Genomic DNA, 57,671 nt, shown 5'->3' on the forward strand with positions numbered 1-57,671 from the left:
ATGGCCGACGACGGCACACGCTTCGAAGCTCTGATTCCGACCTTCACGCTTTCCATTCCACGTACGCTGCATTGAGCGAGGGTCTGTCCATGACGTGCACCCGGCAGTTCCGAAAGGCAGCCCGCTAATGGCTACTTATGCAATCGGCGACGTCCAAGGTTGCTATCCGGAATTGCAGCGCCTGCTGGAAAAGCTTCGTTTTGATCCAGCCAGTGACCGATTGTGGTTCTGCGGTGACCTGGTCAATCGTGGCGGCCAATCGCTGGAAACACTGCGGCTGGTGTACTCGCTGCGCAGCAATATCGTGGTGACACTCGGCAACCACGATCTCAGCTTGCTGGCTATTGCGCAGCGTAAGCAGGATGCGCAGGCACGCGTCAATCCGGAGCTGCGAGAAGTGTTGTTTGCCGAGGACGCGCCAACGCTGCTGGAATGGCTGCGCCATCAAAAGCTGCTGCATCATGACGAAGGGCTGGGCTGGACCATGGTGCATGCCGGCATCGCACCAAGTTGGACGTTGAAACAGGCGCAGCGCAGCGCTACCGAGATCGAACGCGAGCTTGCCAGCCCGCGTCATCCCCGCTTGCTGAAGAACTTGTTCGGCAACCGCCCCGCTGCCTGGTCGAGCCGGCTACAGGGCATCGAGCGACTGCGCGCCTCGATCAATACCTTTACGCGGATGCGCTTTTGCGATGTCAACGGACGCATCGATTTCGAGAGCAAAGGTGCGCCAGGCACTCAGAAGCCCGGCATGTATCCCTGGTTTGAAGTACCTGGCGTGCGTCGACGCGAGACCCGCATCATATGCGGTCATTGGTCTGCACTAGACCGCTTTATGGGCATGGGCGTCTACGGTATTGACACTGGGTGCGTGTGGGGCGGCAAACTCACCGCGCTACAACTAGATGGCGACGAACCCCGGTACGTGACGGTAGATGCTGAGCCACACCGCAAGCGGATACCTGGCGAAGACTGATCACCTTCAAGGCAAAGGTTGCTCAAAAGAGCTTTCGGAAACGCTCGCTATCAAGCAAGCGTCGCCGTTCATGCCTGTGTGATCAGCTCAGCTGGCCGTGGCAATGCTTGTACTTTTTACCCGACCCGCACGGACAAGGATCGTTACGCCCCACCTTCGGTCCGGACACGACCGGCTCGGAGACAGCTGCCGGCTGCGAAGTCGGCGCATCCATACCCAGAGCCCCGCCCGCTGGCGCTCCGCCACCGCTGGCGAGCATCTGGCGTTGCATACGCTCCGCCAAGCGCTGCTGCTCGGCCTCCATCGCCGCGACCTCTTCCTCGCTGCGAATACGGATGCGCGCGAGCATCTGCGTAACTTCGGTCTTGATGCGCGCGAGCATCTGGGAGAACAACTCAAAGGATTCTTGCTTGAAAGCTTGCTTCGGGTCCTGCTGTGCATACCCGCGCAGATAGATGCCTTGGCGCATGTAGTCCATGCTGGAAAGATGCTCTTTCCAGGCGTTGTCCAATACGCTGAGCATGATGTGCTTCTCAAGCTGGCGCATGGTCTCCGTACCGATCTGCTTCTCCTTGGCCTGGAACATGTCCTCGATCAGCGTGCGCACATGTTCAAACACGGAGCCCGCATCAGCCTCCGATTGCTGTTCGAGCCAATGCTTGAGGTCGGCCGAAATGCCGAAGTCGCTTTCCAGTTCGCGCTCAAGCCCGGGAATGTCCCACTGCTCGTCGATGCTGTCGGCCGGCACATGCCGACGAACCAAATCGGTAATCACATCGTCGCGAATATCGGCGATGGTGGCGGAAACATCATCCTCTTCCAGCAGCTCATCGCGCTGGCGATAGATCACCTTGCGCTGGTCGTTGGCAACGTCGTCATACTCAAGCAGGTTTTTGCGGATGTCGAAATTGTGCTGCTCGACTTTGCGCTGCGCTTTCTCGATCTGGCGGCTGATCATGCGATCTTCCAGCGCCTCGTCCTCCTTCATGCCGAAGCGCTTCATCCAGCGAACCAGTCCTTCACCGCCGAAGATACGCAGAAGATTGTCCTGCAGCGACAGGTAGAACCGGGAAGAACCCGGGTCCCCCTGACGACCGGAACGACCACGCAACTGGTTGTCGATGCGACGCGATTCATGGCGTTCGGTACCCACGATATGGAGGCCACCGGCAGCCAGCACCTGTTCGTGACGCTTTTGCCACTCTTCCCTCACGCGTGTGCGATCGGCTGCGCTGGCATCTTGCGGCAACGCCGCCAGTGCGGCTTCCAGGCTGCCGCCCAGCACGATATCGGTACCGCGCCCTGCCATGTTGGTGGCGATGGTGACCGAACCAGGCATGCCAGCCTGCGCCACAATGTGCGCCTCACGCTCATGCTGCTTGGCGTTAAGGACCTCGTGCGGAATCTTCTCCTTACTCAGCAGGTTCGATAGCAGCTCGGAAACATCGATGGAGGCCGTGCCTACCAGAACCGGCTGACCCCGGCGATGGCAATCCCTGATGTCCTCGACAACGGCCTTGTATTTCACATCCTGGCTGAGGAACACCATATCGGGGTTATCCACGCGAATCATCGGCTTGTGCGTGGGAATCACCACCACTTCCAGGCCATAGATCTGCTGGAATTCATACGCTTCGGTATCGGCGGTACCGGTCATGCCGGCCAGCTTCTTGTACATGCGGAACAGATTCTGGAACGTAACCGTCGCCAGCGTTTGATTCTCGCGCTGAATCGGCACCCCTTCCTTGGCCTCGACCGCCTGATGCAAACCATCGGACCAGCGGCGCCCTGCCAGCGTGCGTCCCGTAAACTCATCGACGATGATGACCTCGCCATCGCGCACGATGTAATCGACATCACGCTGGTAAATGGCATTCGCGCGCAACGCTGCATTGAGATGGTGCACGATCGCGAGGTTGCGCGCGTCATAGAGACTGCTGTCCTCGTCGATCACTTTCGCCTGGCGCAGTAGCTCTTCCGCGTGTTGCATGCCCTCTTCGGAGAGATGCACCTGTTTCTGCTTTTCATCGACCCAATAATCGCCGGCACCATCCTCAACCTCCTGGCGTGTCATGCGCGGCACAATTTTGTTTACCGCGATGTACAGCTGAGGAGAATCCTCGGCAGGGCCAGAGATGATCAGTGGCGTGCGTGCCTCGTCGATCAGAATCGAGTCCACCTCATCGACAATGGCATAGTGCAAGCCGCGCTGTACACGCTGCTCCTTGGACAATGCCATGTTGTCACGCAAATAGTCGAAACCGAATTCGTTGTTGGTGCCATAAGTAATGTCAGCGGCGTACGCGGAAAATTTGTCCGCATGATCCATGCCGGGGTACACCACACCTACGCTCAGGCCCAGAAAGTTGTACAACTTGCCCATCTGCGCCGCGTCACGCTTGGCGAGGTAGTCATTGACCGTGACGACGTGCGTGCCCTTGCCTTCCAGAGCATTGAGATAGACCGACGCCGTGGCAACCAGGGTCTTACCCTCACCGGTGCGCATTTCTGCGATCTTGCCCATGTGCAGCACCATGCCTCCGATGAACTGCACGTCATAGTGGCGCATGCCGAGCACCCGCTTGGCGCCTTCGCGCACGACAGCAAACGCTTCAGGCAATAACCTGTCCAGCGCCTCGCCGGCAGCAAGGCGCTGCTTGAACTCATCGGTCTTCCCGCGCAATGCCTCATCGCTGAGCTTCTCGAATTCGGGCTCGAGCGCATTGATGCGCGAGACGGTTTTGGACAGCTGGCGCAGTACTCGATCGTTACGGCTGCCAAAGAGGCTCGTCAGGGCACGGTTAAGCATGATCTTCCGGATCTGGAAACAAGGGACGCCCACCGGGACAACCCGGGACGGACAAAGGTTTGATGATACTAGGGTCCGCCAGGTATCCCAAACGAGGACAGAAGGCTACCGATGGACCACGTCCAAGGGGTGGCGGTACCGCCCCACGCTTTCAAGGGCGCCGCGCAAGTCCCTTTGTTTCTTTGGACAGGCGAACCATTACGCGGCAACGCCATTTCAGCGTCGACGACATGAGACGTCAGCGGTGGCTCCTAACGTACGCCAGCGGATTGACGACGTGACCGTGATACCAGACTTCGAAATGGACGTGAGGCCCTGTGGACCGGCCGGAGGAACCCGCTTCCGCGATTTCTTCGCCGACATGCACATGCTCACCGGGATGCACCAGCAACTTGCTGTTGTGAGCGTAGCGCGTCATGTAGCCATTGCCGTGGTCGATCTCGACGACGTTGCCATAACCATTACGCACGCCAGCGTACGTCACCATGCCCTCGGCAACAGTGCGCACCGGACTGCCGTAAGGCACGGCGATGTCCAGACCCGTATGTCGTTCGGCAAGTCCATCAAAGGGATCGGCCCGGACCCCGAAATAGGATGAAATATAGCCATCGGCTGGCATGCCGGTCGGCTTCAGATCCGAGTCGATGCGTGCATTGAGCAATAAGCTTTGCATAGCGCTCAACTGGGTCTGCTGCGTTTCGAACTGATTGGCAAGCTGATTGATGCTGGCCTCCAGCGTTTGCGGCAGGGCGTAGGCGCTGTTGCCCGTAGTGACCTCCACACCGCCGACCGGTGGTGGCTGGTCAAAATTGAACTCCGCACTATCAAGTTTGCCCACCTGCACAAGACGTTCGCCCAGGGCGTTGAGTCGAGTGGCCTGCGCCTGAAGCTGTCCTAATTTGATCGCCAAGGCATCAAGTTGACGATGGGCATCGTCCTGCAATTCACCTAGCTGCTTTTCCTGCGTCTTCACCTGCCGGTGCAAAGCCGTGATTTCAGTGAGCGCCCGGTCTCGAGGACTTGCTATCGCAAGCGCCATGCCCGCGCCGAGGCTGCCCAGGGCCAACATGACGACCGCACCGATGGCCCACACGCGCCAGCGTAGCCGAGGATTGGCGAGGTCCAATGTCTTGGGCACCTTCCCTGCGCGTGAGACGAGTATGATTTGCATGACTTCTACCGGTTTGAATTTTTGCTGATGCAGCGCGACTCACCTGCCCCCCCTCGCTCCGGTCATGGACTACGGCCCATTACCGAGGTCGGTCCGGTCAACGCGCTAGCCGAGAAGGCTGGCAAGCTGGAGGCGCTTGATCGCGCACTTCGCCAGACATTGCCGCTACCTCTGCGTGACCAGGTCAGATTCGCCAATCTGCGCGACGATCGCCTTGTCTTTCTGGCTTCCTCCCCGGCCTGGGCATCGCGCTTGCGTCTTCAACAGACACAAATCCTCTCTGCCGCCCGTGCCATTGGCACGCATGCTGGTTCGGTTACCGTGAAAGTGGCCCCCCTTCCTCCGCCAGATCTCCCGCCGGAGCAATCAAAACCGCTTTCAGCTGCGGCGGCGCTTCATCTGAAAGCCGCCGCTCATTCAATTCAGGACCCCGAATTGCGGGCAATGTTCCTGGAACTGGCGTCCGTCGCCGAGACTGCGAATTCCACCCCCGAATAGGCACCTTCGAATAGTCCAGGCACCTCCGGAACGAAGGCGCAGGGCACCCCGTCCGACTCAGGAGCCGGATTTATACCACGCCTTAAGCCCCTCATGTCTTCAGGCCATGTCTCAGTAGCGTGAAAGCAGGGGCGACAAAATTGTGAAATGCATCACAAAAAGAAACAGACCGAGCCAAAGGCCCGGTCTGTTGGCAGAAAACGGTTGAATCAGATTGCTTGTGCGGGATGCGCGTAGGAAATCGGAGCAATAGCCGGATCGTCCGGATAGCTGACCTCTTCCCAAGCCGATGCATCGGCCATCAACGCACGCAGCAACTTGTTGTTCAACTCATGTCCGGACTTGTGCGCGTAGTAAGCGCCGATCAGGCTATGACCAAGCAGATAAAGGTCACCGATCGCATCGAGGATTTTGTGTTTGACGAATTCGTCTTCGTAGCGAAGGCCATCCTCGTTGAGCACACGATAGTCGTCCAGCACCACCGCGTTATCCATCGAGCCACCAAGTGCCAGGTTGTGCTCGCGTAGCATTTCAATGTCACGCATAAATCCGAATGTGCGCGCACGGCTTACTTCCTTCACGAAGGAGGTAGTCGAGAAATCGATCTCTGCACGCGACGTGCGCTTGGAGATGATGGGATGATTGAACTCGATCGAGAATCCAACCTTGAACCCTTCAAAGGGCTCAAAAGTGGCCCATTTGTCGCCTTCCTGCACTTTCACCGGCTTCTTGATGCGAATAAATCGCTTTGCCACCGGCTGTTCTTCGATACCTGCCGATTGCAACAAGAACACAAACGGACCCGCGCTGCCGTCCATGATCGGCACTTCGGGCGCCGACAGATCGACATAAGCATTGTCGATGCCCAAGCCCGCCATGGCAGACAATAAGTGTTCCACGGTTGAAACACGTACGTCGCCATTGACCAATGTCGTCGACAGACGCGTGTCACCAACGTGATCCGGTCGGGCGTGAATATCTACCGGAGGATTGAGATCAGTACGACGGAAAACGATGCCGGTATTCGGTGCCGCCGGTCGCAATGTCATGTAGACCTTGTCGCCGGTATGCAGTCCGACGCCGGTAGCACGAATGATGTTTTTAAGCGTACGCTGCTTGATCATTTATTGGGTACCTGTAGGGGCAGCAGCCAGTTCAAGCCAGGATGCTAACACAGTCTTAACCTGCGGAAAAACAAACCGTACCGTACAGTCCGGTCAATCCTTCATTTTCCTTTCATCAAATAATGCGAGTCATTCGCATTTTGACCTGGCAAGCACCACAGGTGAATCAAGCACTTGCGACTTGACACAAAACCCCGCGCCGGGGACGGGAAGTTCCGGCAACGGGATTCCGGATCAGCAGCGCGGAGCTCACTCCACACTTCCGATCATGCGCCATCCATGAATTGCACCGTCTATCGCATTCAACGCATGAACGCGACGCCCAGCCGACATCAGCTGTCCCCCCTTTTTCGCAGCCTGTACTCCAGCGACGATCAGGCAACGGACACGGAGAATACGCCTCCTAGCCCGGCTTAGGGAACACTGACAAGTTAATGCGTCGTTAGTTCATGCCGTTCACATTTCTTTACGTTTTAATCTGCCTGTCTCCGCAAGAACGCGGGGATATCCAAGTAATCGAAGCTCGGATCGGCGCTCTTGGCCTGCCCCTCCCCGCCCCGCGGGTTGCTGGCGACCACTTCCGGCTGGGCATAATCCACCACTTCGTTGCCGGTACCGGTGCGCAATACCATAGGGCGTGGGCGCTGGCGCATTTCCACCTGCTGGGTTACGACCGGACGCATCGGCTGACGGGCAGCAGCCCGATTCAGTCCCGTGGCGACCACCGTCACCCGTACGTCATCCTGCATTTCCGGATCCAGCGAGGTCCCAATCACCACCGTAGCGTCTTCGCTGGCGAAGTCGTGGATGATGCGGCCGATCTCGTCGAACTCGCGCATAGTAAGGTTCGGACCCGCCGTCACATTGACCAGGATGCCGCAGGCGCCATTGAGATTGACGTCTTCCAGCAGCGGATTGTTGATAGCCGCTTCCGCCGCCGCCTGTGCACGGTCGTCGCCGCGAGCCGTACCCGAACCCATCATCGACAAGCCCATTTCGCTCATAACCGTGCGCACGTCGGCGAAGTCGACGTTGATCAGGCCGGGGCTGGTGATCAGGTCGGCAATGCCCTGCACGGCTCCCAATAGCACGTCATTAGCCGCCTTGAACGCATTAAGCAGCGTGACTTCGCGGCCCAGTACCGAAAGCAACTTCTCGTTCGGTACCGTGATCAATGAATCAACATGCTGTGAGAGGTCTTCAATACCCTTCAAAGCCACCTGCATGCGACGACGGCCCTCGAATGGGAACGGCTTGGTGACCACGGCCACCGTGAGGATGCCTTTTTCCTTGGCCAGCTGGGCGACAACCGGAGCCGCTCCGGTGCCCGTTCCACCGCCCATACCTGCGGTGATGAACACCATATCCGCACCCTCAAGCATTTCCTCGATGCGTTCACGGTCTTCCAACGCGGCCTGACGCCCCACTTCTGGATTGGCCCCTGCACCCAGCCCCTTGGTGACATTGGCACCAAGTTGAAGATGCACCCGACTGCCGCATCCCTTCATAGCCTGTGAATCTGTATTGGCGACGACGAACTCGACGCCTTCGATGTTGGAGTTAAGCATGTGCGCTACGGCGTTACCGCCGCCACCGCCCACGCCGACGACTTTGATCACCGCATTGGGTGCCAGTTTTTCGACCAATTCAAACATTTCCCGTCCTCCGTAGAGCTTTCGTTGTCGTTGTAACCACGGTACGGCTCCTTGCCTCCCGCGGTGATGAGCGAACCTCCATTCGCCCTGGCTGCGCCTCCTGCGCCGCCTAAGTCACGTACCGCTTTAAAAATTCTTCGTAATCCAACTACGCAGCTTGTCGACCAAGCCACCAACACTGCCACCGCCCGATGGGTTGACCCGCATGCCGCCCGAGCGCGCGCCATGCAGCAGCAAGCCAACTCCGGTGGAATGCAGCGGATTGGCGATCACCTCGCCGAGCCCGTTGACGTGCTGCGGCACGCCGACACGAACCATCTTGTGAAAGATTTCTTCCGCTAGCTCCAGCGCACCTTCCATGCGCGAAGCGCCACCGGTAAGTACAACGCCTGCCGCCACCAGGCTGTCGTAACCGGAGCGGCGCAGTTCGTCCTGCACCATTTCGAAAATCTCCTCGTAACGCGCTTGCACACTCTGCGCGAGGGACTGGCGCGCCAGCCTGCGAGGAGGCCGATCACCCACACTCGGCACCTGGATCGTTTCCTCGGCGTGCGCCAACTGCGCCAAGGCACAGGCGTATTTGATCTTGATTTCTTCGGCATGCGCCGTTGGCGTGTGCACGCCGTAGGCGATGTCATTGGTCACCTGGTCACCGCCAACCGGGAGCGATTTGGTGTGGCGAATGGCGCCTTGTGTATAGATGGCAATGTCCGTGGTGCCTGCACCAATGTCGACCAGACACACACCCAGTTCACGCTCATCATCGGTCAACACCGCTTTCGCACTGGCCACCGCCGAAGGCACAAGCTCATCGACGGAAAGACCGCAACGCTGGATGCACTTGCTGATGTTTTGCACCGCTGCTGCCGCGCCGGTGACCAAATGCACTGACGCTTCCAGGCGCACGCCGCTCATTCCGACAGGCGAGCGAATGCCATCCTGACCATCAATGCGATATTCCTGCGATTCCTTGTAAAGGACTTTACGATCCGCTGGAATCGCTACCGCACTGGCCGCTTCCAGCACCTGCTCCAGATCGCCCGGCGCCACTTCACGATCGCGGATAGCCGCCGTTCCGTGCGAGTTGCGCGTTTCCAAATGACTGCCGGAGATCGAGGCATACACCGAGCGGATATCACAGCCAGCCATCAACTCGGCTTCCTCCACCGCTCGTTGAATCGAGTGCACCGTGGATTCGATGTCTACCACCGAGCCGCGCTTCATACCGCGTGACACATGGGAACCGATGCCGATAATTTCGATCGGCTCGCCCGGCTCATACTCGCCCACGATCGCCACGACTTTCGACGTGCCAATATCAAGACCAACGACCAATTGCTTTTCGTTTTTGCCTTTCATGTGCGGGGCGTGCCTCCGGCGATAGGAGCGGTCGGGGCGGCCGTCGCTTGCGGCCATTTCACGGCAAAGCCGTTGGTATAACGAAGATCGGCGTATTCGAAGATTTGATTGTGGCCGGCGATAACTTGTGGATATACGTCAAGGAAGCGCCGCAGGCGGCGACCCGCCTGATTACGGTCACCGATCACGATCTGCGCCCCCGTGTCAGTCGCTACGCTCCAGCTTCCACGCTCCGTCAACGTCACGCCGGCGATCTTCAAATGTGTTCCAGCGAAAGCCTTTTGCACATCGGCGTAGAAGCTCACGACCTCGGCAAGGTGATCATCGGGGCCACGCAGATCCGGCAATTGCTTGTAGCTAGCGGCATCCGGCACGCTGAAGACCTTGCCTTCACGGCTGATCAGCTGCTGCATGTTCCAACGCGCGAATGGCTGTCTTTCATAGACGCGCAACAACAACATGTCGGGCCAGCGCTTGCTGGCCTCAACCGATTCCACCCAAGGCAGTGCCGCAACCGCCTTTTGCACGGCGTCGAGGTTCAAGGCAAAAAAGCCCTTGCCCAAGTGAGGCAGCACGGCTGCGCGAATCTGCTCCGCGCTCACATGCTTGAACTCGGCTTGCACCGTCAACTGGGTAACCGGCCAACGGTTGGCGGCAAACCAGCCGCACAACACACCGACGATCGGCAAGACCACCAACGCGATGGCCAAGCACCAGGCGACGAGGCGGATGCTTCCCCTCATGCACCCTCCCTGAAACTGGTCTCAAGCACGCGCCAACACAACTCCTGATAATCAACACCGGCCACAGCGGCGGCTTTGGGCACCAGCGAATGCGAAGTCATGCCCGGCGCGGTATTGACTTCCAGCAGCCAATTGCGCCCTTGGCGATCACGCATGACGTCGACGCGCCCCCAGCCATAACAGCCCAGTGCGTCGAACGCCTCAAGTGCCAATGCTCGCAACGATGCTTCGGCTTCGCCTTCCAGCCCCGGGCAGATATAACGCGTGTCTTCCGCCACGTATTTGGCGTTGTAATCGTAGAACTCGCCCTTGGGCACGATATGGATGCTCGGCAATACCTGGCGACCGAGCAGACCGACCGTCAGCTCATCACCTTCGATCAACGTCTCCATCAGAAGATCACCCGGATACTTCTCCGCCAGCGCAACCGCCGAATCCAGATCTTTTTCTTCGAAAACGCGTGTCACACCGACGCTGGAACCTTCACAGGCGGGCTTCACGATCAAAGGAAAACCTATTTGCTGCGCGGCAGCGTGCACGTCAGCCCCGCGCGGCAACGCCACGAACTTCGGCGTCGGTAAACCCAGCGACTGCCACACACGCTTGGAACGTGTCTTATCCATCGACAGCGCGGAACCCAGCACACCTGAACCGGTGTAGGGCACATGCAGCGATTCCAACGCACCTTGCAATACGCCGTCTTCGCCACCGCCATGCTGACCATGCAGAATGTTGAACACCCGTGCGAAGTGCCCGGCGCGTAGCGCATCCAGCAAGGCAGGTATGCCATCGATCGCTTGCGCATCGACACCACCCGCCCTCAATGCGCCAAGCACGTTGCGACCAGAATCGAGCGACACCTCGCGCTCGGCCGAACTGCCGCCCATTACCACAGCGACACGGCCAAATTGTGCGGGGTCCGTAATCTTTCTCATGATTCGCTCGTCCTCAAATGGCCGATATGCGCCAGCTCCACGGCCGCGGCACCAATGTCGCCCGCGCCAAGCAACAGCAACAGATCGCCGTCCCGCAATAGCGCCGGCAAGGTATCTTTCAGTTCACGCGGATGGCTGATCAGCACCGGGTCGACCTTGCCACGCGCCCGTACTGCTCGCGCCAGTGCCCGACCATCCGCGCCCGCAATCGGCGCCTCACCCGCCGGATAAACGTCCGTCAGCACCAGCACGTCGGCTTCAGCCAGCACTTTTGCGAAATCATCGAGCAGATCACGCGTACGGCTATAGCGATGCGGCTGGAAACCCACCACCAGGCGACGTTCCGGCCAACCGCCGCGCGCAGCGGCGAATACGGCAGCGATTTCGCGTGGATGATGCCCATAGTCGTCAATCAACATGACCTTGCCCTGATCAAGAGCGATGTCGCCACGCCGATGAAAACGCCGACCGACCCCCTGGAAATTGGCCAATGCGTGCGCAATAGCCTGCGCCTGCACGCCAAGCTGCCAACCGATCGAAGCCGCCGCCAACGCGTTCAACACGTTGTGACGTCCGGGCAAATTGAGCGTGACTGCCATGGGTGCGTCAGCACCCGGCAGAAGCAGATCAAAATGCATCTCGAAGCCTTGCTGCCGTACGTGGATCGCACGTACATCGGCGTGTTCGGCATCGATGCCGTACGTCATCACACGACGCGTGGTGAGTTTGGCAAGCTCGGCTACTTCGGGATCGTCGATGCAAAGCACCGCCAGACCGTAGAACGGCAGGCGGTGAAGAAAATCCGAAAATGCTTTGCGGACGAGTGCAAAATCGCCCTGATAATTTTCCAGGTGATCAGCATCGATATTGGTAATCGCTGCAATCACCGGTGATAGAAGCAGGAATGAACCGTCCGATTCGTCCGCCTCGGCGACAATGTATTGCCCCGTACCCAACCGCGCATTCGCGCCCGCGGCATTGAGCTGACCGCCAATCACAAACGTCGGATCGTAATCGGCTTCGGCCAATACACTGGCAGCCAGACTTGTCGTTGTGGTTTTGCCGTGCGTGCCGGCGATGGCGATGCCTCGGCGGAAGCGCATCAGTTCTCCGAGCATTTCAGCGCGCGGAATCACTGGAACGCGCGCTTCGCGCGCGGCAACCAACTCAGGATTGTCGCTCTTGATGGCGCTCGACGTTACCACCACGTCCGCGTCGCCAATATGCGCCGCCGCGTGTCCAATCCGGACGTCGATACCAAGCTGACGCAAGCGTTGCGCCGTAGGCGATTCGCTGCGATCCGAACCGGATACCGCATAACCGAGGTTATGCAGCACTTCGGCAATCCCACTCATACCGACGCCGCCGATGCCAATGAAGTGCACCCGGCGGAAAATGCTCATCAAGTCCTCATGGGCCAGCAGACGACGCGGAGTCATGCAGCCACCTCCACGCAAGCGCGCGCGATATCTGCGGCGGCATTCGGCTTGGCCAATGTACGTGCCGCTTCTGCCATGACAAGCAACGTGGTGCGATCGCCCAGCAAGGTCATCAAGCGTTGCGCCAGCTGTTTCGTATCCAGATCACGCTCCTGTATCAATTCGGCGGCACCCGCAGCAACCAGCGCTTCGGCATTGCGTGTCTGGTGATCGTCCACGGCATAAGGAAAAGGCACTAGGATGGCACCCAGCCCACAGGCGGTGAGCTCGGCCAGCGTCAACGCACCTGCACGGCAAATCGCCAGATCAGCCCACGCATAGGTACCTGCCATATCCTCGATGAATGGGACGATGCGTGCCTCGACGCCCGCATCCGCATAGGCCTTGCGTGCCTCGTCAATGCCACGATTGCCGCATTGGTGCAGCACGTCCGGTCTCAGTTGATCGGGCATCAGGGCAAGTGCCTGGGGTATCGACGCGTTTAACGCACGTGCTCCCAAGCTGCCACCTAATACCAACAAGCGTGGCTTACCTGTACGCCCCGTCATGCGCTGCGCAGGCGGTGCAAGCGATGCAATCACGGCACGCACCGGATTGCCCACCCATTCGGCATTCGGAAGGCTGTCCGCGAAACCGGCCATTACACGACGCGCGTGCACTGCCAACTTCCGGTTAGTGAATCCAGCGACACGATTTTGTTCATGCACCAAGAGCGGCCGACGCAGCAGTCGCGCTGCGACCCCTCCGGGTCCCGCGACATACCCACCCATCGAAAGCACGCTACGCGGCTTCAGCCGATACAAAACGCTCAACGATGAGAGCAAAGCGCGCAGCAGCATCCATGGCGCCAGCAAGCGCGTCTTCCAGTTTTTGCCGCGCAAACCGCCCACGGCGACCGTGTGCAGCTCGATACCATGCGCGGGCACGACCTTGGTCTCCATGCCACCTTCCGCGCCCAGCCACACCACCGGCACGCCTTGCGCACGCAGCGTCTCCGCCACCGCAAGGCCCGGGAAAATATGGCCGCCAGTGCCACCAGCCATGATCAGCACGGGGGCTTGCGTGCTCATGCCGCCACCGCCTCGCGCTCACGCGCGGTTGCCGGGTTCGCATCAGGCACAGCCACCGCGGGTACTCGCGTCGCCATCTGTCGTGCATCAAGCGCGCGATAGATCTCGAACGTAGCGCGCAACAGCACACCGGCCATGGCACACGTGAGTACGATCGAAGAACCGCCATAACTGATCAGCGGCAATGTAAGCCCCTTGGTCGGCAGCGCACCAAGATTCACGCCGATTGAGACCATTGTCTGCAGGCCGATCATCAATGAGATGCCAAAGGCAATGTAGCCGGCAAAGCGCTGACCGACCTCGACACCTTTGAGCCCTATGTGCAGACCACGCCAGACCACCAGGGCGAACAGACACATCACCGATACGATGCCCACCAGCCCCAGCTCTTCCCCGATTACTGCAAAGATGAAATCGGTGTGTGCTTCCGGCAGGTAGGACAACTTCAATACGCTCGATCCCAAACCCACACCGGTCCATTCACCGCGGCCGACCGCCATCAGCGACTGGGTGAGCTGAAAACCATCATTGAAGGGATCTTTCCAGGGATCCATGAACGAAGTCAGGCGCTTCATGCGATAGCTTTCGCTCGTTGCTGCAATCGCAAGCAAAGGCATGAGCGGCAAGCCCATGATGAAGAGAAAAATGGGCCGCGCGCCGCCCAGCCATACCATTGCAATTGCGACCGCGATCACCAGCGTCGCTGAACCGAAGTCCGGTTGAGCCAGAAGCAACAGTACGATCACCCCCGATACGGCGATCGGTTTGATCAAACCCAGGAAGCGCGTCTCGACGCTTTCGCGGTGACGCACCAAGTAGCTCGCCAGATACACAACCAGAATTAACTTGACCGCTTCAACCGGCTGGAACGACGTCACTAACAGGTTGAGCCAGCGGCGAGCGCCGTTGATGCGCATACCCAGATGCGGCACAAATACGGCCAACAACGTGATGAAGGCCACGAGCATCAGCAAAAAGGCGTGTTTCTCCACCACCTTCAGCTCAGTACGCATGGCGACGCCGGCCGTGACAAGCCCGATCGAGAGATACATCAAATGGTGCTTGAGGTAGTAAAACTCCCCCATGTGCATGCTGTCGGCGACGGCGATCGAGCTCGACGTGACCATGACGACACCCACGCAAGCAAGAGCGATCAAGGCCACCAGCAATGGCAAGTCGAACTTGCCACGTGGGCCCTGTCGCCGTTTCGCTTGCGATGTGCCGAAATCGAACATCAACGCACCTTCAGCGTCGCCAGACCAATAAGCACCAGCACCACACTGATGACCCAAAACCGCACGATGACCCGAGGCTCGGGCCAGCCTTTCAATTCGAAGTGGTGATGAATCGGCGCCATGCGGAAGATGCGCTTGCCGGTCAGCTTGAAACTCGCGACCTGCATCATCACCGACACGGTTTCCATCACGAACACGCCGCCCATGATCAGCAGCACGATCTCCTGGCGCACGATCACCGCAATCGCCGCCAGCGCCGCACCGATGGCCAGCGCACCAACATCTCCCATGAAGACCTGTGCGGGATACGTGTTGAACCACAGAAACCCCAAGCCCGCTCCCGACAGCGCACCACAAAACACGGCGAGCTCACCCGCGCCCGGAATAGCGGGAATACCCAGGTATTCGGAAAACACACGGTTGCCGGCGAGATAGGCAAATACACCCAGAGCCCCCGACACCAATACCGTCGGCATGATCGCCAGACCGTCGAGGCCATCCGTGAGATTTACCGCATTGGAAAAGCCTACGATCATGAAATAGGCAATGACGATAAAAAACACCCCGAGCGGCACGGCTACATGCTTGAACACCGGCACATAAAGCGCCGTCTCGGCCGGAAGCAGCGCCGTGTGGTAGAGAAACCACGCCGCACTTATGCCGAATACCGATTGCCAGAAATACTTCCAGCGTGAGGCCAGTCCACGACTGTCTTTCAGCACCAATTTGCGATAGTCGTCGTAGAAGCCGATAGCGCCGTAGCAAATCAGTACCGCCAGAACCAACCATACATAGCGGTTGTCGAGATCTGCCCATATCAACGTGGCGATCACCACGGAAAGCAAAATCATCACGCCACCCATGGTGGGAGTGCCCGCTTTGGACAGATGGGTTTGCGGCCCATCCTTACGCACCACTTGCCCCGCCTTGAGCGCCGCCAGCTTGCGAATCACTGCTGGTCCGAACAACAGCGATAGAGCCATCGCCGTCAACGCGGCCATGATGGTGCGGAAGGTGATGTATTGGAAAAGACGTGGTGTCGCAAAATGTCTTGCCAACCAGTCGGCGAGCTCAAGCAGCATGGGGAGCGCCCTCCTTCGACCGATTGCTCTTGAGAGCGGCCACCACCTCTTCCATACCCGATGAGTGCGAACCCTTTACCAAACAAGTCACACCGGCATGCAACTGCGCGTGCAAGGCGTCGATCAGCGTCTTTTTGTCCACATAGTGAGTGCCGCCCGCGCCGAATGCTTCGATGGCGGCTGCGCTCAGAGGGCCTGTCGCGAACAGTTTCTGGATGCCTCGCTCATGTGCATGACGCCCCACGCCAGCATGCAGTGCACGCGCGTCAGGTCCGAGCTCGGCCATATCACCCACCACCAGCCAGCGCTCGCCTTCCGCCAGTGCAAGCGTATCGATGGCCGCATGCATGGAGCCGGGATTGGCGTTGTAGCTATCGTCAATCAACGTCCATCCATCCGGCATGGTGATGCGCCTGAGTCGTCCCTCGACTGCGGTCACTTGCTCCAGGCCATCGACGATGGTGTCGAGCGGCACATTCAATGCCAATGCGATGGCGCTCGCGGCAAGGGCGTTGGCAATGTTGTGACGACCCGGCAGGGGGAGGTGCACATCGGCGTCGCCGTGAGGTGTGCTGAGCACGAAATGAGAGCCATCAGCGCGTTGTTCCAGAATTTCCGCACCGACGTCAGCCTTGTGATCCAATCCGAACCGGAGCACCTGACGTCCTCCCGCGAGTCCGGTAAAGAAACTGGCGAAAGCGTCGTCCGCATTGATGACGGCCACACCATCGGCTGGCAGTGCGCGATAAACCGCTCCCTTGGTTTCCGCCACCACTTCAATCGTGCCCATGCGCTCAAGATGCGCGGGGGCGATAAGATTCACGAGACCGATATCGGGCCTTGCGATAGCAGCGAGATATTCGATATCACCAGGCTTTCCCGCTCCCATCTCCAGCACTGCGTATTCGGTATCCTCAGGCATCCACAATAAAGTGAGCGGCAGGCCGATCTCATTGTTGTAACTGCCGGTGTTGACATGCGTACGCCCGTGCCGCGAAAGAATCGATGCCGTTAGCATCTTCACGGTGGTTTTACCGTTGGAACCGGTGATCCCAATCACTCGTGCGTTGCGTTGGGCGCGTACCGCGCTGGCAAGGTCGCCCAGGGCCAGTTCGGCATTTTCCACCTGCACCTGCGGCAGGTCGCTTTCCACCACACGCTCCACCAAAGCAGCCGCGGCACCGCGAGCTTTTGCGTCACCGAGATAATCGTGGCCATCCACCCGTTCACCTTTGAACGCCACGAACAGATCGCCGGGCTTCACCTTGCGCGAATCAATCGCGACACCGGTAACACTGCTGTCCGAACCGATCAGCCGTCCGTGCGTCCACAAGGCAATGGTGCTCAACTGCATCATGCGTGCTTCCCCAATATAGCTCGCGCTATCGCCATATCATCAAACGCACGCTTGCCGCTCGCGCCCTCCTGATAGGTTTCGTGGCCCTTGCCGGCAATCAACACCACATCCCCGGCACGCGCGATATTCAACGCAGCACGGATCGCCGCTTCGCGGTCGCGCAGCACGGTGACACGTTGCGGTTGCGACATACCGGTGAGAATCTGCGACACGATGAGGTCACCGTTTTCTCCGCGCGGATTGTCGTCGGTCACGATCGGCATATCGGCCAAGCGCTCGGCGATGGCGCCCATTTGCGGACGTTTGCCCGCATCACGCTCTCCGCCGCATCCGAATACGCAAATCAATCTTGCTTGGCAATGCGCCCGCAATGCGTGCAGCGCTTGCTCCAAGGCATCCGGCGTATGCGCGTAATCGACGACAACCAGCGGCGAACCATCAAGACCGCCTATGCGGTTCATGCGGCCATTCACCGGTTCGAGCGCTTCGACCGCCTCGACGATACGATCGAATGATTCACCCAGGGCGCCCAAGCAACCCACGACGGTGAGAAGGTTTGCCACATTGAACCGGCCAAGCAGGCGACTACGAATCCGCCGCTCGCCCCACGGCGAACGAAGCTGAAATACGATGCCTTCCGCCGACGTGGCGACGGCATCGGCCACTATCTCTGCCTGTTTGTTGCCATGGCTGCTGAGGCGCCATGCGCTCACTGTGGGCGGCAATTGTTCGGCCAACGCATGACCAAATGCATCGTCGATATTGATCACCGCAGCGCTCAAGCCAGGCCATGCGAACAGCTTTGCTTTGGCAGCGCCGTAAGCCTCCATCGTGCCGTGATAGTCCAGGTGATCGCGGGTGAGATTCGTGAACGCCGCCACGTCGAACGAAGTAGCCGCCACACGCCCTTGCTCAAGTGCATGCGACGACACTTCCATAGCCACATGCGTAGCGCCGTCGCGACGGAATTCAGCGAGCAGGCGCTGCACAGCAATGGCATCCGGCGTGGTGCGCTCTCCCTCTTGCAACTGGCCGTGCAGACCCGCACCGAGTGTGCCGATCGTCGCCGTGCGATGGCCCAGCTTCTCCAGCGCCTGCGCCAACAATTGCACGGTGGATGTTTTGCCATTGGTGCCGGTAACGCCGATGACGGTCATCGAGTTGGACGGACGCCCGAAGAAACGCGCTGCGATCTCACCTACGAACGTATGCAGACCATCGATCCACAGCACGGGTACACCAGGATCTTCTGCCTCACGTGGCGGCGGCGCTTCAGCCAGCACCACGGAGGCACCGCGCTGCGCTGCGCTGGCTGCGAACGCAATGCCATGGCCGCGTGTGCCACGCAGCGCAAAAAAGGCGTCGCCGATGCGCACGCTGCGGGAATCGAGCGAGAGCCCGGACACTACGACGGGCCCTACGGCCTTGGTTTCCGCGATGCCTTGCAACAGATGATCAAGACGCTGGCCGCTCATGGTCCGGCCACCTCGGCAGCCGATGTATCGTCTTGAGTACCTTGCGGCGGCGCGTTACCCGCCAGGCCACCGCCGGCCTGAAGGGGACCGCCGGCGTACCAACGCCCGATGTTGTCGGGCGGCACGTCCAGCAAACGCAAAGCGCCATCCATCACGCGCTGAAACACCGGCGCGGAGACGGCACCACCGAAGTAGCCCTTCTTGGAATTGTTGATGATGACCACGCCGACCAACCGAGGGTCGGTCGCCGGAACGATCCCGGCGAACAACGAGTTATAGCTGTTCTTGGAGTAACCACCGGCAACGGCCAAATGGGCCGTGCCCGTCTTGCCCGCCACAATGTAATTGGCGATCTGCGCACGAGTTGCCGTACCACCTGGGGCCGTTACTGTTTCCAGCATCGCGACTAGCTCATGGGCAATCTGCGGCGAAATGATCTGCTTAGGTGGATTGTCATCACCCTTGATAAAGGTGGGCGGATGCATGACGCCGTCATCGGCCAACGTCGCATAGGCGGTCGCGAGTTGCAGGGGCGTGACGTTCAGGCCATAACCAAACGCCATCGTCGCCTTTTCCAGCGGACGCCACGTACGCCCCACCTTAAGGAAGCCGGAAGACTCACCGGGAAAACCACTGCCCGTGCTTTCTCCAAAACCGAACGCCCGATAGACGTCGTAGACAAACTGCGTGTCGAGAGAGAGCGAGATTTTCGCGGCGCCGATGTTGCTGGATTTGGTCAGCACGCCGGTTGGCGTCAACAAGCCGTTCGGATCGTCGTCACGGATGTCGTGGCCATAAAACATCCAATGTCCATTGCCAGTATCCACCAACGGTGTTGTCGGCGTGTACTTGCCGCTGGAAAGTCCAGCGGCAAGCGTGAACGGCTTCATGGTTGAGCCGGGCTCTACCACGTCGGTCACGGCACGATTGCGACGCTCGGCCGGCGTCGAGTCGGTCACCGCATTCGGGTTATAGGTGGGCAAGCTGACCATCGCCAGGATCTCGCCCGTGCGCACATCCAGCACCACCATTTCGCCGGAATCGGCGTCGACGTCCTGAATCTGCTTGTTCAATTCACTGTAGGCGAGAAACTGAATACGACGGTCGATACTCAGCGTGAGGTTTTGACCAGGCTGAGGAGCACGTACTTGCTCCACGTCCTCCACGATGCGACCCATGCGATCACGAATCACGCGCTTCGCACCGGGCTTGCCCGCCAACCAACTATCAAAGGCAAGCTCCAGACCTTCCTGGCCGTGATCGTCGATATTGGTGAAGCCGAGAACGTGCGCAGTCACTTCACCGGACGGGTAGTAACGCTTGTATTCACGCTGTCCGTCGACGCCAGGTACACCGAGGGCCAGCACGGCCTGCGCTGCATCTGGACTCATCTGCCGACGCAAATAGGTGAATTCGCGATCAGCGCGCCGCTCCAGGTAAGACTTCAATTCATCGGGAGTAGTGCCGAGCGCCTGTGCCAAAGCGGGGATGCGATCGGCATTATCCAGCACCTCCGAAGGTACCGCGGTGATGGAAACCATCGGCGTGGAGACAGCCAACGGCTCGCCGTTGCGATCGAAAATCGTGCCGCGCGACACCGGGATCGGCACGACGCGCAGAAAACGCGCATCGCCCTGATCCTGATAAAACTGTTTCTGCACGACCTGCAAATCAAATGCCCGTGCTACCAATCCCGCCATGGCGGTGGCAAGCACGGCGACTACCAATACCATGCGCCGGCGCGTGCTCGGACCCGTGCCCTTTCGGCGCCCGGTTGTATGAGCAGCAGGACGCGGGAGCCTATTCATTGCCGCACCAATTGGGTGTCTTGCGGACGCGGCATGAACATGCCGAGCTTGGTGCGGGCTTCGTCATCGATGCGGCGCGGCTCGGCCCAAGTGGCCTGCTCCAGCTCAAGCTGACCGTATTCGATATTCAATGCATCGCGCTGACTTTGCAGCTGAGTAAGCTGCACGAATAACGCGCGGCTCTGATGGCGCGTCCAGACGACAGCAATGGCACTCACCATCATCGCAGCGAGCAGGAGCAGCAAGCAGAAGATGCCAATGGTCTTCACGCTTGACTCCCCTCCCCCACTTTTTCGGCCACACGCAATACCGCCGAACGTGCGCGCGGATTGGCAGCCTGCTCAGCCTCGGAAGGAAATTGCGCCTTGCCTACGGACATCAGGCGTGCAGGCGTCGCCGCCACGGGTGGACCACGGCGGCTACCCTGTATCCGTCCGGAGTGATCGCGAATGAAGAGTTTCACCATGCGATCTTCCAGCGAATGGAAGCTGATCACCGCAAGGCGGCCGCCGACGTTGAGTCGATCCAGTGCCGCATCAAGTCCGCGCCGGAGGGCATCCAATTCGCCATTCACCTGGATACGCAGCGCCTGGAAACTACGCGTAGCCGGATGCTTGCCTGGCTCACGGCGGCCGATCACGCGCTCGATCAACGCGGCCAATTCGCCCGTGCGCGTGATCGGCGATTCAGCACGGCGCTCTACGATAGCGCGAGCAATCTTGCGGCTGAAACGCTCCTCGCCAAACGTCCAGAGCACGTCGGCGATCTCCCGCTCATCGGCCCGCGCAAGAAAATCGGCAGCGCTTTCGCCCTGAGTAGGATCCATGCGCATGTCCAGCGGGGCGTCCGCCATGAAGCTAAAGCCGCGATCTGCCTCGTCCAATTGCGGCGAAGACACACCCAGGTCGAGCAATACGCCATCCAGCCCCGGCATGGTTTCATCCCAATCGGCCAAGGTGGAGAAATTGGCGTGGCGGATAGATACACGCAGATCGCCGGCAAACTCTTTTTGTGCCGTGGCGATCGCTTGCGGGTCGCGATCCATCAGCAATAAGCATCCATCGTGGCCAAGGCGCGACAACACCGCGCGAGCGTGACCGCCGCGTCCAAAGGTGCCATCGAGATAACGCCCGCCTTCCCGCACGGCGAGACCCTCCACCGCTTCATTCAGCATCACCGGGATGTGCCGCAATACGTGCTCGGCCATGCCGCACTCCCGCTCTTGTTCGTCATCACCTGCTGCCAGTCAGAGGCGCAGGTCCGTCATGTCTTCGCTGATCTCGTCTTCGCCGATCGTCTGGCGAATCTTGGCCAGGTGGGCTTGTTCGCTCCAAAGCTCGAACTTATTGCCCATCCCCAGTAAAACCGCCTTCTTCTCGATACCGGCTGCCATGCGCTGGCTTGCCGGCAACAAGATGCGTGCCGCGCTGTCCGGCTCGACCATCGCTGCCGCGCCGACCAACTTCATCTGTAAGGCACGGTGCACCGCCTTGACGCTCGGCAATGCGTTCACCTGATCGCGCACCCGTTCCCATTCAGCGTGCGGGAACAGCCACAAGCAGCCCGACTCGAAGGGGTTGTAGGTCACCACCAACCGGTTCGCGCAAGGTCCCGCAACCAGCTCCCGATATGCGGTCGGGATAGCCAGACGGCCCTTGTCATCGACAGTAATGGCGGTTTCGCCCTGAAACACGATCCAGTGAACTCCACGAAATCCCACGATTTCACACTGGGACCCACGATAGTCTCGCCCTTTGAGACTGTCAAGGATTTTTTGCTTGTGAATCAAAGAGAAAGGCGAGGTTGTGGCGAATTTTCCAGTACTTTCTAGGAACCTTTTCGATGACATTGATCACTATGGGTTTTTTGCGATCAAACCCACTAGCAAAGAGGGGCGAGTGATGTGAAAAGCCGCCTTCGCGCCTCTTCCATCACTCGCCCCGCTTAACTCGATCCTGAGTGAAGGGTGGGAGTCGGCCTGTAAGCCGGGTTTTGTACGCCTTGCGGCGTGACAGTCATTCCTCTCGGCCAAGCGTCACCGCCTGGCTCTAGCAACCTACCCGGGAACAACGCGGGCCGCGTTATCGTTCCTCTATTCGGTCTTGCTCCGGATGGGGTTTACCGTGCCGTGCGACGTTGTCCCCGCACGCGGTGCGCTCTTACCGCACCGTTTCACCCTTACCTGTGCCCTTGCGGGCCATCGGCGGTTTGCTTTCTGTTGCACTGGCCGTCAGCTCACGCTGCCCAGGTGTTACCTGGCACCCTGCCCTATGGAGCCCGGACTTTCCTCGACGCACCAAGGTGCGACGCGACTGTCCGGCCGACTCCGCAAGACAGTATAGCCGCCACGCGCAACGACGTTGATAAAAAGCAGTTCTCTGCCGACGCGTCACGGCGACGGCTCACGCCCCGCCCTCATTGCCATAGAGCTTTTTACGAGGCGCACCCGTGATGGCCGCGGCCAATTTAGCGGCCTTTGCCGGTGGCAGCTCCTCCCGCAGGATCGCAAACAGGCGACGCCCTTCGATGAGTTTGCCGTCCACGTCATCGCCGCAACCTGCAACGAGAACCACGCATTCTCCACGTTGCTGATCGGGATCTTGCTCAACGCGTGCAGCGAGTTGCATCAACGGCTCACCGATAACGGTTTCGAACAGCTTAGTGAGTTCACGTGCCAACACCGCCTCTCGCTCGGCACCGAAGACATCGCGCATGTCGGCAAGGCTTTCCGCAATGCGATGTGATGATTCGTAAAAAATCAGCGTACGCGTTTCCGCCGACAGTTCTTCCAGACGGTGGCGACGCGCCGCCGACTTGGTTGGAAGAAAACCCTCGAAAACAAAACGATCGCTGGGCAATCCCGCCACGGAAAGCGCGGCAATCGCGGCACACGGCCCCGGTATGGGCGCACACCGGATACCAGCCTCACGCGCTGCCCTGATCAGACGAAACCCCGGATCACTGATCAGCGGCGTACCCGCATCGGAAATCAACGCCACGGATTCGCCCTGCTGCAAACGCCTTACGATCGCCGCGACCGCTTCACGCTCGTTGTGCTCATGCAAAGCAATCAAGGGTGTCGCGATGTTGTGCTGTAACAACAAAGGACGGCTATGCCGGGTATCTTCGGCAGCGATGACTGCAGCGCTGCGCAAGACCTCAATGGCACGCGCGGACATGTCGTCGCGATGGCCGATCGGCGTCGCCACTACCCAAAGGCAACCCGGTTGATTGGATGACATGCGTTGGATGACCTGCATTCGTTTTGTGGCGTAGACCGGCGACAGTGTGCTTGCCGCCAACATCATCACCGCTTGCGGCAAGGTTACATGGAGTGTTCGTTCTGAGGAACGAGCATGGCAATCAATGGGGGCGTCGAAACGATGAGTGCGCCTCATGCGGCTACTTCAAAGATGGCCGCTGGATATCACGCAAATCCAGAGCTTTCGCGGCGAGCAGAGCATGCATCGGCTATGATCGTAGAGATAAGCCCTAGGGACCGAGGAAACCCCATGCGTCTGTGTCGTCTTGCAGCGTCAGGATTGCTGATCTCGCTAGTATTAAGCGCCTGCGCGCCCTCCGTCGTGCCACGCTCACCTGCTGAGCTTGCTGCCGCGCAGAATGCCGCCGACCTGGCCAATCAAGGACAACTCGACCGTGCTGCGCAGCTTTATATGACGCTTGCCGGACAGACCCCCAGCCGGGCGGATCACTACAAACTTCTCGCTGCCGAGGCTTATCGCAAGGAAAACGCGCTGGATCGAGCCGCCCCCATCGTAGCGACCATCCAGGCTGACCAGCTTTCCGGTGACGAGCCCGTCCGCCTGGATCTGCTGCGCGCCGATGTCGCCCTGTACCAGCACAATCCGGCAACCGCCTTGCGCCTGACAACGCAGGCTGGCCTGAACGTTCCGGAAAACATGCGCACGCGATTGCTCAATCTGCGTGCAGAAGCCATGGCCGGTACAGGCGACCTGTGGGGTGCGGCGCGCACGCGCGTTGAAATGGATGCCATGCTGCAAGGCGCCGACCGCACGCACAATCGTGATCAAACCATCGCATTGCTCACCAAGCTGGGCGTCGATCCGCTTAAACATCGTGCCTCGGCCATGCAGCCCGGTGACACCATGTTGCCTTGGATCAATGAAGCCCTCGGCCGACTAGGTGTAACCGTCGCGCAGACGCAGCCGAACCTTGAACAAGCCGTCGGCACGCTGGTACCCGGAAGCGGCGCGAGCGTGCGCGAGGGATACAAGATGCCCGCGCATATTGCGCTACTGCTACCTAATAACGATGGACTGACGGCGGTGAGCGCGGCCGTGCGGCAAGGCTTCTTCGCCGCTTATTTCCAGGCAGCCGACACGCATGCCCCACGCGCTGCAGTGCGCGTCTACGACAGCGGCGGCAGCGCCGCCAGCGCCATCAAGGCATACAACCAAGCTGTTGCGGATGGCGCACAAATGGTCGTCGGGCCGCTGACGCACTCCGAGGTCATGGGCGTCCTCGGCCAGTCTTCATTGCCGGTTCCCGTGCTCGCCCTCAATCACTCGGAAAACAAAAGCCTGCCGGCCGGCACCGCCAGCGAATTTGCATTGATGCCGGAAGATGAAGGTGCACAGGTCGCCGACCACATGATCGAACGTGGCATCCACAATGCTTACGTAATCATTTCCGGAGACGATTTTGCCCAGCGCGCGGCCACCGCTTTCAGGGCGGAATGGCAAGCCAAGGGCGGTCAGATCGCCGGCAGCGCGCAACTTCCCTCCGGCAACGTCAACTACGGCGACGCTATCGCTGGATTGAATGCCGGTAGCGCAGGCACCGATGCCGGAATCTTCATCAGCATGCGCGTCGAGCAAGCGCGGCTGCTATTGCCGCAACTACGCGTTGCGCGGATCAGCCTGCCCGTGTTCGGAACCTCGCACATCTACGGAGGCAGCGACAATCCGACCGCAGATCGCGATCTGGAAGGTGTGGAATTCTGCGATGCACCGTGGCTCTTCGACGCTCAAACCGGGCTGCCCGACTACCAAAGCATTGCTTCGCAATTGCCGGTCGCACGTGGCGCCACCGCTCTCTTGTTCGCGTTCGGCATGGACGCGTGGAACCTGGTGCCTTACATCGATTGGCTACGCAACCATCCGGGCAGCTACCTGCCCGGTGCTACCGGCCAGCTTACCGCCGATACCTTCGGGCACGTCAAACGCGTGTTGAGCTGGTTAAAGTTCCAGGACGGCGTGGCACGTCCGATCACAGGCAGCCTGCAGATGGACAATGCGGCGGGGGCACCGGCCTCCGGAAGTAGCGCACCTGCGCCCGCCAGCAGCGCCGCCATTCCGCCCGTCCAGCCAGCCGGTCATTGATGCGCGCAAGCGGAGCGGCATTTGAACAGCGCGCATGCGAAGAACTCTTGCGCGCCGGATTGAAGCTGCTCGATCGCAACTACACCACGCGCTACGGTGAACTCGACCTTGTCATGCGTGACCGCGATACCGTGGTTTTCATCGAAGTGCGGCATCGGGGCCGCGCCGACTACGGAAACGCCGCCGCGTCGGTCACCGCGACAAAGCAGCAACGACTCGTGCACGCGGCGCAACTGTGGCTCGCCGCGCATCCTCATCATGCACAGCGAGCCTGCCGGTTCGACGTCGTCAGCTATGACGGCCCGGGCGACAAGGCGCAGATGGACTGGTTACGCAACGCTTTCGACGCGGGCTGACGCGACTCCGTCGCGGTGGGATACTGACGCGGATGACACTTCCCGCTCCCTTGCTCGACCACCTGCATGCACTGTTCGGCCCACGCGCATGCTCTACCCATGACGCCGAAAGACTCGCCTACGCGTACGACAATTCCCGCCGCCAGGCGCTACCCGATGCCGTCGTATTCGCGCAACTGCACGAGCAGTTGGAAGGCTTGGTGCGTGCCTGCCGCGAATACCGCGTCCCGGTCATTGCCCGCGGTCGCGGCACCAACACGACAGGCGCCACGGTACCGGTGGAAGGTGGTGTAGTGGTGAGCTTCGAGCGCATGAATCGCATCTTGCGCATCGATCCCGACAATCGCCTGGCGGTCGTCGAACCCGGCGTACTCAATGGGGATTTGCAGCGCGCGCTCGCGCCGCACGGTTTTTTCTGGCCGCCCGATCCCACTTCTTCGCCTTGGTGCAGCATTGGCGGCAACCTGGCTTGCAACTCGGCCGGTCCACGCACCGTCAAATACGGTAGCCCACGAGAAAATACGCTCGGTTTGCGCGCCGTGGCCGGTACGGGAGAAAGCTTTCGCTGCGGCACCTACACCAGCAAGGGCGCCACCGGCTACGACCTCACCCGCTTGCTGATCGGCTCGGAAGGCACACTCGCCCTGATCACCGAAGCCACGCTCAAGTTGACGCCGAAGCCTTCCGGGCTGCGCACCTTGCGCGCCACCTATCGCGACGTAGCGAGCGCCGCGCATGCGGTAGCGCGCATCATGGCGCAGCCCGTCACGCCTTGCGCCCTGGAATTCATCGACGACGTCGCGCTGAAACTTGCCCACGATCACGGCGGTGAAAACGTGCCTTTGGCTGGCGCCATGCTGATGATCGAGGTCGATGGCGAACAAGACACGCTTCCGTCATCCGTCGATGCGGTGTCACGTGCCGCGCGCGGCGAAGGCTTGCAGGATTTACACATTGCGCAAACCGCTGAAGAAACCCAGGCTCTCTGGTCGGCACGTAAGGCCTTGTCACCCGCCCAACGCACCATCTCCCCGAACAAGATCAATGAAGATGTCGTAGTGCCAGTCAGCCATCTACCCGCGCTGGTGGATGGGATCCGCGATCTCTCACGCAAGCATGATGTATTGATCGTAACCTTCGGTCATGCAGGAAATGGCAACCTGCACGTCAATCTGCTGCCTCGGAACGAGGCGGAACGGGAACGCGCACACGCCTGTCTCGCCGACGTGTTCGCATTGGTAATTTCCCTGCAAGGCACATTATCTGGCGAGCACGGCATCGGGCTGGTGAAGCGCGAATTCATGCCGCTTGCCCTGGAGCCGGGTACGCTCAGCCTGATGCGTCATGTAAAAGCCGCCTTCGACCCGGACGGCATTCTGAATCCCGGCAAGCTCCTGCCATGAAACGCCCCGATGCACTGGCTGCATTGCTTGCCGATATTCGTGCATGCCGCCTATGTGCCGCGCATCTGCGGGACGGACCGCGCCCGGTACTGCAGGCCGGCACATCCGCGCGGCTGCTGATTGTAAGCCAGGCACCGGGACGGAAAGTCCACACGACAGGCATCCCCTTCAACGATGTGAGCGGTGACCGCCTGCGCGCGTGGCTTGGTATCGATCGCGACACTTTTTACGACGCGCGACGCATTGCCATCGTGCCGATGGGCTTCTGCTTTCCAGGCAGCGGACGCAACGGCGATTTGCCGCCCCGCCCCGAGTGTGCGCCTGCCTGGCACCCGCGACTTCTTCCGCACCTGCGCGAAGTGCAACTGACCCTGGCGATCGGACAATACGCACAAGCGGGTGTACTAGGCGCGGAGCGAGGTCCCTCGCTCACCGACACCATGCAAAACTGGCGCACGCATTTGGCGCAGCGCGTGCTGCCGCTGCCTCACCCCAGTCCACGCAATCAGCTATGGCTTAAACGCAATGCATGGTTCGAAGCAGAACTGCTGCCCGTCTTGCGCCAGCAAGTGGCCAGCGTGCTGCAGGATTCAGACGACGCGGCGCGCGAAAATCAGATGTAACCCGAACAACATGAATACCGCGCCCGCGCAGCCATCGATCCAACGGCTGATGCGCAGATACCCGCGTCGCATGACAGGCAACGCAAAACATCCTGCCACGAACGAGAACCACAGAAACGTTTCGCCCACCACCATCGCCCATAGTCCCCAACGGGCCGAAGACGAAACACCCGCCCCGACGAACGCCGAAAAAATGCTGCCGAAATAAATCACCACTTTGGGGTTGGCAAGATTGGTGAACAAGCCGTTGCGCAAGGATCGCCAGGCACCAACAAAAACCTGCACCGGCTCCGTCGCCTGACTCTGAGAAGGCGCCGTCCACGCTGCGCGCAGCATCTTCAAGCCCATCCAGCACAGATACAGACCGCCCACGACAGCAATCAAATGCTCCAGCCATAACAGCTTATGCAACAGCAGCTGCAGGCCAAGCAGCGCCAGCGCCGCCCACATCGCCACACCCAGGGTAATGCCACCCACGCCCGCCATCGCTTCATGCCGCGAGCGGCTTACCGCTGTTTGCGAAACGAAAAAGAAGTCCGGACCGGGACTCATCAGGGCAATGATGTGAACCATCGCGATGGTAATGAACAGACTCATAAGGCGACTCCGCAAACCAACCTGCAGTGTAATGGTGCAGGAGCGCCCTAAACACCTCATGCGGCGACCTTGCCGCCCGGCCAGGGCTTCCTCTACGCTGCCACGGCATTGGCGCGGGCGCTCAACCCAGCCTTTACAAGGCAGGGCCGATCCAAAACCAGTTTGAATCACGCGCGCTTCGGCGAAGGGCGGGGTCCATTATCCATGCCGGGGCAAAGCTCTCGAGAAGGGCAGCCTTGGCTGTTTGGAAAACATGCGCATCGGTCCGGACTTTCACCGAGACGATCAAGCCCATGCGGACATCGTCGAAGACCCGATAGCTGCGCATTACCCAGGGGACAACCACATGCAGGAAACCAACCCATGAGCCTGAAGCTCCGACTCATTGCGATGAACTTCCTGCAGTACTTTGTCTGGGGCGCATGGTTGATCACGATCGGTGCCTACTGGTTCCAAAACCGGCATTGGTCCGGCGAGCAGTTCGGTGCGATCTTCTCGACCATGGGCCTGGCATCACTCTTCATGCCGTCCTTGCTTGGCGTCGTCGCGGACAAATGGATACGCGCCGAACGCCTGTACGGGTTGTTGCATATCAGCGGCGCCATCGTGCTGTGCATCGTGCCGGAGATCAATCAGCCTGACACGCTGTTCTGGGTGATGCTGGTGAACATGATGTGCTACATGCCCACCATCTCGCTCTCCATCACCGTGGCGTACAACGCTCTCAAGCGCGACGGCGTGGACGTAGTGCGCGTCTACCCGCCGATTCGCGTATGGGGCACGGTCGGTTTCATCGCGGCCATGTGGATGGTCAGCCTGCTGCATCTGGAAACCACTACTGGCCAGTTCTATGTTGCCGCGGGGGCAGCACTCGTGCTCGGTCTCTACGCATTCACCTTGCCGCCCTGCCCGCCGCGTTTGCGTGGCCAGAGCCACCGTTCGTGGCTGGATGCCTTGGGGCTCACGTCGTTTGCCTTGTTCAAGCAGGGCAAGATGGCGGTGTTCTTCATCTTTGCCATGCTGCTGGGTGCGGCACTGCAATTGACCAACGCCTATGGCGATACCTTTCTGCACGATTTCGCCCACGTGGATGCCTATAAGGATCTGATCGCGGTGCGCTATCCCGCCATCATCATGTCCATCTCGCAAGTGTCGGAAACGCTCTTCATCCTGGCGATACCTTTCTTTCTGAAACGCTTCGGCATCAAGACCGTCATGTTGATCAGCATGCTGGCGTGGACCTTGCGCTTTGGCCTGTTCGCCTTCGGCAACCCGGGACCGGGACTGTGGATGATCGTGCTCTCATGCATCGTCTACGGCATGGCCTTCGACTTCTTCAACATTTCCGGTTCGCTATTCGTGGAAGGGCAAAGCGACCCGGCCATCCGCGCCAGTGCACAAGGCCTGTTCATGCTGATGACCAACGGCATCGGAGCCGTGCTCGGCAGCTCAATCAGCGGCATCGTGATCGACCGGTATTTCACCCGTCCCGATCACTCGCTGGAGTGGCACGGTATCTGGCTGACATTCGCAACCTACTCGCTGATCGTCGCGGTGCTATTCGTCTTCCTCTTCAAGCACAAGCACGAACCCGAAACCCGGCAAGGCATTCCTGCGCACTGACGTTCACCGCCGCATGTCCCTACCCCTTTGCGTGAAGGATGGCGGGGCAAGTCACAAGCTTCGCCTGCCTCGTGCGAAGAGAGAGACGAGCAGCCAGGGTTACAATACCCCTATGCAGATCGGCCCCTATCGCATCGACCCGCCCGTGGTGCTCGCACCCATGGCCGGCGTTACCGACAAGCCTTTTCGCCTGCTGTGCAAGCAGCTGGGCGCGGGCCTTGCCGTGTCTGAAATGACGACAGCCGATCCGCGTCTATGGCAAACCCGCAAATCCATCCAGCGGATGGATCATGCAGGCGAGCCTGAACCCGTCAGCGTGCAGATCGCCGGCTACGATCCCGTCATGCTGGCCGAGGCAGCGCGGTTCAACGTTGCCAATGGCGCGCAAATTGTTGACATCAACATGGGCTGTCCCGCCAAAAAGGTATGCAACGTGTGGGCAGGCTCGGCCTTGCTGCAAGACGAGCCGCTGGTCGCGCGCATCGTGAAAGCGGTAGTGAGCGCGGTAGAAGTCCCGGTCACGCTGAAAATCCGCACCGGCTGGGATCGGCAGCACAAGAACGCCCTCACTATCGCGCGCATTGCGGAGGACAACGGCATCGCGGCACTCGCCGTGCATGGACGTACACGTGCGGACAAATACGAAGGGGAAGCCGAATACGACACGATTGCCGCAGTGAAATCGGCCGTTCGCATACCGGTCCTCGCTAACGGCGATATCGCGACACCGCAACAAGCCAGGCATGTACTCGACGCAACGGGTGCCGATGCGGTGATGATCGGCCGCGGCGCGCAAGGACGGCCATGGATTTTCCGGGAGATCGCCCACTACCTGGCGACTGGAGAAATGCTGCCAGCGCTTCCACCGCTGGAGGTTTCGGCCATCTTGCTTGGCCATCTGGAACATCTTTATGCGTTCTACGGCGAACAGGCCGGCGTACGTATCGCGCGCAAGCACTTGGGTTGGTATGCAAAGGATCGGCCCGAGAACACGGCCTTTCGTGATGTCGTCAATCGCGCCGAGCACGCACACGACCAACTGCGCCTGACGCGCGAATACTTCGAAGGGCTGCAAGCGCAGTGGCGCATCGCCGCTTGAATGACGCATTCCGATAAATGTTCGCAAGCCTTTGCGGCGCCGAAGCAGGCATCATCGGCAAGTCGTTCTTGATGCCACGCCACGATGTACCTCTCCTTCGCCCGCTCGCTGAAGTTTCCGCTGCATATCGCCATCCTCTTGAGCGTCGCACTGCTGCTCAGCGGCTGTGAGGCGAGCCTGTTTGCCGGACTGAACGCCACCGATCGCCGTGCCGGCATCGTGGCAGAACATGGCATCGTCTTCGATCCGCAGCACCAGCTGAAGCTGGATGTGTACCGACCACGGAATGCGGAACACGCCCCAGTCGTGGTGTTTTTCTATGGTGGCAGTTGGGTCCGCGGCGAACGCGCGTGGTACCGCTTCGTGGGGACGGCACTGGCTTCGCATGGCGTCGTGACGGTCATTCCGGATTATCGGAAATACCCACACGTGAAGATGGACGGCTTCATGACGGACGCCGCGCGAGCGGTCGCGTGGACATTTGCCCACGCTACAGCATGGGGTGGACGGGCGAACGACATCTTTGTGATGGGGCACTCGGCCGGCGGCCAGATCGGCGCACTGCTGGCAACCGATCCATCGTGGCTGACGCCTTACAATCTGCATCCTTTCGATCTGGCCGGCTTTATCGGCCTGGCCGGCTGTTATGACTTCATGCCGATTCCCGCCAGCGAAAAGGACATGCTCGGCATGTTCGGCCGTGATGCCGCCTCACAAGCACGCGCCCAGCCCGTGCGTTTCGTGCACGGTCACGAGCCTCCCATGCTACTGCTGCAAGGCGAAGCCGACCATGAAGTCGAACCCTCCAACGCCATCTCGCTTGCCCATGTACTCAAGGCGCATCACGAAGAAGTCTGGTTGCGCCTGTACCCCGGCGTAAGCCACAACGCATTGGTATTTGCCCTGTCTCGCCCGTTCCACGCCGATGCGCCGACGCTGGACGACGTCATGCGTTTCATCCACGCCCATCCCATAGCCCTTGCTCACTGAGCCGCATGCACTCCCCGGCAACAAGGTGACGGAGTAACGTAGCTACGCGCCTGCGTCATTGAAGGCACGCCGTGCATGGGGTTGCGGACAGCTTGGCATGAACAGCATCGCTACCGGCGACTTCCCCTACATCCATGGTTTTTCGGATGAAGAGCAATCGCGTCTGATGCGTCAGGCGCGCATGTTCGAAAGCACCCTCTACAGCCACATCGATTACAGCAATGCGAGCCATCTGCTCGAAGTGGGATGCGGTGTCGGGGCACAAACCGAAATACTGTTGCGCCGTTTTCCGGACCTGCACATCACGGGCATCGACCGCTCGCCTACGCAATTGGCTGCCGCCGAACGCAACCTGTCCGCGAAGGCATGGTGTGCATCGCGCTACGCGCTGCGCCAAGCCGACGCCGCCGATCTGCCTTTCGCAGACCGGAGTTTCGATGCCGCCTATCTCTGCTGGGTGCTCGAACATATGCCCAGCCCTGCGCGCGTGCTGAGCGAAGTTCGTCGCGTGCTCAGCCCTGGCGCCGTAATTTACGTGACCGAGGTGCTCAATGCCTCGTTCTTCCTCGATCCCTACTCGCCCAACCTGCTGCGTTACTGGATGGCCTTCAACGATCACCAATACGACAGCGGCGGCGATCCCTTCATCGGCGCCAAGCTCGGCAACCTGCTGCTGGCCGGTGGTTATCGCGACGTACAAACCGAAGTGAAAAGCGTGCTGCTGGACAATCGTCAGCCCGGGCGCCGCAAGCAGATGATCGCGTTCTGGGAAGAACTGCTGCTCTCCGCCGCGGAACAACTCATTGCCGCCGGAAAAACCGATGCGGTAACCGTCGATGGCATGCGCGGTGAATTACAGGCCGTGCGCAACGATCCCAACGCGGTGTTCTTCTTCGCCTTCGTACAAGCACGCGCCGTGGTGTATTGACCGGCTCGCCCTGCCGAGAGTCATTGACCATGGCTATGCGTTGAGGCTACTGTTCGCCCGCTGAGGTTTTCATCTCTTTATCCGAATAAAGAGATGCAATTAAAAGGGAAGCCGGTTGGATTCCGGCGCTGCCCCGCAGCGGTGTGTGGAAACGACCTTCGCTATGAGCACTGGGCTATTGCCTGGGAAGCGGCGAACAGTAGGCGGCGTAATGCCTGGTCCACGAGCCCGAAGACCTGCCCCAGCCGAAGCCACCCGTTCGCAACGGCGCTTCGTACGACCTGGGATCTCCGCGGGGAGAGCCGGCACCGCGTCGCCCACTGACGCAGCGCCAGCCTGCCCGCGGTTTACCCAGCTCGCCCGCGGGGGCGAAGGTCGACGGCGCGCACATGGCAATGCCCTGGTCGCGTCTGCCTTCGTTCCTCTTTGCCACGCATTGCAATGAGGAATACACGATGACACACACCACTTATCTTGGTTTTCCGCGCATCGGCCACCGCCGTGAACTCAAGCGCGCACTGGAACAGCATTGGCGCAACGGTAACGCTAGATCCCTGCTCGACACGGCACACGCACTACGACGTCGACATTGGCAGCTTGCTCACGCGGCAGGCATCGGCACGGTCGCCGTCAATGACTTCTCGTTCTACGATCACGTGCTCGACACCGCCGTCTTGTTCGACGCGGTGCCCGACCGTTACCGCCCCCTATGGCAGGAGGATGCGTTGGCCGGCTATTTCGGCATGGCGCGTGGCAACCACACACTGCACGCCTTGGAGATGACCAAGTGGTTCGACACCAACTATCACTACATCGTGCCGGAACTCCACACAGGCCAGCGCTTCCGGCTTACCGTCAACAAACCTCTCAACGAATGGCTTGAGGCGCGTGCGCTGGGATTGGAAGGCCGTCCCGTCTTGCTTGGACCCGTTTCGTTTCTGCGCCTGTCCAAGACCCGCGACGGCAGCCCTGCACTCGACTTGCTCGAGGCACTGCTGCCCGCTTATCTCGAACTGTTGGAGCAGCTTGCACGCGCCGGCGTTTCCTGGATCCAGTTGGACGAACCCTGCCTGGTAGAGGATCTGGATGCCGTGACCCGGCACGCCTACCGCATTGCCTACACAGCCTTGGCGACGGGACGTTCTCCAAAGCGGTTGCTGACCACCTATTTTGCAGGTCTTGGCGACAACCTCTCACTGGCCGCCAGCCTGCCGGTCCATGGATGGCACGTCGATCTGGTGCGTGCACCGGAACAACTTCCCGCACTCCTGTCTGCACTGCCGCAGCAGGGCGTGCTCAGCGCCGGCATTGTCGACGGACGCAATGTCTGGCGCAGCGATCCCGCACGCGTGCGGCCACTCCTGCAAACGATTGCCGAGTCCCGCGGAACCGACCATGTGTGGCTCGCGCCGTCTTGCTCGCTGCTGCATGTTCCCGTCGACGCGGCGCAGGAAACCGCGTTACCACGCGACCTGCAGAACTGGCTGGCGTTTGCTCGCCAGAAATTGGAAGAACTACGGCTCTATGCAAACGAACTCCACGGCGACAGCAACGCCACGGCTATTCTGGATGCACAGGCCGCCCAGCTCGCCGCACGCGCACAGGCACACGGCGTGCAGCGTGAAGACGTCCGTGCGCGTGTCCGCGGATTGAGTCCGCAAGCCACGCAGCGTCGCTCTCGCCTGATGCATCGATGCAAAGTGCAGGCGGACAAGCTCGCGCTGCCGTTATTGCCCACTACCACCATCGGCTCCTTTCCACAGACCGAGGCACTTCGCCACGCTCGCGCCGAGCATCGCGCGGGGCGTATGGATAAGCAGCGTTACGAAACCACCTTGCACGAGGAAATCGAACACGTCATTCGCTTCCAGGAACGTATCGGACTCGACGTGCTGGTGCACGGCGAACCCGAACGCAACGACATGGTGGAGTATTTCGGTGAACAGCTCGACGGCTTTGCCTTTACGCGCCACGGCTGGGTGCAAAGCTACGGTTCGCGCTGCGTAAAACCCCCGATCATCTGGGGCGACATCGCGCGGCCACACCCCATGACGGTACGCTGGTCGGCTTACGCGCAGTCGCTGACCGACAAGCCGGTAAAAGGCATGCTGACCGGACCGGTGACCATGTTGCAGTGGTCGTTCGTGCGCGACGACCTGCCGCGCGAGCACGTCTGCTTGCAACTCGCCCTGGCCCTGCGCGACGAAGTGCATGACCTGGAAAGCGCCGGCATCCACGTTATCCAGATTGACGAACCCGCACTGCGCGAAGGCCTTCCGATCCGGCAAGCCGAGCAAGCGCCCTATTTGGATTGGGCGGTCCACTGCTTTCGCGTCTCGACCGGCGGCCTGCACGATGCCACCCAGATCCATACCCACATGTGCTACAGCGAATTCAACAACATCATCGAGACCATTGCCGCGCTGGATGCCGACGTGATTTCCATCGAGAGCAGCCGCTCAAAGATGGAACTGCTGCAAGCCTTTGAGAACTTCCGCTATCCAGGAGCCATCGGCCCTGGTGTGTATGACATCCACTCCCCGCGCGTGCCGTCGCAAGACGAAATGACGGATCTGCTCGAACGGGCCTTGACCGTGCTGGAACCGCCACAGCTATGGGTCAATCCCGATTGCGGGCTCAAGACACGCGGCTGGGAAGAAACGGAACCGGCCCTGGCCGCCATGGTCGGTGCCGCACGAACCCTGCGCGCAGTACTGACAGAAAACGAAACCTGACACCTCCCGTCCCCTCTCCTTGAAGGGGAGGGGACGCAGCGGCAGTCCCCCGCCAGCATGGGCTGAACCCGGGCCTCACGGTCACATGGATATGCCAGACTGGGCAGTGAAACCCCGGGCTGGTGCGTGTATCATGCGCAACTCCCTTTTACATCTCTTTATCCGTAAAGAAGGATATAAGCCACGATGAGCAATTACCTCTTCACCTCCGAGTCGGTCTCCGAAGGCCATCCGGACAAGGTTGCCGACCAGATCTCCGACGCCGTGCTGGATGCGATCCTGGCCCAGGATCAGCGCGCACGTGTCGCTTGCGAAACCATGGTGAAGACCGGCGTGGCGATCGTCGCCGGCGAAATCACCACCAGTGCCTGGATCGACCTGGAAGCGCTTACCCGCAAGGTGATCCTGGACATCGGTTACAACTCCAGCGACGTCGGTTTCGATGGCGCTACCTGCGGTGTGCTGAATCTGATCGGCAAGCAATCGCCGGATATCAACCAGGGCGTGGATCGCAAAAAGCCTGAAGAACAGGGCGCCGGCGACCAGGGCCTGATGTTCGGCTACGCCACCAATGAAACCAAGGATTTCATGCCGGCTGCGATCTACTACTCGCACCGCCTGGTCGAACAGCAGGCCAAGATCCGCAAGAAGAAGAACTCGCCGCTTTCCTGGCTGCGTCCGGACGCCAAGAGCCAGGTCACGCTGCGCTACGAAGATGGCGTTGCCACGGCCATCGACGCCGTCGTGCTCTCCACCCAGCACGATCCGGACGTCAAGCAGAAAGACCTGGTCGAGGCCGTGCGCGAGTACATCCTCAAGCCCGTGCTGCCGGCCAAGCTGCTGCACAAGAACACCAAGTTCCACATCAACCCGACCGGCAAATTCGTGATTGGCGGTCCGGTAGGCGATTGCGGCCTGACCGGTCGCAAGATCATCGTCGACACCTACGGCGGCTGGGCCCGTCACGGTGGTGGTGCATTCTCAGGCAAGGATCCGTCCAAGGTGGACCGTTCCGCAGCGTATGCCGCGCGCTACGTGGCCAAGAACGTCGTGGCCGCCGGCATCGCCGACCGCTGCGAAGTGCAGGTGAGCTATGCGATCGGCGTGGCTGAGCCCACCTCGATCTCGGTGACCACCTTTGGCACCGGCAAGATCGCCGACGAGAAGATTGAAAAGCTGATCCGCAAGCACTTCGACCTGCGCCCCTACGGCATCATCAAGATGCTGGACCTCATCCACCCGATGTACCAGCAGACCGCCAGCTACGGTCACTTCGGCCGCACGCCTTACGAAGTGAAAGGCCCGGACGGCAAGACCTACACCGCCTTCTCCTGGGAGAAGACCGACAAGGCCGATGCCCTGCGCGCAGACGCCAAGCTGTAAGGCGAAGCCAAGAGCGCCACATGAAAAACCCCGCGGTGCGAGCCGCGGGGTTTTTATTTATGCATCCACCAGTGATGCCGCTGCCACAACATGCAGCGCGTTTATTCCGAAGGCTTATCGTCATCCGCTGAGGAAGCCAGCATCACTGTCTTCTTGCTCTTGCGATGAGCGAAGCGGACGGGGGTCTTTGAATGTGTCGTTCGTCTCGCACGCGTGCAACTCTTGCCGCGATGAGCAGTGCAACCCGTCCGTGCGACACGGCAATGCTCGCCCTCGCACCGGTGATGGTAATGGTGGCGAGGCGCTGGCGCCGTTTCATCCGCTTCGGCGGTTCCGATCGGCGAAAGCGCAGCCAGCACGCGGTGTGCCCGGCTCGGCATGCCGGCCTGGGCCACGAGTGTCTCCGGCGTCGACCGGTCATCAAAGCCATCGTTGAGCAAACGCGCCATGAGTTTGTCGCGCACTGCCGCGGTGCGGCCACCCAGTACCACCGCAAACAGGCGGCGACCGTCCCGTACCGCTGTCGAGGCAAGGTTGAAGCCGGAGGCATCGGTAAAACCGGTCTTCAGCCCGTCCATGCCCGGATAGTGATCCATCAGATTATTGTGCCCGCGCACCAGCCGGCCCTGGAACACAAACTCCTTAGTGGAGAAATAATGCGAGTACTGCGGGAAATCGTGATACAGCGCAATGGCGAGCTTGGCCATGTCACGCGCCGTCGAAACGTTATCCGGATCAGGCAAGCCGCTGGCGTTGTCGAAATGGGTCGAGGTCATGCCGAGCAACGCGGCCTGCGCGTTCATCATGTCGGCGAAATGACTTTCTGTTCCACCAAGGCCTTCCGCGACAACGGTCGCCGCATCGTTGGCGGACTTGGTCACCATGCCGAGGATGCAGTCGTTCACCGAGATCGTATGGCCGGGACGCAACCCAAGCTTGGTCGGCTGCTTGGACGCCGCCCAGGTCGAAATCGGCAGCTCTTGATCAATTTTCAGCTTGCCGCTACGCAGCGCCTGGAAGGTGAGATAGAGCGTCATCATCTTGGTGAGCGAGGCGGGATAGTTCTGCTGGTCAGCGTTCACCGCGCTCAGCACTTCACCCGTGGCGGGATCGATGACGATCGACGCGTAACCCGCATGGGCCACGCCGACAAAACCGCTAACGCCGAGCAAAATCATCAGAGCAAACACGCCCATGAGCCGATTCAGGAACCGCACCGGCTGAATGGATTTGATGACTGCCACGGCTTCTCACTCCCAAAAACCGCGGTAAACGCCCCGCGTGGCGGCCCAACCTTAATGCATGATTCTCGTAATTTCCAGAGGAAATACTTTAATCAGCCATGCTAAGTGCATGTTTTTGTAAATTTTACCGACCCCGAAAACCGTAAAATTTTGTTATGGCGGCGTGACAGGCCACCTCAAATCTTCATCGGCAAGGAGTCCACCCGCTTTAGCGATGCCATCCTTTCGGCATCCGGGGAGCTCTGCAACACCCGCAGCGAGCAAGAGCATGTCGCGTTACGGCTGCGCGCAGAACCCCGAGTGTACACGGTCATACTCAAGGATTCCGAGCACCGAGCACGCACGGCATGCGAATGCGCAACAGGTTTTAGAACAGCTTTCAAAGGTGACCGGCTAGAATAGCCGCATGTCCCTGATCCAATTGCAGCGTGTCGACTTCAGCGTCGGCGGCCCTCTCCTGCTCGAACATGTCGATCTCTCGATCGATACGAACGAGCGCGTGTGCATCGTCGGTCGCAACGGCGAAGGCAAATCCACCTTGATGAAACTCATCGCCGGAGAACTACAGCCCGACGACGGTGAAGTGCGCGTCCAAAACGGCGTGGTGGTGGCACGCATGGCGCAAGAAGTGCCGCAGGCCACCCAAGGCACCGTTTTCGATGTCGTGGCCGACGGTCTCGGTGATCTCGGACACTTGCTGGCGCGTTATCACCATCTGCTCGCCGAAGGTGATTTCGATGCGCTCGGCGATGTGCAGAACCAGATCGAAGCGCGTCATGGTTGGGATCTCGATCGTCGCGTCACCGACGTGCTCACCAAGCTGGAACTTCCCGCGGAGATCGATTTTGCCGCGCTCTCGGGCGGCATGAAACGACGCGTCTTGCTGGCGCAAGCGTTGGTGCGGAAGCCGAACGTGCTGTTGCTGGATGAGCCGACCAATCACCTCGACATCGAAGCGATTGGATGGCTGGAAAGCTTTCTCAAGCAATTCGAGGGAAGCATCGTTTTCGTCACCCACGATCGCAGCTTCCTCCGCGCACTCGCCACACGCATCGTTGAGATCGATCGCGGCCAGCTCACCAGCTGGCCCGGCGATTACGACAATTATCTGCGCCGCCGCGAAGAGCGCCTGCATGCCGAAGCACAGGCCAACGCGCTGTTCGACAAGAAACTCGCGCAGGAAGAAGTGTGGATACGCCAAGGCATCAAGGCGCGCCGCACGCGCAATGAAGGCCGCGTGCGCGCCCTGAAGGCCCTGCGGCGCGATCGCATGGAGCGGCGCGAACTCGGTGGCAACGCAAAGATGGCGCTCGCCAATGCGCAAGCCTCGGGCAAGAAAGTCATCGAACTCCAGCACGTGCATCAGGCCTATGACGGTCGCGTGCTGATCGATGACCTGAGCACCACCATCATGCGTGGCGATCGCGTCGGCATCATCGGCCCCAATGGCGCCGGCAAAAGTACGCTTTTGAAGATCCTGCTTGGTGAACTCAAACCCCTGCGCGGCGAAGTGACGCTCGGCACCGGTCTGGAGATCGCTTATTTCGATCAGCATCGTTCGCAACTCAACGACAGCCTCAATGCGCTCGATAACGTGGCCCAAGGCCGCGAGTACATCGAGCTTAACGGCCAGCGCAAGCACATCATCGGCTACCTGCAGGATTTCCTGTTTTCGCCCGAACGCGCACGCGCACCCATCACGCGTCTTTCCGGTGGCGAACGCAATCGTCTGCTGCTCGCCAAGCTGTTCGCCCAACCCTCCAACCTGTTGGTGATGGACGAACCGACCAATGATCTCGACGTCGAGACACTGGAGCTGCTGGAAGAATTGCTGACCGAGTACAAGGGCACCTTGCTCTTGGTCTCGCACGATCGCGAATTCCTCGACAACGTCGTTTCCAGCACCCTGGTACTGGAAGGCGATGGCAAAGTCGGCGAATACGTCGGCGGCTACAGCGACTGGCTGCGGCAGAAACCTGCTGCATCTTCCCCTTTTGAAACAGCGCCCAGTGCAGCCAAACCTGGCAAGCACGAAACGCCAGCCGCTGCACCCGTCGAAGAAAAACCGAAACGCAAGCTCAGCTACAAGGACACACGCGAGCTAGAGCAACTGCCCGCACGCATCGAACAACTCGAAGCCGATATCGCCGCACGCGCCGAGGGTATGAACGATCCATCGTTCTACCAGCAAGACAACGCAGCCATCCAGCGTGCGAACGAAGCGCTGGCCAAAGCGCAGGCAGAACTCGATCAGGCCTATGCACGATGGGCGGAATTGGACGGCTGAGCCACGCGCCCTCTCACGACATCGCGCTCCGCCCTTCCGGTCATACCTCGTCGCACCTGACGCATTTCTTCTCTTGACGAGAAACTGTTGCGCCAGCGTTCCCCGGATTTTTATCCGTACGCGCATACGCCACGTGGGCACGTGCGAGCGTCGCGGTAAAAAGAGAATCCGTGTTCAAGACAAGGCAAAGCGCCTGACCAACGTCGCTGCTGAAAATTTCCCGCACGCATAATGAGCGAATTAACGACGCGCGTTTACCAGACAATCTCCTCACGAGGCCGCGTCACCGCGTGATGCAACACCTCGTTAATCTGGCCTGCAAAGCGTTCGAAGCTTTCACCTAGCGCTGACCGGCTGACTTCGAGCAATACGCCATCTTCCGGCTCGTTGTGCGGATAAGCGAGCGCAGCGAGAAAGAAAAGCTGATCGCGGATTTCCTGCAACTTGATATGGCCGTCTTCACTCAGCTGGTAAGGGTGTAAATCCAGCAAGGGATGATGTTTGTTTTGCATAGCTTGATTCCATATCTTTAAATCACGCCGCGCATTGCACGCGGCGTGACGGGACACAGGGCGAACGCCCCGCTGCATCATCGAAAAAGGTGGTAAGCCCTTTTGGACTACGTGCCCCTTATCGCCTGGCGCCACGCAAGCAGCGTGACGGTGAGAGGGATAAACACCGGCAGGGGGTGAACACAGAACCTTGTGCGTGCCGTATCATCCGGCTTAGCCATGATAACTTCTCCGTTAAGTTGTTATGGTCAGCGGGTCGTATGAGTTCCTAGCTCATGCGGCCCGCGCTCTCACTTCCAAAGTCGGGCGTGCTGTGCCATCTGTTGTGCGATGAGCACGCCCGACCTGCAAACCATCGCGGAAAACGGCGTTATTTGTCCAGCGCATTTCGCTGATGCGATGCAAGTTTGAGACTTTGTCTCATCATCTTGCGTGCGCTTGCTTCTTGCAGCACCCACTGCACGCGTGCTTCGTTCCTTCTATCTGCGTTGCACTCTCCACTCCCTCCCCTGCAAGCAGGGGAGGGTCGGGGTGGCTTGCGCTGGCGGCACTGATTCGATTCAACGCGAGCTTGACTTCACCCCACCCCAACCCTCCCCTACTGCACGTAGGGGAGGGGGCTGTATGCGCGAGATTGAAGTTCAATATCCGAATGGTTTACGCGTGCATGCAGATGTCATTTGAGACTTGATCTTCCCACCGCTGCCTGTTTCTCGCTCCCTCCCCTGTTTGCAGGGGAGGGAGTTCATCTGCGCGAGATTGACGTTTCACATCCGAATGGTTTACGCATGCATGCTCGGGACAGGCTCTGGCAGGCAGGTTTTCAATAGCCGTGCCGGTCAACTCGTCTTTGCTTTTTGCATCAAAGAAAAATGGATTTTCTTTTTCCAAAATCGAGCGTGACCCATCTAGCCGTCTTCGCAAGGGCAACGTCGAAGCACAAACAGAGCGGAAAGGTAAGAACTTTCAAGAACGCTCAACGACCATCACGCACCTTTGCAAGATGTGCATACATGATGCGGTCCGTCCACGCGATACCGATGGCGGACAAAATAAATACCGCGTGGATAATGGTCTGCCACATCACGCCCACAGGGGTGAGCGTGGCGCACTTGAACATCGCGCCATTGCCATCGTTCGCTGCGATAGTCGCCAGCTCATCTGCCGAACAGAACGGCAAGCCCATCAAAGTGCCGGCCGCAATAAACGTCTTCAGCAGATGGATGGAGGAGATGCCGATGATCGCCATTGCCAGCTTGACCTTCAACACCGATGCATTCACGTGCGACAACCACTCGGGCTGATCCGGATGGCTTTCCAGTCCAAGCCGTGAAACGAAGGTCTCGTAGCCGCCGATGATCACCATGATGAGCAAATTGGAAATCATCACCACATCGATCAGGCCAAGCACGATCAGCATGATCTCCTGCTCGCCCAGCCTGGGCGCCTCAAGGACCAGGTGCCACAGCTCCTTGAGGAACAGATACACGTAGACGCATTGCGCTGCGATCAATCCAAGGTAAAGCGGAAGCTGCAGCCAGCGCGAGCCGAAAATGAACAACGGCAGCAGGCCAGGACGAGGGCGAAGTGGCTGTTCCATATCCAAAATTCCTATGAGATTTTTACAGCCTAACGGCTCTACCGGAACGCAGGCAAGATGCCGGATCCACCCCGTCAGCCCGTGTTCTGCAAGCCTTGCGCCACGCCGTTGACGCACGCCACCAGCGCGTGCAGCAGGTCCTCATCGTTGCGATCCGTCGCGCGCCAGCGCTGCAATAGATCCACCTGCAACAGACTCATCGGGTCGACATAGGGGTTGCGCAAGCGAATCGACAGCGACAAGCGAGGGTCTCCACGCAACAGTTCATCGATCCCCTTCAGGCGTAATAGCCAGCGGCGCGTGCGTTCGAATTCATCACGAATCATGCCGAAGAACAGGTCGTGGAATGAACCAGACAATTTCGAAAAGGCTTCGGCGATATCGAGATCGGATTTGGCCAGCACCATCTCGACGTCGTCGAGCAGATTGGCAAAGAAAGGCCAATCGCGCGCCATGGTCATCAGCGATGCTTCACCGTATTTCGCCGCCGCGTGTTCGAGCGCGGTGCCCAGGCCGTACCAGCCGGTGATGATGGAACGGCATTGCGTCCATGCGAACACCCACGGGATCGCGCGCAGGTCTTGCACGCCACGCATGCTGCGGCGACGCGAGGGACGCGAGCCAAGCGCCATCTGCTCGATGACATCAATCGGCGTGGCAGCACGAAAGTAGTCCACAAACCCTTCCCGATCCACCAGCGCACGATAAGCACGACGGCTATCGGCCGCCATTTCCTCCATGCACGCATGCCAGGCCGTTTCGTGCGGCGTTTCCGTATAAGGGCGCAGACTGGCGCGCAATACGGCACCGACGGTTTGCTCGAGGTTGCGCAGTGCCAACGCGCGAACACCGTATTTGCGATGGATCACTTCACCCTGTTCGGTCACACGCAAAATGCCCTGCACCGAACCACGCGGCGACGCCATCAGCGCCGGCGTCATGCGCGCGCCACCACGACTGGCCGAACCACCACGGCCATGAAAGAAGGCCAGGCGAATATCTGCTTGCGCCGCAACGGCCATCAATTCCACTTGGGCGCGCTGCAGGCCCCAGCGCGAGGCCAGCGTACCGCCATCCTTGCCGCTATCGGAGTAACCGAGCATCACCCACTGGCAATCGTCGCGTTCACGCAGATGGCGGCGATAGACCGGATCGTCCAACAAGGCACGCAAGGTATCCGGCGCGTTCTTCAGATCGTCGACGGTTTCGAACAGGGGCGCGATATCCAGCGGCACCGCACTGCCATTCGTCTCGGAACGATTGATCAAGCCCCCGTGACGCGCGAGGGCAAGCACGGCGAGCACGTCTGCAGCCGAACGAGCCATGCTGATGATGTAGAGGCCGGTGGCACCTTCGCCGTAACGCTCGCGCGAGGTGTGCAGCGTGGCGAATACCGCGCGCAAGGATTCTGCCTGCGCATCGTTCACGGCCGCCAATTCACGCTCGCCCGATGCATAAGGACGCAAGATCGCGACGCGTTCCGCAGGCGTGCGCTGCAGCCACGCTTCATCATGCAGGAGTGCGGCCAGCGCGTCGTCGTGCACGCGCGAATCCTGCCGCACATCCAGCCGTGCCATATGAAAGCCGAATGTGCGAACGCGCCAGATCAACCGGCGCACCGCATAAGCGCCCGCATGCAATCCGTGATGATCGATAAGGCCGTGCACGATCAGCAAAAGATCGTCCACCAATTCATCGGCAGATTGATAACCCTCGGCGTGACCGTCCTCCAGCGTGGCCTCCAGCCGCGCACGGATCAGGGTAAGCAGGCAGCGGTAAGGCATGTCCGCATGACGGGGACGAATGGTGGAGGCTGCGCGCGGAAATTGATCGCGATAGCTCGCCAGGCGTTGCAGCACTGAAGCGTCGACCTCGATACGCCCGACGGTCTGGCTGAGCAACCGCGCCAGGCCTTCGACATCCGCCATGTAGTGCTCCAGCACGTGCGCGCGCTGCGTAGCGAGGCTGTTGGCGATGGTCTCGGCGCCTACGTTCGGATTGCCGTCCATGTCGCCACCCACCCATGTCGCAAAGCTCAGCAAGCGAGGCAAGGGCACGGCTACGCCATAGATTTCCTGCAGCGCATCCGCGAGCAATTCGTAGAACGCAGGCACGATGCGGTAAATCGGATTGGCCAGGTAAAAGCCGACATGATGATGTTCGTCTTGCACGCTCGGACGGATCGGCGAGGCTTCAGCCGTCTGCCAGCCCGACGACAACGCCATGAAGATGCGATCGTCGTCTTCCTTGCGTTCCTGCGGCGTGCGCGTGGGATCGAAATTGTCGACCAGCGCACGCACGATCGCCTGTTCCTTTTCCAGCAGCGAGCGGCGGATAGCTTCGGTGGGATGCGCGGTGAACACCGGTTCCACCTTGAGCTTGTAGAGCCATTGCAGCAGTTCGTCGGCGGTGACGCCCTGGTCTTTCAGACGTTGCAGCACATCGAGCAAAGATTCCGGTTGCGCAGCGCCGGTTTCCCGCTGGTAGTCGCGACGGCGACGGATGCGATGCACGCGCTCGGCCGTGTTCACCGCCTGAAAATAGGTGGCGAACGCACGCGCCAACGATTCGGCAGCATCCGCATCCAGGCCGGCGAGCGATTCGGCCAGATCATCCACGGCACGCCCTTCGCGGCGGCGGCGAATGGATGCCGTACGCACCTGTTCCACGCGCTGAAAGAAGCCCTCGCCCCCCTGCTCGGCCAACATGCGTCCCACCATGGCGCCCAGGCGATGCACATCCTCGCGCAGCGGGCCATCGTGAGGCAGAAATTCGGGGTCGCGACTGGCTTCCATGGAACCTCCCTCTTGAGTGAGTCCCCTAGCCTACCGAATTTGCCTGCCCGCGCCCGTTCCAAGTGGTCATAAGCGACCCGCCGTTTGTTCATGTATGCAGCCGGATAGCGCAGACAGGGCGCATCCTCTGAGGCTAGAATAAAAGCCTTCGCCGAGGGGCGCTGCGACCCTCAAGGTGTGCGGATTCATCCGCGGGGCCAGTACGACTTCGTACGGTCTTTTCACCTGACGGCCAGGCTCGGTGGATGCTTCGAATGCAACGGCGCTCATGACGCGAACGTTTCGCGTCGATCCGGCTGCGCGCCGGATTTTCCCCATGAGACTCGGAGACATCCTTTCATGAATGCTGTGACTCAAGACTCTGCTACCCACGACTACAAGGTCCGTGATATCGCGCTGGCCGAACTCGGCCGCCGCCGCATCCGCATGGCCGAAGAAGAAATGCCCGGCCTGATGGCCATTCGCGCCCGTTATTCGGCGTCCAAGCCGCTGAAGGGCGTGCGCCTTTCCGGCTCGCTGCACATGACCAAGGAAACCGCCGTGCTGATCGAGACGCTGAGCGCGCTCGGTGCATCGGTGCGTTGGGCTTCCTGCAATATTTTCTCGACCCAGGATGACTGCGCGGCTGCGATCGCAGCGGCAGGCATTCCGGTTTTCGCCTGGAAGGGCGAGACGCTGGAAGAGTACTGGGACTGCACGCTCGACATGCTCACCCATCCCGGCATGAAGGGTCCGGAGCTGATCGTCGATGACGGCGGCGACGCCACCCTCCTCATCCACAAAGGCGTGGATATGGAAAACGGCGACAATTGGGTGAACACGCCCAGCGGCAACCATGAAGAACAGGTCATCAAGGATCTGCTCAAGCGCACCGCCAAAGAACGCCCCGGCTTCTGGAAGAAAGTCGCGGCCGACTGGAAGGGCGTTTCCGAAGAAACCACCACCGGCGTGCATCGCCTGTATCAAATGATGGAAGCCGGCAAGCTGCTGGTGCCGGCCATCAATGTCAACGACTCGGTCACCAAGAGCAAGTTCGACAACCTGTACGGCTGCCGTGAATCGTTGGCCGACGGCATCAAGCGCGCGACGGACCTGATGGTCGCCGGCAAGGTCGCCGTGGTCTGCGGTTACGGTGATGTGGGCAAGGGTTGCGCACATTCGCTGAAGGGCTTCGGCGCACGCGTGATCGTGACCGAGATCGATCCGATCAATGCCCTGCAGGCAGCGATGGAAGGTTTCCAGGTCACCACGGTGGAAGACACGCTCGGCACCGCCGATATCTATGTCACCACCACCGGCAACAAGGACATCATCACGCTGGAACACATGGCGGCGATGAAGAACAACGCCCTGGTGTGCAACATCGGCCACTTTGACAACGAGATCCAGATGGATCGCTTGAACGCCGCCAAGGATGTGACGCGCGAAACCATCAAGCCGCAGGTGGATCGCTATACCTTCGCCAAGACGGGCCACAGCATCTACATGCTGGCCGAAGGCCGCCTGGTGAACCTGGGTTGCGCGCACGGTCATCCGAGCTTCGTGATGTCCAACAGCTTCTCCAACCAGACGCTGGCGCAGATCGACTTGTGGGCGAACAAGGACACCTACGAGAAGACGGTCTATCGCCTGTCCAAGAAACTGGACGAGGAAGTGGCTCGCCTGCATCTGGAGCAGATCGGTGTGAAGCTCACTAAGCTGACCCCGGAACAGGCCGCCTACATTGGCGTGCCGGTGGAAGGTCCGTACAAGCCGGATCACTACCGCTATTGATCAAACCGACCACCCTCTCCCTGCGGGGAGAGGGATGGATTGAGGGGCATCTGCCTCACCGCAGAACCCGCTGTACCTTCATTCCCGCGTCAACGAAAACACGTTCGCGGGAATGATGCTTTTTACAGGCGATAGAATCTTCAGTGCCGCCAGTTCAATGCCGCAAGGCAAGATTGGTCTTCCGCACCGCGTCCACAAAGTTCCCAAACGGAATATCGGTCACGCCCACCAAGCCGATATGACTGTTCTCGCCATCGATCAAGCGTCCCGTGACGGGCTGATCGATGTATTCGAACCAATGCGTGCCGACGATATCCGGATCATGCGCGGCAGCTTGCACAAAGCGCGCGTACGCTGCTCCGCGCTGCGCTTCGCTCCATACCGACACGACACCTTTGCCGAACGGGCCACGATCGTCCGATCCGAAATGAAATTCGGTGATCAGCACCGGCTTGTCGAGCCGGTGGATTGCATTCACATCGACGCCATGCTGCGGCAAGTCGGCATAGACGTTGAAGCTGATCACGTCGCAGTACTGCGCGCACGAGGCTACGGCTTCTGGCGTGTTGACAGCGAAGCGCCCGCCCAGGAACAGATGGTGGGGATCATGACGATGAATCGCTGTGGCGACCAAGCCAAAATACTGGTCGGCATAACGACGCAGCCAGGCGCTGTAATCTTCCGCAATCGCCGGATGCGCTTCATTCGGTTCGGGTGCCGGGAAGCTTGTGGCATTCAAGGCAGACCAATCGTCGAGCCGGATGCCCCATGCTGCGGCGAGTTTGGCCGCACTGCCGTATTTTTTCCTGAGCATGGCGATAAACACCTGCTTGGCGTCGCTGCGAGCTTCGCCGTGCAGCGTGCCCACGGCCAATCCCCAGCGTCCCTGCGGCCCGGCTCCGGCCCAGGCCAATTCATTATCGGCGAAATAGCCAAGCAACCACGGATCGTTGCGCGATGATGCCGTCGCGTTCACGACTGCTCGCTCGACAGCCTGTGCAAAGCGAGGATCGAACGGATCAGGCATGCGCCCCCAATAATCGAAACCGCTGGAGACGTTGCCGAAATCGCCGTTGATATAAATCGGCAAGGTATAGGCCACGCGATGCATGCGTCCCAAGGCATCGTCGCTCCAGTTGCCGATGGTGTTGAATCCCCACGCCTGCAATCGATCGAGCGTACGTTGGCGCCAGGCCTTCAACCATCCGGCGCCATCGTTGCGATAAAGATTGGCTTCGTAGAAATCGAACCAACGCCCATGATTTGCACCTATGCCGGCGCTCGCACCGCGTTCAGCATCGCGGCTATCAGTGCTTCCATAGAATGCATTCCACGGCGGATGGTCCGGCGGCAAATCGACGAACATCGATGCACGCCCTTGCACATAGGTACGCGCATTGTCGGCGGCGACCACGTTGACGCCCAAAGAGAAGAACGCATGGCCGTCCGGCGTGACCAGCCACCAGCGACCCTGCGCCTTTTGCGTATGAAACCAGCCGGTTCGCTGCAACGCGATGCCGGCGCGGCCGCCATAAGCATCCACATCATGCCGGTGAGCGGCCAGCTCCGTCGCCAAGGAACGTGCTTCCTGTGCGTGTGCCGAGCGCAGCGCTGTATCGCTGTCGATTTTTTCCGGCCAATGCCCGCGCGTGTATTGACCCCAGGCATCGACGATGCCGCGATAGGCATCCTGCCATGCGCTATCACCCGGGGCGGCATCCACTTTCCCCAGCAGCAACTGTTGTGCGGCTTGCGGCGTCGGCATGCTCACGTGAACGGCATTGACGTGGGCTGGATCGATCGCGCCTTCCACCGTCGTCGCGACAAAAACGGGGTGTCCCTGATCGTCGAATGGCATGGGCGGCCCGGCTTGCATGCCGAACGCGCGCGGCGATGTAGCGTGCAAGGGAATCACCAGTGTTTGTGCCGGGCCTGCTGGTAATCCCACCATGGCATGCAGGTGCTGCTTTGCCGACGCGCTGTCGATGTCGACCGTCAACGTGATCGCCCACGGCATGGCGTTCTGTACCTGAATGCGCAGCGAGCCCCGGCCAGTCCAATCCCACGCGCCGTTCGCAGGTGCCAGGATGAGTTGTGGTTGTGCGGACGGCTGAAAGGCATAGCGTTGCAGCGGCGTCCCTTGCTTATCGTGCTCGACCGGTCCGATGCGCTGCACGTGTTGCAACTGAATCTGCGCCGGCAACGCAGCAGCCGCCAGGTCGGCCACCTCCGTCGCGACGCTTTGACCCGGCCACCCGATGGCGATCAAGGCCGCAGTTAACGCCATCCCTTTCATGGACCAATCTCGCTTATGTGATCTTGCCAGTATGACGTAAAGCGGATCGCCGCCGCGTGCACAGCAGCTAGCTGCTGGAACGAAGCCGATGCCACCGCCGCCACACGGCATAGACCGGTATGCCGCAAGCGATGATCAACAGGCTCATGCCTGCGTCGCCTGGCGTGTTGATGACCGTCGCAATGATCACGCCCACGACCGTGGCAACGAACAAGAATGGCAACACCGGATACAGCGGCACGCGATACGGCGAAGACTGCGCGCCGAACTTTCGCCGATACCAGAACAGCGTGGCGATGCCAAACGCATGCCCGACCCATTCGCCCACGGTGGTGTAATCGAGCAGCTGACCGAATGTGCCGGTGAGAATGAGCACGACCGCCCAGACGCCCAACACCACCAATGCCACCTGCGGCGCACGCCAGCGCGGTTCGATCTGGCCCACGGCGCGGAAGAACATGCCGTCCGCGCCCATCGTTTGCAGCACACGCGCACCGCCTGCGATGGCGATGCTGCAATAACCGAAAGTCGAGCACGCAATGCCGATCGCCATGATCATCGCGCCGCGCGCGCCAAAGATGCTGCTCATCAAATCCGCTGCCGGAGCCTTGCTCGCCGCCAAGCCGGCGTGCCCCAGCCCTGCGAGATAGGCGATATTGACCAGCACATAGCAGGCCACGACACCGACAAGGCCAAGCGTCAGCGCGCGCGGCAACGTCCGCTGCGGATCGCGCACTTCTCCGGCCATGTCGTTGAGATAGTGGAAGCCGCCATACGTAAACAACACCGGCAGCAGCGCGCCAATCCACGCGCCGCGGGATACCGTATGCGAGGTATCCACCGCCAACAGTCCACCCAGGTGCCCGTGGGCCAGCGCCAGGCCAACCACCAGCAACAGGGCGATCGCCGCAAGCTTGAGCACGGTAAACAGGTTCTGCATCCAGGCACCGGCGCGAATGCCGAAAAGATTCACGCCCACGATGAAGGCGATCGCACCCACGGCCACCGGCTTGACCCACCACACCGGCAACGCCGCCGCACGGCACGCGTAGTCCGCAAAGGTGGTCGCAACCGCCGCCACGCTGCCCGGATAGTTGATCAGCGCCATGGTCCAGCCAAACAGGAAGGCGGTCAGTGGTCCGAACGCTTCGCGCAGATAGAGATAGATGCCACCGGCCTGTGGCCGTCGCGCACCCAACTCGGCGTAACACAAGACGCCCGCCAGCGTGAGCAAACCGCCGATTACCCAAAGCGCCAGCAAGGGCAAGCCGGAAGCCGTGCGCTCGGCAACCGTAGCCGGCGTGCGGAAGATGCCGCCGCCGATGACACCGCCGATAACGATGGCGGCACCATCCCAGACGCCGAGCCGGCGCAGATACGAGGAAGAATCAGAGGTCGCGTCAGTCATAGACGCCGACATTAACCCGAGTCGGCACGTTCTGTCCGATGACCTTTTTCCTATCCGGCCGCATCAAGGCATTTTTCAATGAGGAAAGTCGGCGCTGGCGTGTATGCATAGTGCGGAAGGTGCCCCCCGTGGCGGCATCGTCACATGGCACCGGGCACAACAAAATCGCTAAAGAAGGCTGTCGTTCAATCGCCTCAGAGGCTCGCGATTGCTGGCAAATTCACCACCGCAGGAGCCATCCCAGCACCACGAAAACACTCATTGCGCCGAAGCCGAAGATGTAAACGGTTGAAGCAGCGCCGTGTGCGTAGCGCTGCTGGCTGAAGAAGGCGGATCGATGAACTCGATGCTTTCCAGAAGCTGGATGATCTGGGGGAGCACCGATCCTTTGGGACGGTCCAGGTACATGACCGTGTCGTCCCCACCACACAAAGCAAACTGCTTGTGAGGAATACAGAAATTAAAGGAACGACTACGCCTATTTTCGTCGCCGTTGATATCGTCTTGCGTTACACCGCCTCCCTCCCAGCCTTTGCCGTGCAAAGGGTAAAAAGTAGTGTGTTGCTCCGCGAGCCCTACGTTGTCGGGTGATGGATCGAGTGCCCATCCTTTGTCTGTCATTCGCATGCCAGCACGATCCACGTACGTTTTGGGTGACGCTGGATTTTGGCAATCGAATTGAATTTCCGTATCGAAGGGATGGCTCGCGTTGGGGTTGATGTTGGCAATGTAACTTCCCACGTCGATCCTTCCGCCGTAAGGATCACGCATCGTGAAATGACATCCATCGAAGTTCCATTCCCGCGTAACAACGGGAGCTTTGTTCAACTGTTTTGCCATCACGACGTTTGTCATCAGACACAAAGCTAGTGCGATCCATCCTTTACTTTTCATCGTCACGCCTCCGTTCAAACCCTTCCGGCAGCTCATGCATCTGCTCGTTTCCATCGGGAAACTGTGTTCCATCGGTAAGCATGACCACCGCATAGGTATAGGCCTGGAAGCGCGCGACGATGCCGTTGATGCGGGCGAAGTCCTTGGGGCTCTTGACGGGGCGACCATAGTTCACCGTGGCCGCGACCTGACCGAAACTGTCGCTGCGGTAGTACACCTCGGCCTTCTTCGTGTTGTAGGGATACTGCACGCGCCAGATCCAGTCGGACGGGCGGCATAGCGAACACCACCGCTCCAGAAAGCACTCATTGCACCGAAGAGGTAGTCGGTGGAGGCGGTGTCGTAGGCGTAGCGCCGCTGGACGAAGAAGGTGGATCGATAAACTCGATGCTTTCCAGAAGCTTGATGATCTGGGGAAGGACCGATTCTTTGGGATAGGCAAGGTTCATAACCTCGCTATCCCAGCCGCATAGTGCTTGTGGCCCGTGGACGAGACAGAAGACAAAAGAACGGCTTTGGCTGGGTTGGTCGTCTTGCGTAATGCCCGCTCCATCCCAGTCCTTCCCGTGAAGCGTATATAGCTGTGTATTTACTCCTGCCACATTGTCCTCAGCCAACACCCATCTGCCGTGGATTTTCGTTACGCCTGAGACATCTGCGATCTCGTTTGGCTTGGCATTCTTTAGGCAATCGAATTGAATCCACGTATCGAAGGGATGGCTGGCATTGGGGTGGATGTTGGCAAAATAGCTGGCTCCGGTAATTCGGCCTCCATATGCATCAGCCACTTTAAAGTGGCATCCGTCGAACGCCACTTCATGCTCGACAACAGGATTATTCTTTGACTGCGCCGCATACGCCGTAGCCACTGCCAAGCCCAACACTGCCACCATCATTCTTCCGTATTTCATTCCACCTCCCTCCGTTCAAACCCTTCCGGCAACTCATGCATCTGCTCGTTTCCATCAGGAAACTGCGTACCGTCAGTCAGCATGACCACCGCATAGGCATACGCCTGGAAGCGCGCCACGATGCCGTTGATGCGGGCGAAGTCCCTGGGACTTTTGACGGGGCGGCCATAGTTCACTATGGCCGCCACCTGACCGAAGCTGTCGCTGCGGTAATACACCTCGGCCTTCTTCGTGTTGTAGGGATACTGCACGCGCCAGATCCAGTCGGGCGGCCGATCGGCATAGCGGGCCGTGCCGCTCAAGAGAGCACTCATTGGGCCGAAGAGGTAGTCGGTGGAGGCGGTGTCGTAGGCGTAGCGCTGCTGGCTGAAGAAGGTGGATCGATAAACTCGATGCTTTCCAGAAGCGTGATGATCTGAGGAAGCGTGGACTCCTTGGGCCACATCAGAAAACCGACGCTTTGCACGGAGCCGCAAAGCGCTAATTTTCGATGCGGAATGCAGAAGTTGAAGCTGCGGCCTCTGCGTGCCTCATCGCCATCGGTGTCGTCCTGGGTAGTCCCGGCACCGATCCATCCCTTGCCATGAAAAACATACAGCGTGGTTTTGGGATTGGGGAAATTCGGATCCTCTTTGGAGGTATCCAGTTTCCATCCATGCGAAGTCAGTCGAGTACTGGTTAGATCCAGATACGTTTTCGATGTGACTGGATTTTGGCAACTGAATTGAATCCACGTATCGAAGGGATGGCTGGCATTGGGGTTAATAGTGGCGTCGTAATTAGCCAATACTGGCGTGCTACGTTTCGTTGCAGCAAGTGTCCCGTTATAAGGGTCTTTCATTGTGAAATGGCACCCATCAAACGCCACTTCATGCTCGACAACGTGATTATTTTTGGGCTGCGCCGCACAAGCCGTAGCCACTGCCAAGCCGAATACGGCTCCCATGATTCTTCCGTAGTTCATTCCACCTCCCTCCGTTCAAACCCTTCCGGCAGCTCGTGCATCTGCTCGTTTCAATCGGGAAATTGTGTGCCATCGGTGAGCATGACCACCGCATAGACATACGCCTGGAAGCGCGCGACGATGCCGTTGATGCGGGCGAAGTCCTTGGGACTTTTGACGGGGCGGCCATAGTTCACTATGGCCGCCACCTGACCGAAGCTGTCGCTGCGGTAGTACACCTCGGCCTTCTTGGTGTTGTCGGGATACTGCACGCGCCAGATCCAGTCGGGCGGCCGGTCGGCATAGCGGGCTACACCGCTCCAGGCCCAATAGGCGCCGGCGCTTGCAACGGGATCGTGGTGGCCGTCCGAGACGTCTTTCCGCCATTGAAGAATTTGCGGCGTCAGTCCCGGATGGTCGGCATCCCGCAGTCCTGCATTGGCTCGTTTCGCCCTGGCCTTCGCTCTCTCATACGCTTGTTGGTCACCTCGCCGCCTCGCCTCGGCGGCATCCTTGGCGCAGTCCAGGAACTCAGCCTGCGCACTCTTCGCGGCAGCGTCGAGTTCGTTTTCCAACGCCTTCGGAACGTCGCGCCCCAGGAAGCGCCAGTACTTGATGTAGTTGTCCGGTCCGGTCAGCTGCAAGAAGCCGCGCCCGTCCCAGGGGTAGTACCAGGCATCGAGGTTTTTCTCGTACAACTTGCTCAGCCATTCCGTCTCCACGAACGCATTGGCCAGGAATGCGGCCATGCGCCAGGGGTTGGGCGCGATGTTGTATTTGCGTAGCGATTTGTTGAGTTCAATGTAAGTTCTGTCAGCAGTGTCTTTTCTGCCCTGGGTCAAATCCACCGGCTCCGTCACCCACTTGTCCAGCGCCACCGGCCGCATCGCGGAGGTCGGCAAGGTCTGGATCAACTCTTCCTCGCTCAACCACCCGCAACGCCGGAAATGCCGGATAAAGCGCAGCGGATGGAAGTACCACAGCGTCTCGCCGGGCTGCAGGCCGGTCTCGCTCCAGAACTGCATGGTTTCCCAGTAGTCGAAGAAGGTGCGGTAACCGTCGGGGTCTTCCTCCTGGCGTTCGTAGAAATACCCGCCCGGTTCGGTCAGCAGGCGGTAGCGCCAGGGGTTGAGCGAGGCGTCCCACGGGCTGGTGGTCTGGCAGACGAATCCGCGCAGCCGGTGGCGCAGGGCATCGCGCTCTTCCAGGTAGGCATGCAGGCGTTGGGCTTCGTCGCGCTGGAGGCGGTCGGGCTGGCGCGCGTTGTCCGCGCCCTCGTCATCGCCCAGCAAGGTGCACAGCGCCACGTGGCTGCAGAGCCCGTCGTCATCGAACGGCGTCATCGCCGCGCTGTCGACGGTGTGCCAGCCGGTGAAGCGCGGGAACTGCGCATCGGAGCATTTGTGGATGGAGTCCGGGCTGATGTCGAGATAACCGAGCGTGCCTTCCGCGAACATCACCGCCACCCAGGTGGCGCGCGGATCGGGGGCGGGATTGCGCCGGCGCACGCCGGGGGCGCTGTACTGGTCGGGCAGATGCGCGGGCGGGCTGACCAGGGTGGGCGCATCACCCAGGGTGCGGCCGAAGCGCAGCAGTTCGTAGCCCTCGCTGGGGCAGGCCGGATACAGCGCCGTGGCGCGTGCGTAGAGGGTGTATTCGTAGTCCTTGAACGGATCGCGCACCGGCGCGTCGCTGAGCGCCACGCGCTGACCCTCGCCACGGTCCAGCCAGGAACGGGTGTAGCGCTGGCCGTGGTGGAAGAACACTTCCACGTACAAGGTGTGGCCGGGCGCCAGCGTGCCGTCCTGCAGCGGCGGGAAGTAGTCGGGGGGTGGCGTGTCCTTGTCGCCGGACGGGGGCGGCGACCGGGGCGGCAGGCGGTGAAAGGTCTGCGCACCGGGGATCACGTAATAGGTATGGCCCCACACATCGGTGGACGGCGGCGGCAGCGGACCGCGCAGGGCGGTGGGGCCGAAGTAGGCCTGGAAGTCCGGCGCGCGCACGAAGATTTCCAGGTGCAGGTGCTGCAGCGTGTGGCACTGGCCGAGCCAGCCGAGGATGGCCTTGCGGGCGACCTTGCGGCCTTCGCCGGGCTGGGCCTTGCCGATCCGGTGCGGGGTGTGGGAATCGGGCGTGGGCTGGCGCAGGAACGCGGGCAGCAGGTCTTCCAGGCCGCTGCCGATGAACCGGTATTCGCTCAAGGGCAGCAGGTGCATGTAGAGCGAATAGAAGGTGAGCGTGCGGCCTTCGCCGGTCTCCAGGGTGTGCTTGAGCAGGACGAAGCCGGCATGGCTGTCGCGCTCGTCGGGGGTGGGGCCGTGCGCGTGCTGGCAGACGCGGAAGGCGACTACTTCGCCGTCGGCGATGGCGTGCACGGCGCCGGCGACGGGCGGGGTCAGGTGCACGCCCGGATGCCAGCGGCGGTCGGCGGCGATGGGGTATTTGCCGTGCCACGCTTCGTAGCCGTCCACGATGTCCATCAAGGGATCGTCGGAGGTGGCGGTGGCCGGATCGACCTGCGGCAGGAAGGGTGGGCTGAGGATCATGCGCGGCAACACTCCGCGGAGGAGGCGAAGGCGATGAACCGTGTGCATCGGGCAAGCGGGGGCGACGCCGCCGCGACGTCCTGTGAGAGGGGCATGGGTGAGTTCCCGGGTGAAGGCGACGCACGGCGCTAGGGCATGCGCGTCAACGTGAAACAGGGAACATAGGGTTTGGACGAGGGGGCGCAAAAGCCCGAACAGTCTCAAAGTGATGTTTGCAAAAGGAGGAGATGCGTTTTTCAAGCCCACACCCCAATCATCAGGATGTGCAATCACTGAAATACGATTCCACCCTGTGTTCATGCGTAGCGGGCCGGGCATAGAGTGCTCGCGCCCCACCATGAGCATTCAGAGGAATCTCCATGCAGGTTTATCGTCGAAAAATCTTTGGATTGACTGCGGCCACGCTCACGTTTTTTGCATCCATCGCACAAGCCGCTCCGCTACCCCAGGAGCAAGCCCAGCCACAAGCCGAGATGGCCAGCATGGCCTCCAGCCACATGCCTGTGCCTGCGTGGCTGGTCGGTACCTGGGCTTTGGTGCGTTGTGACAACGTCTACCCGGATGGTCACCGGATCGAGCTCTATGGCCCCCACCCAACGGGCTCTTGGATGATCGATGCGCATGGT

Annotated in this window: 47 protein-coding genes, 1 other RNA gene and 2 riboswitches (2 of these 50 cut by a window edge); of the genes, 16 read left to right on the forward strand and 32 right to left on the reverse strand. The window is 60.1% G+C overall.

Translation table 11 applies throughout. From position 1 onward, the window contains the following. Together apaG and AC4HNJ_RS04385 are read left to right on the forward strand one after the other, a co-directional pair. Positions 1 to 75 carry the 3' end of a Co2+/Mg2+ efflux protein ApaG gene (apaG, locus tag AC4HNJ_RS04380; RefSeq protein ID WP_490478303.1) on the forward strand. The gene continues 309 nt to the left of window position 1, outside the view, so 75 of the gene's 384 nt are visible here — the last part of the coding sequence; the start codon falls outside the window, past its left edge; the stop codon is at positions 73 to 75. A gap of 52 nt (positions 76 to 127) precedes the next feature. Further along, positions 128 to 976 carry a symmetrical bis(5'-nucleosyl)-tetraphosphatase gene (locus AC4HNJ_RS04385; RefSeq protein ID WP_490478304.1) on the forward strand — a complete coding sequence of 283 codons (849 nt, stop codon included), beginning with the start codon at positions 128 to 130 and terminating at the stop codon, positions 974 to 976. 82 nt (positions 977 to 1,058) lie between these two features. On the opposite strand, the gene secA is transcribed toward AC4HNJ_RS04385, so the two are convergent. Further along, the gene (gene secA, locus AC4HNJ_RS04390; protein ID WP_490478305.1) at positions 1,059 to 3,785 is read right to left on the reverse strand and encodes a preprotein translocase subunit SecA; all 2,727 of its coding nucleotides are present in this window, start codon (positions 3,783 to 3,785) and stop codon (positions 1,059 to 1,061) included. A gap of 238 nt (positions 3,786 to 4,023) precedes the next feature. After that, positions 4,024 to 4,956: a M23 family metallopeptidase gene (locus tag AC4HNJ_RS04395; protein ID WP_490478306.1), complete on the reverse strand. Its 933-nt coding sequence runs from the start codon at positions 4,954 to 4,956 to the stop codon at positions 4,024 to 4,026. Positions 4,957 to 4,983: 27 nt separating this feature from the next. On the opposite strand from AC4HNJ_RS04395, the gene AC4HNJ_RS04400 reads away from it, so the two are divergent. Continuing rightward, a complete protein-coding gene (locus AC4HNJ_RS04400) occupies positions 4,984 to 5,454 on the forward strand; it encodes a DciA family protein (protein WP_490478574.1) in 471 nt (156 codons plus the stop codon). A 209-nt stretch (positions 5,455 to 5,663) separates the two neighbouring features. On the opposite strand, the gene lpxC is transcribed toward AC4HNJ_RS04400, so the two are convergent. The 17 genes from lpxC to rsmI all read right to left on the reverse strand — a co-directional run bounded on the left by lpxC (position 5,664) and on the right by rsmI (position 23,978). After that, positions 5,664 to 6,578 (reverse strand): UDP-3-O-acyl-N-acetylglucosamine deacetylase, encoded by a 915-nt coding sequence (gene lpxC / locus AC4HNJ_RS04405; RefSeq protein WP_490478307.1) that lies wholly within the window; start codon positions 6,576 to 6,578, stop codon positions 5,664 to 5,666. 473 nt (positions 6,579 to 7,051) lie between these two features. Continuing rightward, complete coding sequence (gene ftsZ / locus AC4HNJ_RS04410; RefSeq protein ID WP_490478308.1) at positions 7,052 to 8,233, reverse strand: cell division protein FtsZ; 1,182 nt, start codon at positions 8,231 to 8,233, stop codon at positions 7,052 to 7,054. Positions 8,234 to 8,359: 126 nt separating this feature from the next. Further along, a complete protein-coding gene (ftsA, locus tag AC4HNJ_RS04415) occupies positions 8,360 to 9,592 on the reverse strand; it encodes a cell division protein FtsA (protein ID WP_490478309.1) in 1,233 nt (410 codons plus the stop codon). Beyond that, the gene (locus AC4HNJ_RS04420) at positions 9,589 to 10,335 is read right to left on the reverse strand and encodes a cell division protein FtsQ/DivIB (protein ID WP_490478310.1); all 747 of its coding nucleotides are present in this window, start codon (positions 10,333 to 10,335) and stop codon (positions 9,589 to 9,591) included. The genes ftsA and AC4HNJ_RS04420 overlap by 4 nt, the downstream gene beginning before the upstream one ends. After that, on the reverse strand, positions 10,332 to 11,270 hold the full coding sequence (locus tag AC4HNJ_RS04425; RefSeq protein ID WP_490478311.1) for a D-alanine--D-alanine ligase: 939 nt from the start codon (positions 11,268 to 11,270) through the stop codon (positions 10,332 to 10,334). The genes AC4HNJ_RS04420 and AC4HNJ_RS04425 overlap by 4 nt, the downstream gene beginning before the upstream one ends. After that, the gene (murC, locus tag AC4HNJ_RS04430; RefSeq protein WP_490478312.1) at positions 11,267 to 12,709 is read right to left on the reverse strand and encodes a UDP-N-acetylmuramate--L-alanine ligase; all 1,443 of its coding nucleotides are present in this window, start codon (positions 12,707 to 12,709) and stop codon (positions 11,267 to 11,269) included. Before murC ends, AC4HNJ_RS04425 begins: the two co-directional genes overlap by 4 nt. Beyond that, complete coding sequence (gene murG / locus AC4HNJ_RS04435) at positions 12,706 to 13,779, reverse strand: undecaprenyldiphospho-muramoylpentapeptide beta-N-acetylglucosaminyltransferase (RefSeq protein WP_490478313.1); 1,074 nt, start codon at positions 13,777 to 13,779, stop codon at positions 12,706 to 12,708. The genes murC and murG overlap by 4 nt, the downstream gene beginning before the upstream one ends. Beyond that, complete coding sequence (gene ftsW, locus AC4HNJ_RS04440; protein ID WP_490478314.1) at positions 13,776 to 15,014, reverse strand: putative lipid II flippase FtsW; 1,239 nt, start codon at positions 15,012 to 15,014, stop codon at positions 13,776 to 13,778. The genes murG and ftsW overlap by 4 nt, the downstream gene beginning before the upstream one ends. Next, a complete protein-coding gene (gene mraY, locus AC4HNJ_RS04445) occupies positions 15,014 to 16,096 on the reverse strand; it encodes a phospho-N-acetylmuramoyl-pentapeptide-transferase (protein WP_490478315.1) in 1,083 nt (360 codons plus the stop codon). Before mraY ends, ftsW begins: the two co-directional genes overlap by 1 nt. Then, the gene (locus AC4HNJ_RS04450) at positions 16,086 to 17,453 is read right to left on the reverse strand and encodes a UDP-N-acetylmuramoyl-tripeptide--D-alanyl-D-alanine ligase (RefSeq protein WP_490478316.1); all 1,368 of its coding nucleotides are present in this window, start codon (positions 17,451 to 17,453) and stop codon (positions 16,086 to 16,088) included. The genes mraY and AC4HNJ_RS04450 overlap by 11 nt, the downstream gene beginning before the upstream one ends. After that, positions 17,450 to 18,928: a UDP-N-acetylmuramoyl-L-alanyl-D-glutamate--2,6-diaminopimelate ligase gene (locus tag AC4HNJ_RS04455; protein ID WP_490478317.1), complete on the reverse strand. Its 1,479-nt coding sequence runs from the start codon at positions 18,926 to 18,928 to the stop codon at positions 17,450 to 17,452. The genes AC4HNJ_RS04450 and AC4HNJ_RS04455 overlap by 4 nt, the downstream gene beginning before the upstream one ends. Next, on the reverse strand, positions 18,925 to 20,736 hold the full coding sequence (locus AC4HNJ_RS04460; protein ID WP_490478318.1) for a peptidoglycan D,D-transpeptidase FtsI family protein: 1,812 nt from the start codon (positions 20,734 to 20,736) through the stop codon (positions 18,925 to 18,927). Before AC4HNJ_RS04460 ends, AC4HNJ_RS04455 begins: the two co-directional genes overlap by 4 nt. Next, a complete protein-coding gene (gene ftsL / locus AC4HNJ_RS04465) occupies positions 20,733 to 21,005 on the reverse strand; it encodes a cell division protein FtsL (RefSeq protein ID WP_490478319.1) in 273 nt (90 codons plus the stop codon). The genes AC4HNJ_RS04460 and ftsL overlap by 4 nt, the downstream gene beginning before the upstream one ends. Further along, on the reverse strand, positions 21,002 to 21,943 hold the full coding sequence (gene rsmH / locus AC4HNJ_RS04470) for a 16S rRNA (cytosine(1402)-N(4))-methyltransferase RsmH (protein ID WP_490478320.1): 942 nt from the start codon (positions 21,941 to 21,943) through the stop codon (positions 21,002 to 21,004). Before rsmH ends, ftsL begins: the two co-directional genes overlap by 4 nt. 39 nt (positions 21,944 to 21,982) lie before the next feature. Next, positions 21,983 to 22,429, reverse strand: a complete 447-nt coding sequence (gene mraZ, locus AC4HNJ_RS04475; RefSeq protein ID WP_490478321.1) for a division/cell wall cluster transcriptional repressor MraZ — start codon at positions 22,427 to 22,429, stop codon at positions 21,983 to 21,985. A 272-nt stretch (positions 22,430 to 22,701) separates the two neighbouring features. Further along, an RNA gene (rnpB, locus tag AC4HNJ_RS04480) (RNase P RNA component class A) lies at positions 22,702 to 23,064 on the reverse strand. A gap of 74 nt (positions 23,065 to 23,138) precedes the next feature. Continuing rightward, a complete protein-coding gene (gene rsmI, locus AC4HNJ_RS04485) occupies positions 23,139 to 23,978 on the reverse strand; it encodes a 16S rRNA (cytidine(1402)-2'-O)-methyltransferase (protein ID WP_490478575.1) in 840 nt (279 codons plus the stop codon). Positions 23,979 to 24,248: 270 nt separating this feature from the next. Between rsmI and AC4HNJ_RS04490 the strand changes: the two genes are divergently transcribed. From AC4HNJ_RS04490 to AC4HNJ_RS04505, 4 genes are read left to right on the forward strand one after another with little or no spacing between them, the layout of a single operon-like run. Then, positions 24,249 to 26,099, forward strand: coding sequence for a penicillin-binding protein activator (locus AC4HNJ_RS04490; protein WP_490478322.1), 1,851 nt, complete (start codon positions 24,249 to 24,251; stop codon positions 26,097 to 26,099). Then, the gene (locus tag AC4HNJ_RS04495; RefSeq protein WP_490478323.1) at positions 26,099 to 26,455 is read left to right on the forward strand and encodes a YraN family protein; all 357 of its coding nucleotides are present in this window, start codon (positions 26,099 to 26,101) and stop codon (positions 26,453 to 26,455) included. The genes AC4HNJ_RS04490 and AC4HNJ_RS04495 overlap by 1 nt, the downstream gene beginning before the upstream one ends. A gap of 32 nt (positions 26,456 to 26,487) precedes the next feature. Beyond that, positions 26,488 to 27,858 (forward strand): FAD-binding oxidoreductase, encoded by a 1,371-nt coding sequence (locus tag AC4HNJ_RS04500; RefSeq protein WP_490478324.1) that lies wholly within the window; start codon positions 26,488 to 26,490, stop codon positions 27,856 to 27,858. Further along, complete coding sequence (locus AC4HNJ_RS04505) at positions 27,855 to 28,481, forward strand: uracil-DNA glycosylase family protein (protein ID WP_490478325.1); 627 nt, start codon at positions 27,855 to 27,857, stop codon at positions 28,479 to 28,481. Before AC4HNJ_RS04500 ends, AC4HNJ_RS04505 begins: the two co-directional genes overlap by 4 nt. Here AC4HNJ_RS04505 and rhtC read toward each other — a convergent pair. Next, positions 28,449 to 29,078: a threonine export protein RhtC gene (rhtC, locus tag AC4HNJ_RS04510; protein ID WP_490478326.1), complete on the reverse strand. Its 630-nt coding sequence runs from the start codon at positions 29,076 to 29,078 to the stop codon at positions 28,449 to 28,451. The genes AC4HNJ_RS04505 and rhtC overlap by 33 nt on opposite strands. Before the next feature lie 363 nt (positions 29,079 to 29,441). Between rhtC and AC4HNJ_RS04515 the strand changes: the two genes are divergently transcribed. The 6 genes from AC4HNJ_RS04515 to metK all read left to right on the forward strand — a co-directional run bounded on the left by AC4HNJ_RS04515 (position 29,442) and on the right by metK (position 37,836). Further along, a complete protein-coding gene (locus tag AC4HNJ_RS04515) occupies positions 29,442 to 30,701 on the forward strand; it encodes a nucleoside permease (protein ID WP_490478327.1) in 1,260 nt (419 codons plus the stop codon). A 112-nt stretch (positions 30,702 to 30,813) separates the two neighbouring features. Beyond that, positions 30,814 to 31,800 (forward strand): tRNA dihydrouridine synthase DusB, encoded by a 987-nt coding sequence (gene dusB / locus AC4HNJ_RS04520; protein WP_490478328.1) that lies wholly within the window; start codon positions 30,814 to 30,816, stop codon positions 31,798 to 31,800. Positions 31,801 to 31,884: 84 nt separating this feature from the next. After that, on the forward strand, positions 31,885 to 32,790 hold the full coding sequence (locus AC4HNJ_RS04525; protein WP_490478329.1) for an alpha/beta hydrolase: 906 nt from the start codon (positions 31,885 to 31,887) through the stop codon (positions 32,788 to 32,790). 97 nt (positions 32,791 to 32,887) lie between these two features. Further along, positions 32,888 to 33,718 (forward strand): class I SAM-dependent methyltransferase, encoded by an 831-nt coding sequence (locus AC4HNJ_RS04530; RefSeq protein WP_490478330.1) that lies wholly within the window; start codon positions 32,888 to 32,890, stop codon positions 33,716 to 33,718. 46 nt (positions 33,719 to 33,764) lie between these two features. Continuing rightward, a riboswitch (cobalamin riboswitch) is annotated at positions 33,765 to 33,976 on the forward strand. 197 nt (positions 33,977 to 34,173) lie between these two features. Beyond that, entirely contained in the window at positions 34,174 to 36,453 is a 2,280-nt protein-coding gene (gene metE / locus AC4HNJ_RS04535; protein WP_490478331.1) for a 5-methyltetrahydropteroyltriglutamate--homocysteine S-methyltransferase, read from the forward strand. A 186-nt stretch (positions 36,454 to 36,639) separates the two neighbouring features. Next, positions 36,640 to 37,836 carry a methionine adenosyltransferase gene (gene metK / locus AC4HNJ_RS04540; RefSeq protein ID WP_490478332.1) on the forward strand — a complete coding sequence of 399 codons (1,197 nt, stop codon included), beginning with the start codon at positions 36,640 to 36,642 and terminating at the stop codon, positions 37,834 to 37,836. A gap of 101 nt (positions 37,837 to 37,937) precedes the next feature. Here metK and AC4HNJ_RS04545 read toward each other — a convergent pair whose 3' ends face one another. Continuing rightward, a complete protein-coding gene (locus tag AC4HNJ_RS04545; RefSeq protein WP_490478333.1) occupies positions 37,938 to 39,080 on the reverse strand; it encodes a D-alanyl-D-alanine carboxypeptidase family protein in 1,143 nt (380 codons plus the stop codon). A gap of 406 nt (positions 39,081 to 39,486) precedes the next feature. Here AC4HNJ_RS04545 and AC4HNJ_RS04550 point away from each other — a divergent pair, with 406 nt between their 5' ends. Beyond that, positions 39,487 to 41,367: an ATP-binding cassette domain-containing protein gene (locus AC4HNJ_RS04550; RefSeq protein WP_490478334.1), complete on the forward strand. Its 1,881-nt coding sequence runs from the start codon at positions 39,487 to 39,489 to the stop codon at positions 41,365 to 41,367. A gap of 254 nt (positions 41,368 to 41,621) precedes the next feature. Here AC4HNJ_RS04550 and AC4HNJ_RS04555 read toward each other — a convergent pair whose 3' ends face one another. The 3 genes from AC4HNJ_RS04555 to ppc all read right to left on the reverse strand — a co-directional run bounded on the left by AC4HNJ_RS04555 (position 41,622) and on the right by ppc (position 46,274). After that, entirely contained in the window at positions 41,622 to 41,879 is a 258-nt protein-coding gene (locus tag AC4HNJ_RS04555) for an XAC0095 family protein (protein WP_490478335.1), read from the reverse strand. 976 nt (positions 41,880 to 42,855) lie between these two features. Next, the gene (locus AC4HNJ_RS04560; protein ID WP_490478336.1) at positions 42,856 to 43,479 is read right to left on the reverse strand and encodes a TIGR00645 family protein; all 624 of its coding nucleotides are present in this window, start codon (positions 43,477 to 43,479) and stop codon (positions 42,856 to 42,858) included. A gap of 74 nt (positions 43,480 to 43,553) precedes the next feature. Next, a complete protein-coding gene (gene ppc / locus AC4HNJ_RS04565; RefSeq protein ID WP_490478337.1) occupies positions 43,554 to 46,274 on the reverse strand; it encodes a phosphoenolpyruvate carboxylase in 2,721 nt (906 codons plus the stop codon). Between the two features lie 147 nt (positions 46,275 to 46,421). Beyond that, positions 46,422 to 46,549, forward strand: a riboswitch (S-adenosyl-L-homocysteine riboswitch). A gap of 64 nt (positions 46,550 to 46,613) precedes the next feature. On the opposite strand from ppc, the gene ahcY reads away from it, so the two are divergent. Further along, positions 46,614 to 48,047, forward strand: coding sequence for an adenosylhomocysteinase (ahcY, locus tag AC4HNJ_RS04570; RefSeq protein WP_490478338.1), 1,434 nt, complete (start codon positions 46,614 to 46,616; stop codon positions 48,045 to 48,047). A gap of 154 nt (positions 48,048 to 48,201) precedes the next feature. On the opposite strand, the gene AC4HNJ_RS04575 is transcribed toward ahcY, so the two are convergent. From AC4HNJ_RS04575 to AC4HNJ_RS04610, 8 genes are all read right to left on the reverse strand, one after another. Further along, a complete protein-coding gene (locus AC4HNJ_RS04575) occupies positions 48,202 to 50,343 on the reverse strand; it encodes a beta-agarase (RefSeq protein ID WP_490478339.1) in 2,142 nt (713 codons plus the stop codon). A 67-nt stretch (positions 50,344 to 50,410) separates the two neighbouring features. Continuing rightward, entirely contained in the window at positions 50,411 to 51,751 is a 1,341-nt protein-coding gene (locus AC4HNJ_RS04580) for an APC family permease (protein WP_490478340.1), read from the reverse strand. Between the two features lie 258 nt (positions 51,752 to 52,009). Further along, a complete protein-coding gene (locus tag AC4HNJ_RS04585) occupies positions 52,010 to 52,645 on the reverse strand; it encodes a hypothetical protein (protein WP_490478341.1) in 636 nt (211 codons plus the stop codon). Continuing rightward, positions 52,635 to 52,895, reverse strand: a complete 261-nt coding sequence (locus tag AC4HNJ_RS04590) for a hypothetical protein (protein ID WP_490478342.1) — start codon at positions 52,893 to 52,895, stop codon at positions 52,635 to 52,637. The genes AC4HNJ_RS04585 and AC4HNJ_RS04590 overlap by 11 nt, the downstream gene beginning before the upstream one ends. 55 nt (positions 52,896 to 52,950) lie before the next feature. Continuing rightward, positions 52,951 to 53,556, reverse strand: coding sequence for a hypothetical protein (locus tag AC4HNJ_RS04595; protein ID WP_490478343.1), 606 nt, complete (start codon positions 53,554 to 53,556; stop codon positions 52,951 to 52,953). Then, a complete protein-coding gene (locus AC4HNJ_RS04600; protein WP_490478344.1) occupies positions 53,553 to 53,858 on the reverse strand; it encodes a hypothetical protein in 306 nt (101 codons plus the stop codon). The genes AC4HNJ_RS04595 and AC4HNJ_RS04600 overlap by 4 nt, the downstream gene beginning before the upstream one ends. Before the next feature lie 8 nt (positions 53,859 to 53,866). Then, entirely contained in the window at positions 53,867 to 54,520 is a 654-nt protein-coding gene (locus AC4HNJ_RS04605; protein ID WP_490478345.1) for a hypothetical protein, read from the reverse strand. 50 nt (positions 54,521 to 54,570) lie between these two features. Next, positions 54,571 to 57,045: a hypothetical protein gene (locus AC4HNJ_RS04610; protein ID WP_490478346.1), complete on the reverse strand. Its 2,475-nt coding sequence runs from the start codon at positions 57,043 to 57,045 to the stop codon at positions 54,571 to 54,573. Positions 57,046 to 57,404: 359 nt separating this feature from the next. On the opposite strand from AC4HNJ_RS04610, the gene AC4HNJ_RS04615 reads away from it, so the two are divergent. After that, a protein-coding gene (locus AC4HNJ_RS04615) for a lipocalin-like domain-containing protein (RefSeq protein ID WP_490478347.1) crosses the window boundary here: on the forward strand, positions 57,405 to 57,671 show its 5' portion. It continues 306 nt past the right edge of the window; 267 of the gene's 573 nt are visible here — the first part of the coding sequence; the start codon lies at positions 57,405 to 57,407; its stop codon lies beyond the right edge, outside the window.

Source organism: Dyella sp. SYSU CM1112, from assembly GCF_058216415.1.

What these genes read in the sequence shown, in the direction of transcription:
- AC4HNJ_RS04385 (WP_490478304.1), top strand. Translation starts at nt 128, where the DNA reads ATGGCTACTTATGCAATCGGCGACGTCCAAGGTTGCTATCCGGAATTG.
- secA (WP_490478305.1), bottom strand. Translation starts at nt 3,785, where the DNA reads ATGCTTAACCGTGCCCTGACGAGCCTCTTTGGCAGCCGTAACGATCGA.
- AC4HNJ_RS04395 (WP_490478306.1), bottom strand. Translation starts at nt 4,956, where the DNA reads ATGCAAATCATACTCGTCTCACGCGCAGGGAAGGTGCCCAAGACATTG.
- AC4HNJ_RS04400 (WP_490478574.1), top strand. Translation starts at nt 4,984, where the DNA reads ATGCAGCGCGACTCACCTGCCCCCCCTCGCTCCGGTCATGGACTACGG.
- lpxC (WP_490478307.1), bottom strand. Translation starts at nt 6,578, where the DNA reads ATGATCAAGCAGCGTACGCTTAAAAACATCATTCGTGCTACCGGCGTC.
- ftsZ (WP_490478308.1), bottom strand. Translation starts at nt 8,233, where the DNA reads ATGTTTGAATTGGTCGAAAAACTGGCACCCAATGCGGTGATCAAAGTC.
- ftsA (WP_490478309.1), bottom strand. Translation starts at nt 9,592, where the DNA reads ATGAAAGGCAAAAACGAAAAGCAATTGGTCGTTGGTCTTGATATTGGC.
- AC4HNJ_RS04420 (WP_490478310.1), bottom strand. Translation starts at nt 10,335, where the DNA reads ATGAGGGGAAGCATCCGCCTCGTCGCCTGGTGCTTGGCCATCGCGTTG.
- AC4HNJ_RS04425 (WP_490478311.1), bottom strand. Translation starts at nt 11,270, where the DNA reads ATGAGAAAGATTACGGACCCCGCACAATTTGGCCGTGTCGCTGTGGTA.
- murC (WP_490478312.1), bottom strand. Translation starts at nt 12,709, where the DNA reads ATGACTCCGCGTCGTCTGCTGGCCCATGAGGACTTGATGAGCATTTTC.
- murG (WP_490478313.1), bottom strand. Translation starts at nt 13,779, where the DNA reads ATGAGCACGCAAGCCCCCGTGCTGATCATGGCTGGTGGCACTGGCGGC.
- ftsW (WP_490478314.1), bottom strand. Translation starts at nt 15,014, where the DNA reads ATGTTCGATTTCGGCACATCGCAAGCGAAACGGCGACAGGGCCCACGT.
- mraY (WP_490478315.1), bottom strand. Translation starts at nt 16,096, where the DNA reads ATGCTGCTTGAGCTCGCCGACTGGTTGGCAAGACATTTTGCGACACCA.
- AC4HNJ_RS04450 (WP_490478316.1), bottom strand. Translation starts at nt 17,453, where the DNA reads ATGATGCAGTTGAGCACCATTGCCTTGTGGACGCACGGACGGCTGATC.
- AC4HNJ_RS04455 (WP_490478317.1), bottom strand. Translation starts at nt 18,928, where the DNA reads ATGAGCGGCCAGCGTCTTGATCATCTGTTGCAAGGCATCGCGGAAACC.
- AC4HNJ_RS04460 (WP_490478318.1), bottom strand. Translation starts at nt 20,736, where the DNA reads ATGAATAGGCTCCCGCGTCCTGCTGCTCATACAACCGGGCGCCGAAAG.
- rsmH (WP_490478320.1), bottom strand. Translation starts at nt 21,943, where the DNA reads ATGGCCGAGCACGTATTGCGGCACATCCCGGTGATGCTGAATGAAGCG.
- rsmI (WP_490478575.1), bottom strand. Translation starts at nt 23,978, where the DNA reads ATGTCATCCAATCAACCGGGTTGCCTTTGGGTAGTGGCGACGCCGATC.
- AC4HNJ_RS04490 (WP_490478322.1), top strand. Translation starts at nt 24,249, where the DNA reads ATGCGTCTGTGTCGTCTTGCAGCGTCAGGATTGCTGATCTCGCTAGTA.
- AC4HNJ_RS04495 (WP_490478323.1), top strand. Translation starts at nt 26,099, where the DNA reads ATGCGCGCAAGCGGAGCGGCATTTGAACAGCGCGCATGCGAAGAACTC.
- AC4HNJ_RS04500 (WP_490478324.1), top strand. Translation starts at nt 26,488, where the DNA reads ATGACACTTCCCGCTCCCTTGCTCGACCACCTGCATGCACTGTTCGGC.
- AC4HNJ_RS04505 (WP_490478325.1), top strand. Translation starts at nt 27,855, where the DNA reads ATGAAACGCCCCGATGCACTGGCTGCATTGCTTGCCGATATTCGTGCA.
- rhtC (WP_490478326.1), bottom strand. Translation starts at nt 29,078, where the DNA reads ATGAGTCTGTTCATTACCATCGCGATGGTTCACATCATTGCCCTGATG.
- AC4HNJ_RS04515 (WP_490478327.1), top strand. Translation starts at nt 29,442, where the DNA reads ATGAGCCTGAAGCTCCGACTCATTGCGATGAACTTCCTGCAGTACTTT.
- dusB (WP_490478328.1), top strand. Translation starts at nt 30,814, where the DNA reads ATGCAGATCGGCCCCTATCGCATCGACCCGCCCGTGGTGCTCGCACCC.
- AC4HNJ_RS04525 (WP_490478329.1), top strand. Translation starts at nt 31,885, where the DNA reads ATGTACCTCTCCTTCGCCCGCTCGCTGAAGTTTCCGCTGCATATCGCC.
- AC4HNJ_RS04530 (WP_490478330.1), top strand. Translation starts at nt 32,888, where the DNA reads ATGAACAGCATCGCTACCGGCGACTTCCCCTACATCCATGGTTTTTCG.
- metE (WP_490478331.1), top strand. Translation starts at nt 34,174, where the DNA reads ATGACACACACCACTTATCTTGGTTTTCCGCGCATCGGCCACCGCCGT.
- metK (WP_490478332.1), top strand. Translation starts at nt 36,640, where the DNA reads ATGAGCAATTACCTCTTCACCTCCGAGTCGGTCTCCGAAGGCCATCCG.
- AC4HNJ_RS04550 (WP_490478334.1), top strand. Translation starts at nt 39,487, where the DNA reads ATGTCCCTGATCCAATTGCAGCGTGTCGACTTCAGCGTCGGCGGCCCT.
- AC4HNJ_RS04555 (WP_490478335.1), bottom strand. Translation starts at nt 41,879, where the DNA reads ATGCAAAACAAACATCATCCCTTGCTGGATTTACACCCTTACCAGCTG.
- AC4HNJ_RS04560 (WP_490478336.1), bottom strand. Translation starts at nt 43,479, where the DNA reads ATGGAACAGCCACTTCGCCCTCGTCCTGGCCTGCTGCCGTTGTTCATT.
- ppc (WP_490478337.1), bottom strand. Translation starts at nt 46,274, where the DNA reads ATGGAAGCCAGTCGCGACCCCGAATTTCTGCCTCACGATGGCCCGCTG.
- ahcY (WP_490478338.1), top strand. Translation starts at nt 46,614, where the DNA reads ATGAATGCTGTGACTCAAGACTCTGCTACCCACGACTACAAGGTCCGT.
- AC4HNJ_RS04575 (WP_490478339.1), bottom strand. Translation starts at nt 50,343, where the DNA reads ATGAAAGGGATGGCGTTAACTGCGGCCTTGATCGCCATCGGGTGGCCG.
- AC4HNJ_RS04580 (WP_490478340.1), bottom strand. Translation starts at nt 51,751, where the DNA reads ATGACTGACGCGACCTCTGATTCTTCCTCGTATCTGCGCCGGCTCGGC.
- AC4HNJ_RS04585 (WP_490478341.1), bottom strand. Translation starts at nt 52,645, where the DNA reads ATGAAAAGTAAAGGATGGATCGCACTAGCTTTGTGTCTGATGACAAAC.
- AC4HNJ_RS04595 (WP_490478343.1), bottom strand. Translation starts at nt 53,556, where the DNA reads ATGAAATACGGAAGAATGATGGTGGCAGTGTTGGGCTTGGCAGTGGCT.
- AC4HNJ_RS04605 (WP_490478345.1), bottom strand. Translation starts at nt 54,520, where the DNA reads ATGAACTACGGAAGAATCATGGGAGCCGTATTCGGCTTGGCAGTGGCT.
- AC4HNJ_RS04610 (WP_490478346.1), bottom strand. Translation starts at nt 57,045, where the DNA reads ATGATCCTCAGCCCACCCTTCCTGCCGCAGGTCGATCCGGCCACCGCC.